This window comes from uncultured Thiodictyon sp., from assembly GCA_903837595.1.
Lineage (GTDB): Bacteria > Pseudomonadota > Gammaproteobacteria > Chromatiales > Chromatiaceae > Thiodictyon.
Genome location: CAILVI010000028.1, coordinates 1 through 43,101, shown reverse-complemented (window position 1 = coordinate 43,101; position 43,101 = coordinate 1). Strand labels below are relative to the sequence as shown.

Below are 43,101 nucleotides of genomic sequence, written 5' to 3'. Positions count from 1 at the left end.
GTCTCATATTGCAGACGCGAGACCTCATACTTGCCCACCAGCAGGTCATGGCGGCCGGCGTGTGCAAAGGGACCGACCAGCCGGAACAGCGGGGCCAATCCCGGCGCGACGCCCGCGGGCGCCGTCCCCTCGGCCTGCACCCAGCGGAAGGTCATGGCCCCGCCACAGGGCAGCGGCAGCAGGACGTCGTCGGGTTGCGGGTTGGGATCGTAAAGGTCCGGCGGCCAGGCGATCGGCTCGGTGGCCAGTATCCGCAGGGGGGCGAACAGGAGCCACAGCAGGAGGCCCAGCCGCACGGCCGTAAAGCGGCGTTGCGGCTGCTGCCACCCGGTCATCGGGGTTGCGCCGCCCGGTCGCGCGTTGGCCACGGGCTGCTGGCCACGCCCGGCTTGGGGGGCACCATGTCGCTCAGCCGAACCGTGGCCTCGACCCACTGCCCCGTACGGAACCGCTGCACTTGCGGCGCCGTCTGGTAGCCCGCGCTCCTGAACGCCACCGGCCGCTCCCCGACCGCAATGGCCTGGGTCTCGAACGGCTGGCCCGGCTTGGCCTGACCGATGACCTGACCATCCACCAGCACCTCGGTGGTCACGTCGGTCGTTACCCGCAGGTAGCCGAGGAACCGCACGGGCGGCGGCGGCGGTGGGATCTGGGCCACCGGGGCGGGCGGCGCCAACCGCCGCCGCTGCGCATCGCGTACCTTCTCCGGGGTGGTGAACAGGGGCACGCCGGCCAGGAGACGCAGCCCGGTCGGCGCACCCGGGTCGGCGGCGAACGGCGGGGTGGCCCAGCGCCACTCGGCGCCCAGGTCCTGCGCGGGGCTGCCCGCGTGACCGCCCACCGCCAGGGCCCCCGGGCCGCTGGGGCCGAGCACCCACTCGGCGGCGTTGCCATAGAGGTCGTGCAGCCCCTGCGGGCTGGCGGCCCGCCCACCGATTGGCTGGAGCGCCCCGCGGGCGTTGGGCGCGTACCAGGCGTGCGCGGTCAGTCCGTCCGGCATGGGATACAGGGGGCCGGCGAAGGTGCCCGCCGCGACACGCAGGCCCCCACGCACGGCATATTCCCATTCGGCCTCGGTCGGCAGGCGCAGATAGGCCGGCGCCCCATCGACCCGCGGCAGACAGGGGGCGGCGCCCGCGTCGCAGGCCGCAATGGACTCGGCATTGGCGGCCAGCCACAGCGAATAGCGGTCAGCGACTTGCAGCGCGTCCCACCAGTCGCCGATCTGCGGGGTTTGCAGGCTCGCCTCGGGCGTGGGGCAGGCGGCGCCCGCGACCGCGCTCGCCAAGGCCTGGGCTTGCAGGCCGGTGACCTCGTACTTGCCCAGCAACAGGTAAGGGGTGCCGTTCGCCCCCTCGAATGGGCCGGTCACCGCATAGCCCGCCTCCCGCCCGGGCGTTGCCACGGCCCGAAAGGCCATGGCGCCACCGCAGGGCAACGGCAGGATCAGGTCGTCCGCCCGGGGCTGGGGGTTGTAGAGCGCTTCAGGCCAAACCAGCCCGGATGCGGCGCGCGCCTGACCGATGCCAAGGCAAAGGCTGGCCGCCAGGAGCAACCCCGGCCAGGTGCCTGAACGAACGGGCCGCAGCATGGTGTGAGACGCCCCCCTTTCCGATCGGCACATTGGCACGGGCATGCGAGGGTCACACGGTAGCGCGGCGACCGGCACTTGGGAAGTCGTCGCGCGCAGCCGTCGGGCCGGCGCCATAAGGCCAGCACGAGGGACGAGATAACTTTATCTGATTAGCGGGTTTTTCCGGTTCCGTGGGATAATTGAACTTGCCGGGTTATCGCCTTGCATAACCCTGATCGCCCTTATCCTGTCCCCGGAGGCCCCCGATGGCATCGCTGCAAACCCCTGTCTGTGCGTTCGACACGCCGGCCCCCGATTTCGCGCTGCCCGGCGTGGATGGACGGGTCTGGACACGCGATGAGTGCCGGGGCGAGCGGGGTCTGCTGGTGATGTTCATCTGTAACCACTGCCCCTATGTGAAGGCGGTGCGTGAGCGTCTGGTGCTGGACACCCGGGAGCTCCAGGCACTGGGGATCGGTTGCGTCGCCGTGATGTCCAACGATCCGAGCGACTACCCGGACGACTCATTCGAGTCCATGCAGCAGGTAGCCTCACAGTACGCCTTCCCCTTCCCCTATCTGCTCGACGCCACCCAGGCGGTCGCCCGCGCCTATGGCGCCGTCTGCACCCCGGACTTTTTCGGCTACAACGCGGCGCTGCAACTCCAGTACCGGGGCCGGCTGGACGAGAGCCGCAAGGAGACGGCACCGGCCGGCGTGCGCCGCGACCTGTTCGAGGCGATGCGCGAGGTCGCCCAGACCGGACGCGGCCCCGCCGAGCAGGTCCCGAGCATGGGCTGTTCCATCAAATGGACACACTGAGGCCAGGAGCGCCGGCACCGTCGGGTCCCGCCCACCACTGGGGCTTAAGTCCGTCAATACTTCAAATTCATATCTGATAAAATGGCGATTTCCGGCTTGAGTTGTGCTTGATGTCCTGGGGGATTTGGCGGCCCTTATGTGTACTTTCCGGGGCTGCCGCCGTCAGGCGCAACCACGCCTGCGCATCGCCGTTGGCGTCGGCAGACCGCGGCGCCGGCCGCTCGGCCTGCACCACAGATTCCGGCACCGCGCCACCCGCATGCCAACCGTCACCCCCGCGCTGAGCGGGCCGCGGGCGACGGATCGCACAAAGTAAAATAAACTGATCCAACAACGATATTAGGAGGGGCCATGTCCTCACGCAGAGAACTTGCTAATGCCATCCGCGCGCTCAGCATGGATGCGGTACAAAAGGCCAACTCGGGCCACCCCGGCGCGCCCATGGGCATGGCCGACATCGCCGAAGTCCTCTGGAACGACTTCATGAAGCACAATCCCGGCAACCCGCACTGGGCGGACCGGGACCGTTTCGTGCTCTCCAACGGGCACGGCTCCATGCTGATCTACTCCCTGCTGCACCTGACCGGGTACGACCTGGGGATCGAGGACCTGAAGCAGTTCCGCCAGCTACATTCACGCACTCCGGGTCACCCGGAGTACGGCTATGCCCCAGGCGTGGAAACCACCACCGGCCCCCTGGGTCAGGGCATCACCAACGCGGTGGGCATGGCCCTGTCCGAAAAGATCCTGGCCGCCCAGTTCAACCAGCCGGGTCATGAGATCGTCGACCACCACACCTATGTGTTCCTGGGCGACGGCTGCATGATGGAAGGCATCTCGCATGAGGCGTGCTCGCTGGCCGGCGCGCTGGGCCTGGGCAAGCTGATCGCCTTCTACGACGACAACAACATCTCCATCGACGGCGAGGTGCGTGGGCACGGCACCACCCCGGGCTGGTTCCTGGACAACACCCCCAAGCGTTTCGAGGCCTATGGCTGGCACGTCATCCCCAAGGTCGATGGCCATAACGCCGAGGCGATCAAGGCCGCCGTTGAGGAGGCACGCGGGGTCGAGGACCGCCCGACGCTGATCTGCTGCCAGACCATCATCGGCTTCGGCTCACCCAACAAGCAGGGCAAGGAGGAATGCCATGGGGCGGCCCTGGGCGTGGAGGAGATTGCACTGACCCGCGAGGCCTTGGGCTGGACCTATGGCCCCTTCGAAATCCCGGCCGATATCTATGCCGGCTGGTCCGCCAAGGACCGCGGTGCCAGCGCCGAGACCGCGTGGGATGAGCGCTTCGCCGCCTACGTCGCCGCCTACCCGGTGGCGGCCGCCGAGTTCAAGCGCCGCATGGCCGGTGAGCTGCCCCCCGAGTGGGCCACCCAGGCCGAGGCCTTCGTCGCCGCCGTGGTCGCCAAGGCCGAGACCATCGCCTCGCGCAAGGCCTCCCAGAATGCCTTGGGCGGCTTTGGCCCGCTGTTGCCCGAGTTTCTGGGCGGTTCCGCGGACCTGGCCGGCTCCAACCTGACACTCTGGAAGGGCTGCAAGGGCGTGGGCAAGGTGGATGCCTCCGGGAACTACATCTATTACGGCGTGCGTGAGTTCGGCATGTCCGCCATCATGAACGGCATCGCGCTGCACGGGGGCTTCATCCCCTACGGCGCCACCTTCCTGATGTTCTCCGAGTACGCCCGCAACGCGCTGCGCATGGCGGCACTGATGAAGATCCGCTCGATCTTCGTCTACACCCATGACTCGATCGGCCTGGGCGAGGACGGTCCCACCCACCAGCCGGTGGAGCAGATCCCCACGCTGCGCATGATCCCCAACATGAGCGTCTGGCGCCCCTGCGACGCGGTCGAGTCGGCCGTCGCCTGGAAGCTCGCCATCGAGCGTGTGCACGGCCCCTCCTGCCTGATCTTCTCGCGTCAGAACCTGGCCCACATGCCCCGTACTGCGGACCAGCTCGCCGCCATTGAGCGCGGCGGCTATGTACTGCGCGATTGCGCCGGCACCCCGGATGCGATCATCATCGCCACCGGCTCCGAGGTGGAACTGGCCATCAAGGCGGCCGAGGCCTTGGCCGACAAGGCGGTGCGGGTGGTCTCCATGCCCTCCACGAACGCCTTCGATGCCCAGGATGCCGCCTACCGCGAGTCGGTCCTGCCCAAGGCGGTGACCGCCCGCGTCTCGGTGGAGGCCGCGGTGACCGACGGCTGGTGGAAGTATGTCGGCAGCCACGGGGCCGTGATCGGTGTCGACCGCTTCGGCGAGTCCGCGCCAGCCCCGGCGCTCTTCAAGGAGTTCGGCCTGACCGTCGAGCACGTGGTGGCCGCGGTCAAGTCCGTCCTCTAAGACTTAAGCAAAGCGCGCGGGGCCACCCTGGTCCCGCCGTCACTCAACACTTGCGCCCTGCGCGCTCAACTGGAGACTCTGCATGACGATCAAAGTTGGTATCAACGGTTTCGGCCGCATCGGTCGCATGACCTTCCGGGCAATTTCCAAGGATTTCCCGAACATCGAAGTGGTCGCCATCAACGACCTGCTGGACGCCGAATACCTGGCCTATATGCTCAAGTACGACTCGGTCCACGGCAACTTCCCGGGCACCATCGCCGTCGAGGGCAACACCCTGATTGTCAACGGCAAGTCCATCCGCCTGACGGCTGAGAAGGACCCGGCCAACCTGAAGTGGAGCGAGGTTGGCGCGGACCTGGTCATCGAGAGCACGGGCTTCTTCCTGACCGAAGAGTCCTGCCAGAAGCACATCGCTGCCGGTGCCAAGAAGGTGGTCCAGTCCGCCCCGTCCAAGGACGCCACCCCGATGTTCGTGTTCGGCGTCAACCACAAGACCTACGCCGGCCAAGCCATCATCTCCGCCGCCTCCTGCACCACCAACTGCCTGGCGCCGGTCGCCAAGGTGCTGCATGACAACTGGGGGATCAAGCGTGGCCTGATGACCACGGTCCACGCCGCCACCGCCACCCAGAAGACCGTCGACGGCCCGTCCAGCAAGGACTGGCGCGGTGGTCGCGGCATCCTGGAGAACATCATCCCGTCGTCCACCGGTGCGGCCAAGGCCGTCGGCGTGGTCCTGCCGGAGCTCAACGGCAAGCTGACCGGCATGGCCTTCCGCGTGCCCACCTCCGACGTCTCCGTCGTCGACCTGACGGTCGAGCTGAACAAGCCGGCCGACTACAAGACCATCTGCGCCACCATGAAGGCCGCCTCCGAGTCCGGCGATCTCAAGGGCGTGCTGGGCTACACCGCGGAGAAGGTGGTCTCCACCGATTTCCGCGGCTGCAAGACCCCGTCGGTCTTCGATGCCGAGGCCGGCATCGCGCTGGATTCGACCTTCGTCAAGGTCGTCTCCTGGTATGACAACGAGTACGGCTATACATGCAACATGCTGCGCCTGGTCGAGCACGTCGCGAAATAACCCGTAGGGTAGGTTAGGCGCGCGGGCACCAGGCTGCGGACTTGCTCCCAGCCCAACCCGCGCGCCGTAACCCACCAGCTGCAAGGACGCCGCCCACCAACCCCATAGACTCAGCAGAGTCATCCGGCAAGCCCCGCGGCTTTCCAGATAGCTCCATTCACCCTGTACGAGAGGATTGCCCCCATGTCCTTCATCAAGCTCACCGATCTCGACCTTGCCGGCAAGCGGGTGCTGATCCGCTCGGATCTGAACGTACCGGTCAAGAACGGCAAGGTCACCTCCGACGCCCGCATCACCGCCTCCATGGCCACCTTCGAGCATTGCATCAAGGCCGGTGCCAAGGTCATGGTGATGTCCCACTTGGGGCGGCCGGAAGAGGGCGTGTTCTCCGAGGCAGATTCGCTCAAGCCGGTCGCCGACGACCTGGCCGTCAAGCTGGGGCGGCCGGTGCGCCTGATCCGCGACTATTTCGAGCACACCCCGGTCATCGCCGACGGCGAACTGGTCCTGCTCGACAACGTCCGCTTCAACAAGGGCGAGGGCAAGGACAACGAGGAACTCGCCAAAAAATACGCCGCCCTGTGCGACGTCTTTGTGATGGACGCCTTCGGCACCGCCCACCGCGCCCAGGCCTCCACCCATGGTGTCGGCAAGTTTGCCCCCACCGCCTGCGCCGGTCTGCTGCTGGCCGCGGAACTGGACGCACTGAAGAAGGCCCTGGCCGACCCGGCGCGGCCCATGGTCGCCATCGTCGGCGGTTCCAAGGTCTCCACCAAGCTGACGGTGCTCGAGGCCCTGTCGGAGAAGGTGGACCAACTGGTGGTCGGCGGCGGCATCGCCAATACCTTCCTGGCCGCCAGCGGGCACAAGATCGGCAAGTCGCTGTGCGAGCACGACCTGATCCCCACCGCCCAGGCCCTGATGGCAAAGATGACCGCCCGCGGCGCCACCATCCCGATCGCGGTGGACGTAGTGACCGGCAAGAATTTCGCCGAGACCGAGCCGGCCGTGGTCAAGGATGCCAATACGATCGCCGACGACGACATGATCTTCGACATCGGCCCCAAGTCCGCCCAGCAACTGGCCGACATCATCAGCAAGGCCGGCACCATCGTGTGGAACGGCCCGGTTGGCGTCTTCGAGTTCGACCAGTTCGGCGCGGGCACCAAGACCGTCGCCATGGCGATTGCCAACGCCGCCGGCTTCAGCCTGGCGGGCGGCGGCGACACCATCGCGGCCATCCAGAAATATGGCATCTACGACAAGATCTCGTACATCTCCACCGCGGGCGGCGCCTTCCTGGAGTATCTGGAGGGCAAGACCCTGCCGGCCGTCGCCATGCTCGAATCCCGCGCGAACGACTAACAAGGACAAGCGGTCAGCGGTCAGTGCTCAGCCATCAACAAGAGGGCGAGGCAGACTCGCCGCTGAGCGTTGATCGCTGACAGCTAAGAGCCAACCAATGAGCAGACGTACCAAGATCGTTGCGACCCTGGGCCCCGCCACGGACTCCCCGGCGGTGATGGATGCCATCATCGCCGCGGGCGTCGATGTGGTGAGGCTCAACCTCTCACACGACACCCACGAGCGCCACCGCGAGCGCGTGCGCCTGGTGCGTGAGCGGGCACTGGCCACCGGCCAGGAACTGGCCATCCTCCTGGACCTGCAGGGACCCAAGATCCGCATCGGCCGCTTCCATGAGGGCGCGGTCGAGCTGGCCAACGGGGACGCCTTCGCCATCGACGCTGCCTGCCTCCTGGCGGACGGCGACCAGACCCAGGTCGGCACCACCTACCCGGAACTGGCCGACGACGTGCGCCCCGGCGACGTCCTGCTGCTGGACGACGGGGCCATCGAGCTGCTGGTCGACACCGTCAACGGCGGGCGCATCGGCTGCACCGTGGTCATCGGCGGCACCCTCTCCAACGCCAAGGGCATCAACAAGAAGGGCGGCGGGCTCTCCGCCCCGGCCCTGACCGACAAGGACAAGGCGGACATCCGCTTCGCCGCCGAGATCGGGGCGGACTATCTCGCGGTGTCCTTTGTGCGCAGTGCCGAGGATGTCAATCTGGCGCGGGAGCTACTGCGCGCGGCCGGCGGCCAGGGCGGCATCGTCGCCAAGATCGAGCGGGCGGAGGCACTGAACTGCCTCGACGAGATCATCAAGGCCTCCGATGTGATCATGGTCGCCCGCGGCGACCTGGGTGTGGAGATCGGCGACGCCAAACTCCCGGCGGTGCAGAAGCAGCTGATCAAGCGCAGCCGCGACCTCAACCGGGTGGTCATCACCGCCACCCAGATGATGCAGTCCATGATCGACCATGCCATCCCGACCCGGGCCGAGGTGTTCGACGTGGCCAACGCGGTGCTCGACGGCACCGATGCCGTCATGCTCTCCGCCGAGTCCTCGGTCGGCCGGTTCCCGGTCCAGGTGGTGGAGGCACTCGACCGCGTCTGCATCGAGGCCGAACGCCAAGTCACCCGCTCCGGGCACCGGATCGACTCGGTGTTCGGCCGGGTCGACGAGGCCATCGCCATGGCCACCATGTACACCGCCAATCACTTGGGCGTAAAGGCCATCGCGGCGCTGACCGAGACCGGCTCCACGGTGAAATGGATGTCCCGCATCAGCTCCGGCATCCCCATCTACGCCATGTCCCCCAGCGCGGAGACCCGGCGCAAGGCGCGGATTTTCCGCGGCGTCTATCCGCTAAGCTTCGACATGCAGTGCCAGGAGGTCAACGAGGTCAACCTGGCGTTACTCGAAGAGCTCAAGCAGCGCGGTGCCGTGCACGATGGCGACCTGGTCATCATCACCAAGGGCGACCGCTGCGGCGTCGAAGGCCAGACCAACATCATGAAGATCATGCGGGTCGGGGAGCACCAGGTGGCCGGGCCGAATTAGGCCCCTGGTCGACTGTCAGCTGCACCATACCGCAAGCACCCATCCATCCATCCCACTCACGAATTCTTGCATAACCACACGAGGAAGACTCCATGGCCCTGATTTCAATGCGTCAACTGCTGGACCACGCCGCCGAGCACGGTTACGGCGTGCCGGCCTTCAACGTCAATAATTTGGAGCAGATGCGCGCCATGATGCAGGCCGCCCACGAGACCGATTCCCCGGTCATCGTGCAGGCCTCCGCCGGTGCCCGCAAATATGCCGGCGCCCCCTTCCTGCGCCACCTGATCCTGGCCGCCATCGAAGAGTGGCCACATATCCCGGTGTGCATGCACCAGGACCACGGCACCTCCCCCGCCATCTGCCAGCGCTCCATCCAGCTCGGCTTTTCATCCGTCATGATGGACGGCTCCCTGCTGGAAGACGGCAAGACCCCCTCGACCTACGACTACAACGTAGACGTGACCAAGAACGTGGTCGCCATGTCCCACGCCTGCGGCGTCTCGGTTGAGGGCGAACTGGGCTGCCTGGGCTCACTGGAGACCGGCCAGGCCGGCGAAGAGGACGGCGTGGGCGCCGAGGGCACCCTGGATCACAGCCAGCTGCTCACCGACCCCGAAGAGGCCGCTGACTTCGTCGCCAAGACCAAGGTCGACGCGCTGGCCATCGCCATCGGCACCTCCCACGGCGCCTACAAGTTCACCCGTCCGCCCACCGGCGACATCCTGGCGATCAAGCGCATCAAGGAGATCAACGCCCGCATCCCCAACACCCACCTGGTCATGCACGGTTCTTCTTCCGTGCCCCAGGAGTGGCTGGCGATCATCAACAAGTTCGGCGGCGACATGGGCGAGACCTATGGCGTGCCGGTGGCGGAAATCGTCGAGGGCATCAAGCACGGCGTGCGTAAGGTCAACATCGATACCGACCTGCGCATGGCCTCCACCGGCGCCATCCGTCAGTACTTTGCCGAGCACCCGAAGGAATTCGACCCCCGCAAGTATCTGGCCGCCGCCACCAAGGCGATGTACGGCATCTGCAAGTCACGCTATGAGGCCTTCGGCACCGCCGGCTGGGCCAGCAAGATCACCCCGCTGTCACTGGAGGCCATGACCACCCGCTACGCCAAGGGCGAGCTGGACCCCAAGATCAACTAGCCCTTTTTTCGGCTCCGCCGAAAAAAGGAGGGGCGCCCTGCGGGCGCCCCTCTAACCTCGCTTGACACCGCTGCGCGGTGTCACGCCTGTGTCTGGCGCTCAGCGCCGCGGGCAAGCGCTCCATCATTCCGGCCGGGACGCGGCAGTCTTTTTTCTGGCAGCAGATCGCGCGAACCGGCGGCGCCGGTTCAGCTGGGTGCGACGCAGGCACTCGCGATATCGGTCTGAGAGAAATCTTCACCTTTGAACAATAGCGGCAGTGCGCGGACCTTGGCCAGCGCATAGCTGAACACATCGCCGAAGTTCAGCCCCGCGGGGTGGCCGCTGCCCTTACCAAACGCCACGAAGGCGGCATAGGCCGCGTCCATCTCCGCCAGTCCGGGGGCGACCACATCAAACATCGGCAGTCGCAGGATATCGTCCAACAGCACGACCGCGCGCTGCCCCCGTCTGCCATGCACCACCATGCGCGCCTCGACCACCGAGACGGTGCTGATCAATGCCCTGTCGGTTCCCTGGAGAGCACGTAGAAACATCTCGCGCTCGGGCTCCGCGAAGACGATGGCCACAACCGCAGAGGTATCAACGACGATCATTGAGGCAGGCCATGCTCATCCCATGCCAGCGGATCCCCGGCGTCCACTCGATCCGGGATGCGGTCAATCTGCATCAGCAGTGCCGCCATGCGCTCGAACGCGTCAGTGACCATTGGTGCCTCACCGCTCAAGGCCATGCCATCATCCGCCGGGGCTGCGGAGATCGCTTGCGCCGGCTCCCCGTGCGGGCGTGCATCATCCTCGCCCAGGGCACGCAGCCGCTCGAAAAGCGCAATATCGATCAGTGCCGCAACCCGCTTCCCGCTCTTCGTGATCACCACCGAATCCCCCCGGTACTGAATCTCGTTGAGCAACTCTCCAAGATTCTGCCGAACCGTCATCGCCGGGGCCTCACGGACCATATCAATTACCTCAATCGATGTGATTGGGGCAATCATAGCCCTCCTCCTCCATGGTGGCAAGCACCAAGTCTGATCCATCTGACAGGCACTCGACGCGAAATACCACCGCGCTTGACCCGCACGCCAAAGCCCTGCCTCCGGGAAGGACCCCACAGCGCCCCCGAACCAACCCCCTCGGTTATTCTCGTGGCGCCGCTGCGGGGTGCCATACCTATGTCTGGCACTCAGCGCCTATTGTCTCGTGACACCGTCGCGCGGTGTCACGCCTGTGTCAGGCGCGCCGCTACCTAAAGATAACGATAGGATTCACCGACAAATCGAGCGCGCTATCTTTCTCACTTGCGTCAAGCACCGTTCCAAATACATTCAGCATCAGTCCGCGATCCGACACTCGGTTCACGTGCGATTCACATAGCTGTCTCGCAACACTGTGCATTCGGTTCTTCGCTAATCGCGTAATAAACCTTATGGATCGACCCAGGCGACCGCTATCGACGTGCACATGCATAAGATCATAGCCGTCGGAGAGCACAGTCTCGGGATTACAACGGTGTATTTCGAACCTTTCACAAATTAGAACAAATTTGTCTACCGACGCTCGTGACTTATCGACGATCTGCTTCGCCAAAACCTCGTCCAGTCGGCGCATAGCGCCACTAACCTGGACGTTATCCAGATCGATACCCAATGACCTCAGCCACTTGATTGCATGTTGAAAGTTACGCAACTCCTGAGACGTCAGCGCTCCGAATTCAAGATCAAGAACAATCTCATCATGTTCGAGCATATGCTTAATCAGCTCGAATACTTTCCCCACGGTCGTTTTCTCGACGAATCGAATGTTCTCAGTCAAATAATGATCGGTTTCACTAAAGGACCTTCCGGAAGCAATGCCCCTTTCGGCCGCCTCGTCTGCGCTGCACTTAGTGACGTCGTCCCGAGCGCTTGACGCGGGACTTATCATGTATCCATTGGCGGTCTTCGTAAACTTCTTCTCGAATAGGGCTTTAACAGCTGCCTCGTCAAGGTAGTACGGGAGTATGCCTCTTAGTTGAAGCGATCTAAAGAGTTTCGCCCCGACTGGATCAGCCGCTGCGAGTGAGGTCGCTGATTCCCCCACCGGCGATACGCTGCCAATCTCCTCAATACGGACATCAACCTCACTGCGCCCTCTCGGATCGGTGTAGATCCGGGCGGGAACCGCCGCAGGATCGTCCGGTTTATGTTGTTCAAAATAGTAATAATCCCTGCCGGATCTTTGCTTGATCCAGTAGATGTCCGGCACATCCGAGTACTTCATTATTGGCTCTCTCACACGATGCCCTCCTTTTACGTTCACGGAAGCATTTATACAACCCGTATCCTGCGCGCCGGATTGTAATCTCAGAATTTCGACAGATGCAAGCGCTTTTTTGGGCATACTGGCGGTAAATTTATTGATATAGGGTGAGGTACCACCAAGGATGCCGGCCCCCCCGCTCAATACTATTAAGTTATTGTTAAGACATCGATTTCAAGAGGCCATTACGGCAAGCCAACCATACCTATCCGGAGTCGGCCACGCTTAAGGCAAATATCTATAGACGACCGATGGATCATTTGTTTTCCAATGAGCTTGCCGTCTAGGCAGGGATCACACCAACGGATTTCATTCGGAAGCGTGCGCTGCCGCTTCCGGTCTTGGTAGCGTTGCTGGTTAACCGGCACCAGGCGCGACTCAAGATGAGTTGATTCAGTCGCTGCCCCTAATCATTCAGACCCCCGGCTGCGCCAGGGCTGACAAGGGGCGCCCTGCGCGCCGATCGGTGGTGGCGGCGGTGAGGTAGGGCCACGGCGAGTGCCGCCACAACCCCAACCGCAGTGTCTGCACGACGATCAAGGTCACCAGCCCCGACCCAACCAACCGCCACTCGTGCCGCTCCACCTGCGCCGCTGATGGGGCTTTCGTGCACGCCTCGCCAATCTGCACCGCGGCTTCGTCGGCTATCTCCGCCTCCGGCTCCCGCTCCCGCTGACCGCTGCGCCCTCTTTGGGCTGCGCTACAATAGGTAGTGCCATTATTCGTAAATCGGCGATGTCGATCCCCGCATGACACGACCCAGGTCAGTGCTGGCCAATCGCATGCCCGTTGCCGCTTGACCACATGAGTCGCCATGAATCGCAAGCACAGACCTGGCAAGAGCACCTCCGAGGATCGGCACGGGGCGGCACTGATCGTGGGACTGGGCGCCTCCGCCGGGGGCCTCGAACCGCTTGAGCAGTTCTTCGCTCATCTGCCTGCCAACACCGGCCTCAGCTTTGTCGTGGTGCAGCATCTCGATCCCCATCGGCCGAGCCTGCTTGCGGGTCTGCTGGCGCGACATGCCGCGATGCCGGTGATCGAGGCGGCCGACGGCGTACGACCAAAGCCCGATCACGCCTACGTCATCGCGCCCGGCACGCGCCTGTTGCTCGCGGGCGGCGCCTTCAAGGTCAGCGCGGCGACCGGGCCGACCGCTCCCGGCCGCATCGATGCCTTCTTTTGCTCCCTCGCCGCCGAGGAGCGAGAGCACGCCGTCGCCGTGCTCTTCTCCGGCGCCGGTCAGGACGGCACCGTCGGGCTGCGCGCGATCAAGGAGCGCGGGGGGCTGACACTGGCGCAGTCTCCGGAAACGGCCAAGCACGACGCCATGCCGCAGAGCGCGATCGAGGCAGGCCTGGTGGATCACGTCCTGCCGCCCGAGGCGCTCGCCGCCAAACTGCTTGAGCATGCCGGTTATGTCACCACCGCGGGGCACTCAAGCACGGCGGCGCTCGAACCCGAGCTCGCGAGCCGCCTTGGGAGGATCTGCGCGCTCATCCGGCAGCATACCGGCCACGACTTCGCGAACTACAAAGAAGGGACGCTGCTGCGGCGAATCCGGCGGCGCATGCAGATCCTGCACGTTCCGACGGTCGATGCCTATCTCGCGGGGCTGGAGCGGGACATGACCGAGGCCGAGTCGCTCGTCAAGGACCTGCTCATCGGGGTGACGCAGTTCTTCCGCGATCCGGATGCGTTCCAGGCGCTCGCGCAGCAGGTCGTCCCGCGCCTGATCCAGGGGCGGCCAGCGGATGCGCCCGTGCGCATCTGGGTGGCCGGTTGCGCCTCGGGCGAAGAGGTGTACTCGCTGGCCATCCTCGCGCGCGAGCACCTGGAGCGGATCGAATCCAGGCGCGCGGTCCAGATCTTCGCGACCGACCTCGACGCGCAGATGCTGGCTGCAGCGCGCGTGGGGCGCTACCCGCTCACCATCGCCGAGCACGTGAGCCCCGAGCGCCTCGCGCGCTTCTTCGTCCGTGAGGGGCAGCGCTACCAGGCGGTCAAGGCGCTGCGGGAGATGTGCATCTTCTCGCCGCACAGCCTGATCCGCGACCCGCCGTTCTCGCAGCTCGACCTCATCTCCTGTCGCAATGTACTCATCTACTTCTCCGCCGAGCTGCAGAGCAAGCTCGTGCCCCTGTTCCACTTCGCGCTTCGCCCCGGGGGTTTCCTCTTCCTCGGCCCGGCCGAGGGTCTCAGCGGCAGCCATGCGCTGTTCGAGACCATCGATAAGTCGAGCCGGATCTTTCGTCGCAGGCAGACCGTCATTCGTCCGCTCCTGGACTTCCCGCCCGCCGCCCGCCGCACGGCCCGACCGGTTGGCGTCACGCCGCCGGCGCCCGGCCGGGAGCGACCCTCACCGACGCTTCAGCAGCGCGTCAGCGCGGCCTTCGAACGCACCGTGCTCGACGAGTACGCGACCCCCTGCGCGGTCGTGAACGATCGGGGAGAGCTGGTGCTCGTGGCTGGAAGGCTGGACCGTTACTTCCGGCTAGCATCCGGTGCCGTCACCACGAACCTTGTCGACCTCGTCCCGCCCATCCTGCGCGTCGAGCTGCGGCGGGCGCTGCAAGCCGCGGCGGCCACCCGGCAGCGGGTGGTACGTGACAACATCGTGCTCGCACTCGACGACGGTACTCATCGCGTCCAACTCACGGTCCGCCCCGTGCCCGGCATGGAGGTGGATGCGGGCCTCCTGCTGGTGGTGGTACAGGACTACGCGCCGCTGGAGCGGCCCGCGCAGAGCGGGGAGAGTGCGGACACCGCTGGGCTGGCTGAGCCACCGGCGCTCGACCTGCTCGAGCTCGAGCTGCGCACCACCCGCGCAGAGCTCAAAACGACCGTCGAGGACCTCGATTCGGCCAATGAGGAGCTCAAGTCTTCGAACGAGGAACTCATCGCGACGAACGAGGAGCTGCAGTCGGCCAACGAGGAGTTGCAGACCTCGCAGGAGGAGCTTCACTCGCTCAACGAAGAGCTGGAGACGGTCAACACCGAGCTGCGCCAGAACGTGGACGAGCTCGGTGCCGCCAACAGCGACCTGCAGAACCTGTTCGTGAGCACTGAGGTCGCGACCATCTTCCTTGATCGTGACCTGCGCGTGGTGAGGTTCACCCCCGCCGCCACGGCACGCTTTCGGCTCATCGACACCGACGTCGGCAGGCCGATCGGCGACCTCGCCCCGCGCTTCCACGGCCAGGACCTCATTGCCGACGCGGGGGAGGTCTTAAGGACCCTGACGCCGCTCGAGCGGCCGATCCGTACCAGCGAGGGCTCCTGGTTCATCCTGCGGGTGCTGCCCTACCGCACGCTCGAGAACCTGATCGCGGGGGTCGTGGTCACTTTCATCGACATCTCCGAGGTCAAGAACGCAGAGGAGGCGCTGCGGGCTGCCCTGGCCAAAGCCGAGGCCGGCGAACGGATGCTCGCGGCCCTGATGCAGCACGTGCCCGAGGGTATCACCGTCTGCGATGCCGACGGCACGCTGCGTCTGATCAGCCAGTACGGTCAGGATCTCCTGGGCGGCCCGCATGCCGGCAAGCGCATCGAGGACGTGGCCAGGGACTGGACCGTCTATCGCCCCGACGGCCAGACCCTCATGCCGACGCAAGAATTGCCCCTCATGCAGGCACTTCATGGCGTGACCGTGCGAGATTTCGAGCTGGTGCAGCGCAGCGCCGACGGGCACCAATTGCCACTGCTGTGCAGCGCGGCTCCCATCCGCGATGTTGGCGGCGCGGTGGTCGGCGCCATTGTCACCTGGCGGGACATCAGAGAGCGCAAGGCGGCGCAGGACGCCCTACGCCGCAGCGAGGCCCGCTGGAATGCCGCGCTTGAGCACTTTGCCGAAGGCGTCATCCTTGCCACGCAGGACGAGCAGGTCTTCTACTGGAATCCCACCGCCCGCGCCATGCATGGCTTCACCCGCCCCGACGAGGGCATCGAGCCCCTGGAGAGGACCCCAATCACGTTCCAGCTGTGGACGCCCGATGGCGGCCGCTTGCTCGAACTGGACGAGTGGCCCATGCGGCGCATCAAGCGTGGCGAGCGGGTGAGTGATTTGGAGCTACGCTTGCGCCGTCCCGACCAGGGCTGGGAGCGCATCGTGTCCTACTCGGGGGCCATGGTCGACACTCAGGGCGGTGAGCGCCTGATCTTCCTCTCGGTCCACGATCTCACCGAGCAGCGGCAAGCCGAGGAGGCGTTGCGGCTGACCCAGGCCTCGATCGACGCCGCGGCCGAAATGGTCGCCTGGTTTACGCCGGACGGCCGGGTCCGCTACGCCAACGACGCGACGTGCCGCACACTCGGCTATCCGCGCGACGAGCTGCTGCGCCTGACGGCGCTGGATTTCAGCCCCGGCTTCACTTGGGAGGCCTATGCCGAGCACTGGGCCGAGGTCCGCCGGCGCAAGTCGCTCACGCTGGAGGTCGTGCACCGTCGCAAGGACGGCACCGATTATCCAGCCGAGGTCACCGTCAATCATGTCGCCTACGCCGGGCAGGAGTACCTCTTCGCCTATGGTCGGGACATCACGGAGCGCAAGCAGAACGAAGCGGAACTCAATGCCTACCGCCAACACCTCGAAGCGATGGTCGCGGAGCGCACGGCGCAACTCTCGGCGGCCAAGGAGGCGGCGGAGACCGCCAACATCGCCAAGAGCGCCTTCCTGGCCAACATGAGCCACGAGATCCGCACCCCGCTGAATGGGATCACCGGGATGGCCCATCTGATCCAGCGCGACGGGCTGACGCCGCACCAGGGCGAGCAGATGCAAACGCTCCAACGATCGGCGAACCATCTGCTCGAGATCATCAATGCCATCCTGGAGCTCTCCAAGATCGAGGCGGGCAAGTTCAGCCTAAACGAGGGGCCGGTGCGGATCGAGCGCCTGCTCGCCGATGTGGTCTCCCAGCTCCAAACCCAGGTCCAGGCCAAGCCACTGCGGATCGTCACGCAGATCGGGGAGATCCCGCCCTATATTCAGGGGGATGCCACACGTCTGCAGCAGGCCCTGCTCAACTATGCCGGCAACGCCGTCAAGTTCACCGAACGCGGCCAGATCGCCCTGCAGGTCACGCGGGCGGAGGAAGACGCCGCGACGGTGTTGCTGCGCTTCGAGGTGGCAGACACCGGCATCGGCATCGCCCCCGAGGTGCTGCCCCGGCTGTTCAGCGCCTTCGAACAGGCCGATAACTCGACCACCCGCCGCTATGGCGGCACCGGCCTGGGGCTCGCCATCACCCGCAAGTTGGCCCAGCTCATGGGTGGCGAGGCGGGGGGGCACAGCACGCTGGGGGTCGGCAGCACCTTCTGGTTCACGGCCCGGCTCAAGAAGGGGCAGCCAACCGTGACGGGGGTGGAGGACATCCCCATTGGGGAGGCAGAGGCGTGCCTGCGACGCGACCACGCGGGGACGCGTCTGCTGATCGTCGAGGATGAGCCGGTGAACCGGGAGATCGCCCGGCAGTTGGTGGAGGATGTCGGGCTGATCGCGGATTGCGCGGCGGACGGCGCGCAGGCGGTCCGTCTCGCCGGTGACCAGGCGTACGCCTTGATCCTGATAGACATGCAGATGCCGGTGCTGGACGGTCTGGAGGCCACGCGACGCATCCGCCGCGCAACGACCAGCGGGATGGCGCGCATCCCGGTGGTGGCCATGACCGCCAACGCCTTCGCGGAGGACCAAGCGGCGTGCCTGGCCGCCGGGATGGACGATTTTCTGACCAAGCCGGTCGAACCAGAGGTCTTGTACCGCGTGATCCTCACCTGGCTATCCGCCAAGCCATCGCCGGGTGGATGACCCAACCTTGGTTGGGTCGCAGTTTTATGCGCTCCAGGCGCCAGCCAACCCGCAGGACTCAAGCCCCCACCAGCACCGTCTGGATCGCGCTCCAGTCGCCATGGGCCTCATCCTTGTCCAACCAGCGCAGGCGATAATCGCGGCTCTCCGGGGTGCCCGGCACGGCCAGTGGGCGATCGTCATAGACCGTCTTTTGGTTGAAATGACCCAGCGGCAACCAGGGGCCACCGTTGACGCGGTACTCCCCGGCGATACCATGGTGCCGAAACTTGGTGTAATCGATGCGTGGCCGCATCCCGTTGGGACCTTGTTCAGTGGTAACGGTGAACTCGGGGACCGGGTGCTCAGTCGTATCAACAATCGGCAGAATGCCCAGCTCGCGGCCCAGGCTCTCGGTATAGTTGGGATGGAGCTTCATGCGCTGGACCTGGTTAAAGATCCGATTGAACAAGCCGGGCAGTGCGGCCGGGGGCGGTGACTCGAAGACCGGCAGCGTCGGTACCACGACGGGGTCGGGGCCCTCGCCATAGGCGAGGTGCTTGCGGACCGCGGTGGTATCCACCGCAAACTGGTGGGCGACCGGGCACAAGGATTCCGACATCCAGAAATAAACGGTGAGACCGGCCCGCGTATTGGTGATCTCTTCGTCACCGAGGCCCAGCCGCGGGCCATGGCTCAACAACATGGCCCAGTAACGTTTCGGTGTGCCGCGTGCCTGCTGCATGTGCAGGTCAAGGAGTTCCTCGCCGCAATCGAGGGGCTGGAAACCTAACCATGCCTCGGGCCGCTGCTTCTCGCGAGGCCGCTCGCGCGGCACCGATCGTCGTCCCGGTGGAGTCGATAAAACTGCTGGCATCGGGTTCTGCGATACTCCTCACTGGCGGAAAGGTGCGACGCGGATAGGCAAGGCACGGCGCACCCTAATGTTCAAAACGCTCGTCGCGATTGATCTCATGCCGGCGCGCAGTTGCAATCGCTTCAGCGATGCTCCGATCAATTTCCATTGCCATTTCTCTTATCTGGAAATCCTGATCATTCAGAAGGCCCTGGACCGGCGCCCGCTGTTCTTGGAGACTATCTGCCGACGAGACGAAGCCGGATCCTGGCCGGATCTGACTTGCGAGCCCGGCAAAAACACTCGCCCGGTCAGGCGCTTCAGCCATTAAGGCGGCGGCAACCTCAGACCACACCAGGCTCCCATTTTCCATCACAAACGGCCGAATCAATTGCGCCAATAACGGAAAGCGCGCCGCTGGATGCAGAGACGCCCATTCGATTAAAGTCCGCGTCGGAACGTTGCTAAGCGGATTTCCGTCTATCACTCCGATGTTGTTTAGCGACCGAAGCGACAATGACCCTGCGGGTTGTTCCAGCCAGCAATCGAGCGCCTTGAGCGGATGAAGTTCAAACAATATATCGATCAAACTGCTAAGGCCGACATCAATAGATGAGTCCTCGTTTGATTGGATGACTCGGTTCAAGAGTATTACCGCGTCCCCACTGGCCTCAGCCCCTGCCAGGCATACCCTTGCAATTTTACGCAATCGATAGTCTGTGGCGTACTCGCCACCATCAAGCGAGTAATCGCGCAAGAATTGCCGGCCGAGTTCGAGAAGGCAGGGGTCCCAGTCTCGCTGTGCCACAGGTGCTCTGTCGAAGCGCTTCGCCAAAACATCTGCTGCAACCTGGAGGCCATCCGGGAGATTTGCGATACCCGACAAGATACGGCTCAGGTCACAAGACGTGATTGATTCAGTGGTCCAATCCATCCATAACATCCTGAACGCACTGGCCGGTGCGAGACGCGCCTTGATCGAATCAAGCAATCGGGCAACGCCGGCCTGATCCACACCGACAAATATCTGAATACGTGGGTAATCAACCCCCAGCAAAGGATCATGAACAGCATCGCTCAGCATCCTATCGACAAGCGGTTTGTCCATCCCCGACGCGGCCCTGAGAAATCCTGCAAGGATCGATGGATTGCGTGACAGATGGTTGGACTCACCGTAGTTGCGTACCAGTAAGGACCAGCCACTGGTCAAGTTTTCCGCTGACTCGGCGAATCCCTGACCGAACCAGAGTGCCTGATGTGCGTCTGGGCCACATAGGTCCGACCACAGGGCACCGATAGTGCCCGGCGCTTCGCCCGCTTCGATCCCTAGTCGCCGGGCCTCGTTTACTGCCTCGGCGGATACAACTGTTTCTTTGTTCTGCGTTTCCCAGTATTCGACAGCCGCAATCTCCGATATGGGTGTAAGCACGCATGAGCGAATCCGTTCCGATAGGTCCTCCGGTGCCAAACTCGCAGCGAGGGCACGGAGTCGCGCTATCTGGTCTGGCTCCATGCAGGACTCGTACATCCCGACTGTCTTGCGGACAGCCAGCCAGCCTTCTGGCCAATACTTGTCGGCCGCGATGTTCCGAAGCGCATTTTCCAGGTCATCGACAATTTCGCCGCGCCTCCAAAGGTAGTGGAAATGCTGAGCGATCAGGTGACGGGCCGCCGTGCGCTGGGTAAGTCCGGACAACGCGAGACGCTTGGCGACAACGAGGGCTCCGCCGTACCAGTCCCGATAATCAGACGAGGTTCGTGGCACCCAGCCATCATCGATCACTCGCGCGCCGAAGCTGAGGTCGTGTGACCCCGCGCGGCAGGGGGCGCTCAGCATTTTGCCGAGTGCTATCATTCCAGTCTCCCGGTTCGCGTCGTCCGTGTTAGCCAGCAAGCTCTCTATCACTTCAATGCGTGGCGCGGCACCGGCGAGACTACCGGCGCCGCAAGCCTGGAACAGTTCGGTAAAAAAGCTTGCGTTATATGGCCGCCCCATTGCGATGCGTTCAACGGATACCAAACGGCCGAGCAAAAGACACGCACGATTGAAGTGCTCTGCGAAATACGCGATCTTTCGAAGCAACTGCATCACTGTGCCCCGATGCCAAGGGGCGAGGTTTCCGGCCTGGTTCGACTCGACGCGTTGAACGAATTGCTCTACCAAAGCTAGGCTTGCGGCTGGGTCGACCGGGGCTAGGTTCTTTACGACATCAATGCGGTCCTGTTCCATCCAACCTGAGTTCGCCAACGGACCCTCGGGGCCGAGCCATGCCGAGGCGATGGCTTGCACTTCCGGAGAATCGTACAGGTAGCTCAGGCGATGAGTAAAAGAACGGAGTAACCGCGGGTTTCCGCAATTCCAGAACTGGTCGGCGACTTGGAGCGGCGGGCGGTTTTGCAATGCCCGCTTGGCGAGCCGGTTGGCGATGGGCTGCGGCAGGATGGCGCGCCAAGGTCCACGGGATTGGATGATCTCGCGGCGCCGCAACTCTGCGACCTGCTCGTAGACTTCCACCGGGTCAAGGCGCGCAAGTCCCGCCAAAAACGGCAACTCTGCGCCATCGCCGTCAAGTTTCTCGCCATCGAACGAGTAGACAAGAGAGAGGGCCTCGGCGGCGCGAAGCAAGGTCGCATCAGGCTGTTTCTTCTGATGAAAAAGCAATTCAAAAAGTTTCTGATCGGTCAGGTCAGCCAGATTCGCGTCCGGCCGCACATTCTCGGCAACCAGGATGGCGATACGGGCATTGCCATCGGAGAATTTTGCGATACACCAGCAGGTCGCTTGGGATAGATTCCGAAAGCGCAGCTCCAGCAGGCATTTGATCACTGCCGTAGATGCGTGCTGGAGAACAAAGCAATCCGTGCCTTCTGGTTGGTCGTCACCGATGTCCAGCTCGACCGTAATCAGGCTGACTAGGCTCCCGGCGGCGCGGCAGAGCGGGGCAATAGCGTCGTGGGTATCCCTCCTGCAGTTGTCGATGACCAGCACGGTGCGCTTGCCTTGGGCAATGAGCTGACTGGCAAGCTGCTGTGGTCGCAGCGGTGGTTCGTGACCCATGTCAGTATAGACGGCATGGGCAGAATCCAGTGCGGCTCCGCCGATGCGATCATCGAATAGGGCTTCGAGTAACCGTGTCTTACCGGTGCCGGACAGCCCAGTGAGGCGGACAACACCACCAGCACGCGACAGGGTGGCACGGAGCCGCGCGATACCCTCGACAATGGTGAGTGCTCCGTCTTGCGGATTGCGCCGGTCGCGGATGCGGGCGGTGTCGTCGCTCAGGTAAGCCATTTCCGCGCCTTCCGGTGCGTGCGACCAGTTTTCGTGGGGCTGCCAGCCAGTCAGTGTTTGGCCGATCCTTGCCCGGACCCAGAGCGCCACGCCGGGGTATTCGCGAACCCAATCGGCAAGCCGGGTCCGGTCGTAGAAATCAAGATGCAGTGTATCCGGCTTGGGTAAATCGGCAACTGCCTCGCGCATCGCCGCACGCCGCTCATCAAGATATTTCGGGTTTGTGGAACCTTTGGAACAGACGATAATATAGGCGCCGCTAGTCGCGGCTAGAGTCCGAATGCTGTCCCGCAGCGGCGGTGCTTTGCTATTGGATCTCTTAGGCTTTGGGCGCATCTCCCTGATAATCTCGCTCCGTGGCATGTCATCGGCCTTCGCTTGAAAACCGGTCATAGGCCGCGGAATGAACCCGCCGATATTTGTATTGGCCGGCAGTTCCACTCGAACATCAATCCCGCCGTCCGGCGCAATCGGACTCCCGCCATGGATGACGCCGGAGACTGGCAGGCCCCGGTGGTGCAAATCGGCCTTGCACAGTTCAGCGATCAGCTCCCGCAGACCCTCGGGATCGATTTCGGCGATTTGGTCTGGCGAAATATCGAATATTGGATGATGAGGCATGCGTTATCGAATTCCGATGTCGGTATAGCGAAAACGGCTTTTTGACATAGAAAACATGCGACTGATCGAGAAATCGCTCAACAGATTTTCGATCAAAACATCGCCCTTAATATGAAATCTACATGCACTACGTCGAAGGGGAATTCGATCATCCTGGTGTCGGTCTTCTCCAGCAACCCCGCATTCAGCAGCCTATGAATGTCGGTCTCCACTGTCCTTAGATCACGCCCCACCCGCCGCGCTGCTTCGCGTAAACTGACGGGGCCGGCACCGGTCAGCGCCCGCAAGAGCATCCAGCGCTTGGGCGTCAGGGTCCGCCATAGATCATCGACCGTGGCAATAGTGCGAAAAGCCCCCTGCGGCTCGCCGCTCATGGCACGCATGAAGCGCGCGTTGGTTTCCTCACGGCTGGCGATACCAATGGTGACAGCGTTCATGTTATCCCCTCCAGTTATCGACTTGGCGCCAAAAATCGGCCAATAATTCGGGCAGAGTAGTAAAGGAATAGGGCATTTCGACCGGTCCAAGATGCCGATGATCGCCTTTGCCTGCCTCGTTGTCGAAGCGCACCACGCATACCCCATCGACCACGAACGCCAAGCGATACTTGAAGATGTGGGCACTCCAGCGTACCGGTTCCGGTACCCGCCAGACCCGCAGCTCGGCGAAGGCATTTTCGCCTTGCTTGGAGCGCTCGTTCAACAGTTCTTGTTGCCTTCATGGGGGATGAGGATCGACGCCGGATGGCGTCTTGTCAACCAACAGCACCAGACGCGCAGACGGACTTGGGCATAGTGCCGGTCACTGCACGGATTGCAAGGCCGGTGGTCCGCACAGCGGACCCCACCGGGCTTCGAGAAAGCGGGCCGCGGCGAGGAGGACCAGGTCTTCCGGCTGGAGAACCTGATAGGCCACTGAGACTCCGGACCTCGCCCGGCCCGTCGCGGCCAGGGGGCCGCTCCTACGGGGTGGGCGGAATTTGGATATCATCCCGGTGATGGCAAAGACTAGGGGGGGCATCATGGTCCTTTTGGGATAAACTGCGCAATCTCGCCGATAGATTATAAATCAACGGCTTGCGACGGATCATTCGCTTACGCTGCGGCTGCACCCAGGCGACGACAATTGCCTCGGCGCAATACTTGCCCGGTATCGAGCGAGACACCACCCGCCCGACCGGGCTAGACTTGGCCGACCGTTTTACTGGGAGCGCCCGCCATGCAGACCATCAAGGGCCGCGAGGCCACCGCGACACCGCGACCGGCATCCCGCGGGGGAGTCGCCGCGGGCGACGGCAGCGACGCAAAGACTCTCTATGAACAGGATTTTTTTGCCTGGACCAACAGTCAGGCGGCACTATTGCGGTCGGGACGTCTGGCTCAAACGGATATCGAGCATATTGCGGAGGAAATCGAAAGCATGGGCAAGAGCGAATTGCGGGAGCTGGAAAATCGCCTCGCCGTGCTCTTGCTGCATCTGCTGAAATGGCAGTTTCAACCGCAACGCCGGGGCCGCAGTTGGGAACTGACCATCCGGGAGCAGCGCCGAAAACTCAGGCGCCATGTCGATCAAAACCCGAGCCTCACGGCCAGGCTCGATCAGGCCATGGAAGACGCCTATGGCGATGCAACGTTGGCGGCTGCACGGGAGACCGATCTTGCGGAAGAGACCTTTCCGCCGGTCTGCCCATACACGGTGGAGCACGCATTTGATGACCGCTGGTTGCCGAACGGTCGCTAGGCGGTCCGGTAGTACACTCTTGTTCCCCACGCTGCCCAGGGGAACACACTCTTGGCCGCTCCAGCGGCCCGAACACCCACGCGACGCTGGAGCGTCGGTACTTGCTCCCACGCTGGAGCGTGGGAGCGAGAAGGACACTCTTTTTCCCACGCGGGAGCGTGGGAAAAAGAAGATAAAGGCAAACGCGTGACTGATTACAAACACACCCTCAATCTACCCACCACCGACTTCCCGATGAAGGCCAATCTGGCCCAGCGCGAGCCGGAGCTTCTCAAGCACTGGGAGGCGCTGGATATCTATTCACAGGTCCGGGCCGCCCGCGCGGGCGCGCAGCGCTTCATCCTGCACGACGGCCCGCCCTATGCCAACGGCGAGATCCATATCGGTCACGCCGTCAACAAGGTGCTCAAGGACATCATCGTCAAGTCCCGCACCCTGGATGAGCTAGATGCGCCCTATGTCCCAGGGTGGGATTGCCACGGGCTGCCGATCGAACTCCAGGTGGAGAAGAAGCAGGGCAAGCCCGGACACAAGCTCACCGCCGCGCAGTTTCGCGTGGCCTGCCGCGACTACGCAGCCAAGCAGGTCGACGGCCAGCGCACCGACTTCAAGCGCCTGGGCATCTTCGGAGATTGGGAGCGGCCCTATCTGACGATGGATTTTGCGTGCGAGGCGGACATCATCCGCGCGCTCGGCAAGATCATCGCCAACGGCCATGTGGTGAAGGGTGAGAAGCCGGTGCATTGGTGTATCGACTGCGGCTCGGCCCTGGCCGAGGCGGAGGTGGAATATGCGGACAAGCAGTCCATCGCGGTGGACGTGCGCTTCCCGCTAGTCGAACCGGAGGTGCTTGAGGCACGCTGCCACGGCTCACCCAACGGCTGCGGTGAGGGTCCGGCGTCGCTCGTGATCTGGACCACCACGCCCTGGACCCTGCCGGCCAACCAGGCGGTGGCATTGAACGCGGAACTGGAATATGTCCTGGTCCAGGTGGAGACCGACCACCACCAGGAGCGCCTGATCGTCGCCGAGGGGCTACTCAAGGACACCATGGACCGCTGGGGCTTCGAGCGCTATCGGGTGCTGGGCTATGCGCGCGGGGCGGACTTCGAGGGGGTGCGCCTGCGCCACCCCTTCTACGACCGCGAGGTCCCGGTGATCCTGGGCGAGCATGTGACCCTGGAGGCGGGCACCGGCGCGGTGCATACCGCCCCCGGTCACGGTCTGGAGGACTATATCGTCGGCAGCCGCTACGGATTGGCCGTGGACAATCCGGTGGGCGGCAACGGCTGCTTCCTGCCCGGTACGCCGCTCTTCGCGGGCGAGAATGTCTTCAAGGCCAATGAGCATGTGGTGGAGGTGTTGAAGGCCCACGGTGCACTGCTGCGCGAACAGCGCTTCAACCACAGCTATCCCCATTGCTGGCGGCACAAGACGCCCGTTATCTTCCGCGCCACGCCCCAGTGGTTCATCAGTATGGACAAGCAGGGTCTGCGCGCGGCCGCGCTGGAGGCGATCGGCGAGGTCGCCTGGACGCCCGACTGGGGCCAGGGCCGGATCGAGGGCATGGTGGAGGGGCGCCCGGATTGGTGCATCTCGCGCCAGCGCACCTGGGGCGTGCCCATCGCGCTGCTGGTCCACAAGGTCACGGGGGCGCTGCACCCGCGCACCGCCGAGTTGATTGAGGAGGTCGCGCGGCGGGTAGAGGGCAAGGGCATTGAGGCCTGGTTCGAGCTGCACCCCTCGGCGCTCTTGGGCGAGGCGGAAGGCGCCGAGTACGAGAAGGTGCAGGACACACTGGACGTCTGGTTCGACTCGGGCGTCACGCACGCCTGCGTGTTGGATCGCCGCGCGGACCTGGGGTCTCCGGCGGACCTGTATCTGGAGGGGTCGGACCAGCACCGCGGCTGGTTCCAATCGTCCCTGCTGACCTCGGTCGCCATGCATGGACGCGCGCCCTACCGCGGCGTGCTGACCCATGGCTTCACGGTGGATGCCAAGGGCGAGAAGATGTCCAAGTCCAAGGGCAACGTGGTCCGGCCCCAGGACGTGATGAAGACCCTGGGGGCGGACATCATCCGGCTGTGGGTGGCGGGCACCGACTACCGCACCGAGATGAATGTCTCCGACGAGATCTTGAAGCGCACCGCGGATGCCTACCGGCGCATCCGCAACACCAACCGCTTCCTGCTCGCCAATCTCGCCGGCTTCGACCCCGCCGTGAATCAGGTGGCACCCGCCGACATGATGGCCCTGGACCGCTGGATCATGGACCGGGCGCGGCAACTGCAAGAGGAGATCATCGCGGCCTACCGCGACTACCAGTTCCACCTGATCTATCAGAAGGTCCACAACTTCTGCGCGGTGGACCTCGGGGCCTTTTATCTGGATGTGATCAAAGACCGGCAGTACACCACCCAGACCGACGGGCGGCCCCGCCGCTCCTGTCAAACGGCCATGTATCACATCGCCGAGGCGATGGTCCGGTGGCTGGCACCGATCCTGTCGTTTACTGCCGAGGAGATTTGGGGCTATCTGCCGGGCGAACGCGCCGCGTCGGTGTTCACTGCGACCTGGTATGAGGGGTTGGTACCCCTGGACGAGGTCACCCAGCTCGACGACATCTTCTGGAAATACGTGATCGAAACCCGGCAAGCCGTGGGTCCAGCCCTGGAAGCAGCGCGCAAGGAAAACCGGATCGGCTCATCCCTGGACGCAGAACTGGACCTCTATTGCGACTCAGGCCTCTTGGACACGCTGAGAGAATTGGGGGACGAGTTGCGCTTCGTGCTGATCGTCTCTGACGTACGCCTACACCCGTTCGCCGATCGACCGAGCGACGCCATCAATACCGACGACCCTACCCTCGCCGTCACGGTAACTGGCTCCACCAACGTCAAGTGCGTACGCTGCTGGCACCATCGTCCCGACGTGGGCACCCATGCCGAGCACCCGGAGCTGTGCGGGCGCTGCGTGGAAAATGTGGCCGGAGCGGGCGAGGTCAGGCACTTTGCGTAAAGAAATTTAGCCGCAAATGACACCGCTCCAGAGACTGGGCTGGGGCGCGGACGTTCTGCCTGGGAGCGCCGACATTCTGTCGGCCAACCGCCGCAGGCGGTTCGCGACTTCGCGGTTAATGGCAAAGGGCGTTGCTCTTGCGAGGACCCAACGGCGCTTCGCGCCGTCGCCGACAGAATATCGGCGCTCCCCAGCTTAACTTAAACGGTATTGCGCCCAAACCCTCTACACGGATTCTTTAATGAAACATTGGCTCTGGCTTTCCTTATTCGTCATCGTCCTGGACCAGGCCACCAAATGGCTGGTACTGGGCTCCATCGCACCCTTCACGGTCGTTGAGGTGGTCCCCAATCTGAACCTGACCCTGGCCTTCAACACCGGTGCGGCCTTCAGCTTTCTGGCCGACGCCGGGGGCTGGCAGCGCTGGCTGTTCGCCGCCTTTGCGCTCATCGTCACCGGCGTGCTGGTGGCCTGGCTGCTGCGGTTACGCCCCCGGGAGCGCTTCATGGCGGCGGCCCTGGCACTGATCATCGGCGGCGCCATCGGCAATCTGATCGACCGGGTGTTGCTCGGCCATGTCGTAGACTTCATCCAGGTCTGGCTGCCCTGGATACCCTATCCGCTATTCAATCCCTGGCCGGCCTTCAACATTGCCGATAGCGCCATCACCGCAGGCGTGGTCGTGCTCATCATTCACACGCTGTTTGTGGCCGAAGACCGCACGGAATCGGCTCCATCCGGGCCCCCCGTCGGGAACGACACCCGCCCTTGAGCCGATGAGCAGCCTCTGGCAAGACCTCGGTCACGTCGTCCAAGAACACTGGTCGCGCCAGCGATTGAGGGTGGCGCAGCGGCGACTGCGTGAGGACACGATCCGGCTCGCCATCGAGCGCGCCGTCGATCAGGCCAATCCGCGCATTCGCGGGCTCAACGGCTACCGCAACCGCCTGCACGACACTGTGGCCGGCTGTCTCGACTATTGCGAGGAACTCGCCTGGCGCATCCCTGGACCCGTGACCGTCAGCCCCAAGACCTGGTCCAGCGACCCGCTGCTGCGTGCACTGTTCAGCGATCCGAGCCGCATCCGCTGGGAGCTGGCGAGCAGCGATTGTCGCGACTATATGGAGCGCACTGCGCTGAAGACGAGCGACTGTTATGCGATCCTGCTGGCTCAGCCGGCGTTTCGCAAGCAACTCGGCATGGATCTGAGCGGGGAGACCCTTCAGCGGGACATCGCGCAGACCACGCTGAGCTTCGAGAACATCGAGGTGGTGCTGTGCGCGGGGAGTCCGGAGGCGGTGCGGACCAGGACCGCCCAGGCCATCATGGATGCACTGGTGGGATTCGCCGCGCAGGAGATCGGGCGCCAGGAGGCGCGGATCAGCGAACTGGAGGACGGCCTGCGGATCATGCGGATCAAACAAAAGGTCCTGAGCCCCGCGACCCACGGCCTGGAGATCCTGCGCGACGGTGGCAGCGCCCATACCACCGAGTATCTCATCACCGGGCGGCAGGTCCACGAACTGGAACGAGAACTCGCCGAGGCGCACCAGGGCTTGACCACGCTCAACGACTATCTGGAGCGACTCGCCGCCCTGCTCGAACACCCGACGGCACTGATCGCGGCCCGACCGGAACGGGTGCGTCTGGACCGTCTGAACATCGTACGGCCAGACCGGAAAGGGGCATCTGACACCACTGAGATCGAATTCATGCGCGCCTACCGCGGCGAGCGCGCTGGCCGGATGGTCCTCATGGTGCGCTTCGCCCGGGCGGACCTGATCACGGACCAGGAGCGTGAGAGGCAGGCAGAACGCTATGTCAACGCCTGAGCCGATGAAGATCGCCATCCTGTCGCGCGACCCGACGCTGAATTCCACCTGCCGCCTGGTGGAAGCCGCAGCGCTGCGCGGGCATGAGGTCCAGGTGATCGATGTACTGCGCTGCTATATGAACGTCACCACCCACGCCCCGTCCATCCACTACAAGGGCGAGGAACTGACCGGCTTTGACGCGGTGATCCCACGCATCGGCGCCTCGGTCACACTCTACGGCACGGCGGTGCTGCGCCAGTTCGAGATGATGGGGGTGTGCGCACTCAATGAGTCGGTGGCCATCGTGCGCGCCCGCGACAAGCTGCGCTCACTGCAACTGCTCGCCCGCAAGGGCATCGGGCTGCCGGTCACCGGCTATGCCCATGCCCCGGACGATATCGAGGACCTGATCAAGATGGTCGGCGGTCCGCCGCTGGTGATCAAGCTACTGGAGGGCGCCCAGGGGATCGGGGTGGTGCTGGCCGAGACCGAGGCCGCCGCCAAGGGACTGATCGAGGCCTTCATGGGAGTGCGCGCCAACATTCTGGTCCAGGAATATATCAAGGAGGCCCAGGGGGCGGACATCCGCTGCTTTGTGATCGGCGAGCGGGTGGTCGCCGCCATCAAGCGCCAGGGCAAACCGGGTGAGTTTCGTTCCAATCTGCATCGCGGCGGCACCGCGAGCCTGATCCGCATCACCCCACAGGAGCGCTCCATCGCCACGCGCGCCGCCCGCATCATGGGGCTCAGCGTCGCCGGCGTGGACATCCTGCGCTCGCAGCGCGGGCCGCTGGTGCTGGAGGTCAACTCCACCCCGGGGCTGGAAGGAATCGAGGGCGCCACCGGCAAGGACATCGCCGGCCTGATGGTCGAGCATCTGGAGAAGCACGCCGCCCTGACCAAGACCCGGCCGCATCGGCCGGGCTGATCCTCCCCGGCGCATGCCCCCTGGACGCGGGCCGCCTCAACGCCGGCGGCCCCGCCCTTGACCGTCCGCGGCAACCGGACCAACTGAAAAATCGGGCGGTGGCCGCCTGGGCCGCCCGCGCCGCCTTGATGCGCCGACGCAGCTTACGGCTCCAGCCGAAGGCCGCGACCACTCCCAGGATTGGCAGCGGTGCAGGTGTGGCGACAGACACGTTGGTCAGATACCAATAGCCAGGTAGATTGCTACCGGTAAAAGACAATGTCGTTGAAGCAGCGGTCGCGAAACGCGAATAAGTGAAGGTCTGAAAGACATTGCCGGTATCCGGCGTGCCCCCGGCCAATAGCGTGTCGCCGCCAAAGTAAGCCGCGAATGGCTGACCGGGAGATCCACCGTCATTTAGATCAAAGCTGATTATATAACTGGTACCAGGCGCCGTATTAAGGACTTGCGATAGAACAGGGTATTGCGCGGGATCGGGTGTAGTGGCGCCATTGTAATACGAGTCAGGGAAGTAATTGCCAAACCCGCCGCCGCTCGTCCCGTTGACCAATGACCAGGGGGCACAAGTGAGGTCCACACAGCCGGCAAAGTTACCATTCGTAACAATATTCAATGCCGAGGCCGATACCGGCGCCAATACCATCGCCAGCGCCGCAACGCCTGTCAGTAATCCGCGCTGGAGCCTCGCCACTGTCTGTGCTGTCATTTTACATACTCTATAATAAATGACGCAAAAGTTGGTGACCACTTTGTCTTGGGGCTCTTTACCCTCAGGCTACCACACCTAAATCCTACAACACCGAGCTCATGAGGCACAAGCCCTGCGTTCCGAGCGGCATTTGCGCCCCGACGCCCTTGGTCGCGTCCGGCCTCAAACCGCCTAACGCCCGCCGGCCGGCACCGCCGCAAAGGGCCAGGGGGCGGGCCGCATGGTTGCCAGCGCCTGGTAAACCGCCTCCCACAGGGCCAACAACCGCGCCTCTGCGGCGGGATGAGGTGCGACGCTGATTGAGATCAGCAGACACTCCCAGCGCGGCTGAGGGTTCAACCCCAGGCCCTGCCTGATCCAATGCCGCGGGTCACGCTGGCGCTCCAGGTCAATCAACTGAAGGAGTTGCTCCCGGGTCACCGCGGCCCGACCGCCCTTCACGATGCAGGTCTGCAGTGCCGGCGCATCCCCGATCAGACCGATCGCCAGCTCGGCGGGTGGTGCCCGCGCGTTGCGGATGGAGCGCGTCTGCTGGTCCTGGAGCCGGATGGATGGGTATTGGCTGGCGAGCGCGCCGAGCTCAAGGGCCTCGTGTCGGCGGCCGCGCACCGCCATGAGCGTGAGCGTGAAGGTCTCGTCACCCCCGACCAATGGCACGCCGGCATAGCGGGTGACTGCACTGTAGGCATGGTCTCGACCCGCCCAGGCCGGGGCGCCCGGCAGGGCGTCCAACCGATATCCGGGTAACGCGGGCACGCCCGGCGGCGAATCATTGGCCGTGGGCGCGTCACTGAGGACCAGCGTGTGCAACAGTGCCAACAGGGCAAGCGTGGCCATCACCGCCAGGCCGATGCGCAGGGCGGGCGCGGGGTTAGACATCGCCTGATCCAGGGATCGCGAGCTGCCGCTCCAGGGTCCGCAGATAGAGCCAGGCAAAGACGGATACCGTCAGTGCGGCAAAGATCAGCGAGCCGTTTTCCTCGTGAAAGAACAGGAACCATTGCTGCTTGCGGGAAAAATCGCTGCCGTCGATCGCCGCCAGCAAGGCAATGCGCAGTGCATTACCCGCAATCGCGAAGAGCGGCGCTGAGGCGATCACCAGCAGGCGCAGCAGGCGCTGGCGCAAGGGAAAGGCAAGCACGAAGATCACCGCCACGACGCTGAGCAGACCGATGATCTCGCTCGCGCTGCAGGCCCCGGAGATATAGATGCGGCCGCCGTCGACCAGCACCTCGCGCCCATCGGCCCGGGCATCGATACCACCGAGCAGCAGGACCAATTGCGCAAGCCCGGCGGTGACCCGGGCAAGCGTCTCGTCAGGCAGCAGACGCGGCAGTAGCAAGGCGATCGGCAGGCAGGCGAGCACGCTCAGCGGATCGCGCAAGCGCCCCAGCCGACGGGGCGTCTCGCACAGCAAGGCGAGACCCAGGCCCTGCAGCAGCGCGAGCCCATAGACCATCAGGTCCGGGAGCGCCGACTGCGCACTGAGATAACCGGCGGCCAGTAGCAAGAGCGCCCCGATCACGAAACCGGATCGGCTCGGCCGCGGGGTCAGGTCGGGCAGCTGATCCTCCATGCAGATGACCGCCCCGCCCCACACCAGGCCCGTGAGCAAGGCCAGGCGCAAGCCTTGAGTATAATAGCCGGTGGCGACACTGTTGAGCGCCACCAGGGTCGCCGTCAGCAGCCACAGCCCGCGCGCCGAGCCGGCCAGAGCGAAGCGCCCCATGGCCGATCCTCAGCCGACGGTGGGTACCGGCGGCGGCTTCTTCGGCCAGATCATGCGCCGCAAGGCAAATGCGACCAGCAGTGCGACCAGGATGATGCGCAGACTCTCGATGCCCATGCCCAAGGTCCGCTCGCGGCGCGCTTGCGACTGCTTCAGCTCCAGCCCGCTGACACCCGTGTCCAGCAGTTCGACGACCTTCTGCTTGCGTTGCTCCAGCGACTGCTGCGCGAGGGCGCGGTCTTGCTCCTTGGCACCGGCGATGGCGGCGATGATGGCGGCCAATTCATCCGGCGTCGCGGCGGCCTGAATCCGGGACTTCACCTCCGCCACCTGCTCCCCGAGCCGCTCCACTTGACTGGCGTCCAGCGCATACAGCCCATAAACGGACGCCATCCCACCCCACAACTGGATCGGCACCACCAATACATAGAATAAGAAACAGACCCGCCCGGCCCGCAGCAAGGGACTGAACAATTTCCGGCTAGCGTCGGCGTCCGGATCGACATACATGGCAATCCAGGCAATGCTGAAACCGGCAATAACGATCGGACAGTTGTTGATCAGCGGAGGCGCCAGCTTCAGATACCAGTCACGGCTCTCCAGGTGGAGCGGCATCAGCCCGGCCAGCACGGAAAGGGTAAAGACCCCCACCAGCGCAAAGGCCGCATAACGCAGCCGGTAGGAGAGCAAGCCGGTCGATCCGAGATTGCTGGCTTCGATTGGTACCATGGTCCGATCCGTTTTCAGGCAGTGGCGTTTTCAGGCAGAGGCGGCGCGGGCGGCCTTGATGCGCCGGCGCAGCTGACGGCTCCAGCCGAAGGCCGCCACCACGCCGAGGATGGGCAGGGGGGCTGGAACGGCGACGGCATAGCTAAAGACGGCACTATCTTGGTGCATATTACGGAGGGTCGGCACTGTCCCGTCCCAGCCCATCGAAGTCACAAAGGGAGCCGAGACGCTGAAGGCAAAAAATGGCCCCATAGTCCCCCCGTTCGGCGTGCCGAGCCCGGACTGTACGGCTGACGCAAATTCAGCCGCCAAGGCTTGACTGCCCCACCAGACCTGACTCTGAATCAATGCCTGATTGGCCGTGAAGCTGGCTGCCGGCAGGCTAGCCATATCATAAGACGTCGCGAGCGTGGGAATGTAGACCACGAGCGCCGCGCCGGGCCCTGAGTAAAGCCCCAGACAGACGAGAGCGGCCAGGCCGGCCGCGCGGCATGTGGCCTTGACCGTCTTTTTTGCGACGTGCGTTTGCATCGGACCAGGTCTCCCATCGTTGGCGGAAGGTCAAAGCAGCGCAGCGTTGACCGGTTCTGACCGCGGGTGTGGGCAGAGGTCCCATCAACGAAAACCAAGCTCGGCGGTCAGCGAGCGAGCGTCGGCACCGATTCTTTTTCGGAGTTTAGCCGAAACCTCCCCCGGGTAAAATGGATAATGTGGACCGGTTTGGAGGTCGCCGGCGCCCACGGGCAGCGGCGCCGACACCCGATCGTCAGCGTCGCCGGCGGTGCGCTCCTCACCGCACCCTACAGCAACCACCGGAGTCCGGCATGGCCATCCGTATCAAGAGTCATTGGTCGAACGCGCAAAGCCCGCGCACGGCTCCCGAGATCGCCGGGGCGCTGGCCTTCATCGCCTGGCGCATCGCCGTGGACAAGGCCATCAACCTACACTGTGAGCGCTTTCTCTACCGCGACGATGCCCAGCGCCTGGCGGTGATTGCCGAGTATCTGGCCTTTCTGGTCCAGATCGCCGACCGACTCGCCCACGCCCGCTGGCCTGATGATGGCGAGGGGCAACGCCACACCCTGATCACCGCGCTGGCCCGCAAGCTCGCGGAGCACCTCCAGGACAACAGCCAGGACCTGCTGGGACCCGGCGACTACGCCAATGCATTCATCGACCTGCTCAACCGGCGCTCCGCCGACTATGCGGATTACCCACTGGAGCCGGCAGGGCCAAGCTATGCCTTCCTGCGCCAACTGGGGTACGAGGTCCAGTGCCTGATGGGCGCGGGTCAGGACAACCGCTGGGTGATCGATCAGGTGATGGACCAGGACGCCCCAGCCGCCTACCAGTGCTTCGCCAAGGCCTTCCTGGACCTCTTCGCGTAAATTTTCGTTGAGTAACGACGCCGCCCTACTGTACACTTACCACCAGTCTCACTGCGACAGGTCTTGGCCCTGCGCCAGGGAGTCGAGCGGCGGGTCACGAACAGGACCGCCGACTGGGACGTGCTGGCGCCGCAGACAGCGGCCCTGCGCCAACTGTAGGCCCGCCGCTGGCTTATGATCCGGGAGTGTGCCCGGGGTGCGACTACACAAGCGATCCGGTTATAACGAAGTCGCGGGTCAGGTCAGACCCGAGGCGACGGCGCAGATCAAGCGCCCAACCCCCCCTGACTCCGCATCACTTCCACCTCGCGGGCGTTGACATAACCATTGAGTTTTCACCAGAGCGTCATCACCGCTCGACTGAGTTGCCCCTGGGAACCAACCGGCCGCATGGCCGCTGTTGCTCGCCCGTCGGGCCTTTTTCCCGCCCTGGGCGCCATGAACCCCGACCCGCCCACCGCGGCAGCCGTGCTGCACCGACTGGTCCGGCACCGTGATGTTTGTCCCCCACGGCTCAACCACCATCCTCAACGCCACTCTCAACACCGTCCACAAGACAATGAAGTCTCGGAGCACTCACCCATGCCGATAAAGATCAGCGGCGACACCCTGGCCCTGGATAAGGCGATCCGCCGACAGATCGAAAACGAGGCCAAGAAGCTCGCCCTGCGCTTCCCGGATGAGCAGATCGACGCCCTGGCGCGTATCAATGAGGAATTCGACCCCCTGCACGGTCACCGGGTGCGCTGCGAGCTGCGCGCCAACCTAGGCCAAGGCCGTCAACTCGTGGTGCGGGACGCCCGCAAGGACGCGGCGGAGGCGATCACCGAGGTCTTCGGGTCCGCCAAGCGCAGCCTGCGTCGACTGCGTCGCCGCCTGGTCGACGGCACGCCCCCGGGCATGGCAAGCATCGGCGTGATCTAGCCCGTGAGCAATCCCGGCTAACGATGGACGAAGAACGGGTGGCCTTGATGAGCCAGCACCACCCCATCCACCCGGATCTCATCGACCGTCAACCCCTCGCGCGTCGTGGCCCCCTGCTGGTATTTCAGCCCGTTGATCAGGACGAAACGCTGCCCCGGGTCCACGTCAAAGACATGCACGTTCATCAGGAACGTGGGCAAGGCCGCCTGCTGGTCGCGGGTCAGGCGCAGCTGAGTCGGGTCCGCCACTGAGCCCGCTGCCACCACTGGCTGGGGCGTCGGCTTGCCCTTGTCTTTCGCCTGGCCCTGACCGCCCTTGACCTGATGTTTGAAGGCGTCGATCGCGGAGATCAGGTCCTGCGGCACCGGGGTGGGGCCGGGGTCTGGCCGTAACGCCTGCGGCGGCGCCAACTCGGCATCCGGCGCCGCGGCCTGATCGGCCTCGAATTGACGCTTGAGCTCCAACTCCAGGGCGTCCGCGTCGTCCCGCGCCCCCGGTGCGGGCCCAGCCACCGCGTCCCGCGGAGCGGCGCCGGCCAAGTCCGCGGGGCCCCGGTGACCGACCTTGGGCGGGGGCGCCTCCACCAGCGGCACACCGGCCGACAGCAGCGGACCCGGGGCACCAACCGCTGCCGGACCGGGGATACCACCGGCAACCCGATCCACTGGCAGCGCACCCGGCGCAGGTCGCGCCGCCGGAGGCCGCGCGAGCGAGGCCGGGGCGCCCTGCCCCGCCGCCGTGACCATCTGAGCGATCCGGGGCTGGGACGCGGCGGGAGCGAGCTGCGCACGGGGGTCCGCGCCTGGCGGTGGCGCCGACGCGCCGTCCAGAGGACGCAGGACGGCATAGAGCGCAAGCAACACCGCGGTCGCGGCCAGGGCGACCGCGACCAGCGCCCAGGGAGCCCGCGGCGGTGCCGCGCGGGCCTCGGCCAGCAGGGCGGCACCCTCCAGGGTCGGCACCCGCCCGAGTTCCCGCTCCGCCTGGGAGCGCTGCAGGGCCTCCAGGATGTAGCTCATGGGGTACCGGGACCAGTCGCCTCGGCCAACGGCGGGACCGTCTGGGCCGCCACCGCGGCGGCCAAGGCTGGCGTCATCAAGCGGGGGGTATTCGGCAGGGCCGCGGCATTTTGGAGCTGTATCAGGGTGCGGGAACCGGCAACACCATCCGGTCGCAGGCCGCGCGCGGCCTGAAACCCGCGCACCGCCGCCGTCAGGAGGGCGTCGAACTGACCCTCACCGCTATCGGCAAGACCGCTCGGAGTCGCCGCCACCATCTGGCGCAACCAGCGGATGGACTCATCGGTCGCCCGCGGGCCGATGGCCCCGACCCTGGTGGGGGGCAACTGCCAGACGACGATGTAGTCGCCGGTCCAGGCCGCCTCGAGCCCGGCGATGGGGACCTGCTCGCTGCCCTCCGGCAACTCGACCGTCCCGTAGGATTCATCAAGCGTCCCCAGCACCGCGTAGCGCGAGGCGCCGTCCACGTCCGCCAGGCGCAACAGTGCCGGCCGATCATAGTAGCGGACATGGCTAAGCTTACCCTTTTCGTGTTCGCAGCGCAGCCCGTACTGACCCAACCGACGGCAGGGGTTGCCCGCCCCCAGGCGCGAATCCGTGATCCCCCAGCGGCGTAGCAACACGCGCATGGCCGCCTCCTCGGGAAGGGCGGCACGAGCCAGGGTGTCTTGCGCCGCGACGCCAGGCGCCGCAGCCGCGAGCGAGACCCGCGGCAGCGGCGCGACCGCAGTCCCGGTAGGTGCCGACGCCACGACCGGGGGAACCGGCGAGACCGCGGCCGCGACCGCCGCCGATGCGGGGGCCGTCGGGACCGGGGGCGCTGCGACGACCACGGGTGGATCCCCGCCCGGCCCGGCGCCCGTTGCGGGAGCGCGATCCGGCCCCGCCAGGGGAGCCGGCAGGCCTCGCCCCAGGCCGGTCGGCGCGGGCCCCAGGTCGCCGCCCAGCCGCTCATCGATCAACCAACCCGCGGTCAGCAGCAAGGCCAAGGCCGCCGCCATGGCAAAGGCCGGTCGCGCCGCAGGCGCCGGCGCGGTCCGACCACCCTCCCCCCGCACCTCCCGGGCGGCGCGGGCGACCACACCGGAGGTTACCTGATTGGCGCGGGTGACACAGGCACCGAGCAGGGCGCGGTCACACAGGATATTGATCACCCGCGGCACCCCGCCGGAGACCTGATGAATACGCCGCAGCGCGCTGCGCGTAAACAACGGGCGGTCCACGCCGGCCACCGCCACCCGGTGACGGACATAGGCGGCAGTCTCGGCGGCGCTCAGCGGGCGCAGGTGAAAGCGCGCGGTGATCCGCTGGTTGAGCTGACGCAGGCTCTCGCGCTCCAGCATGCGCCGCAGTTCCGGCTGACCGATCAGAAAGATCTGGAGCAGCTTGGCCTTGGTGGTCTCCAGGTTGGTGAGCAGCCGGACCTGCTCCATGACCTTGGGGCGCAGATTCTGAGCCTCGTCGATGATCAGCACCGGGCGCCGCCCCGCGGCGTGGGCGACCAGCAGGTAGTCGTTGAGTCGGTCCACGAGCCGCTTGATGGAGTGCTCAGCCGCTGGCACCGGGACGCGGAACTCGTCGCAGATCGCGCGCAAGAGCTCATCCGCGGTCAGCGCCGGATTGACGATCAGGGCCACGTCCACGCCCGCGGGCAACTGCTCCAGGAAGGCCCGGCAGACGGTGGTCTTGCCGGTCCCCACCTCGCCGGTCAGCAGCACGAAGCCGCCGTGCTCACCGGCGCCATACAGCAGATGTGCCAGGGCCTCCTTATGCTGTCCGCTCAAGAACAGATAGTGGGGGTCCGGCGCGATGGAGAAGCTCGGCTCCTTGAGTCCGAAATACTTGGGATACACGATGGCGCCCTGAAACTGATGAAGGGTGCGTGGGACGACCGGGCGGTGCGGCCCGCGCCGCACGACGGCAAGGGCTGGGCGGCCCCCGGTAACTCAGGCAGGGTAGTGAAGGGGCGCCCCAGCGTCAAGACCCGGCCGACGCCTGGGCCGTCCGTAGAACCCTTGCCGATTCAGATGACTGCGGCGTCAACGGTATGCACGCATCTGTCCGACCAGCACGCCCTGGATCGCCACGTCCGCGGGCGCAAAGCTGACCGGCGACAGGGCCTGGTTGGCCGGTATCAGGGTCACCCGCCCGGGCTCCTGGCTGATCCGCTTCAGCGTGGTCTCCTCCCCGTGGATCAGAGCCACGACGATCTCGCCGTTGCGGGCGGCTTCGCGGTGCTCGATGACCACATAGTCGCCATCCAGGATGCCGGCCTCACACATGGAGTCGCCCGTGACTTGCAGGACATAGCAGGGCCGGGACGTGCGCAGGTGCAGCGGCACCTCCATGGTCTCCGCCTGGGGCAGTGCGTCAATCGGCCGGCCGGCGGCAATCTTGCCTAGAAACGGCAGGGTGTCCGCGGCAGGCGCGGGTGGGATCAGGCGGATACCGCGGTAACGCCCGGCGATCGGCTCCACCAGGCCGGCAGCGATCAGCGCCTGCACATGCTTATGCAGCGACCCGCGCGAACGCAGGCCGAGCAGCCGGCACAACCCGGCGAGCGTTGGGGCTGGAGCCAGGTCAGCGGCGTTCTCACGCAGCAAATCAAGCACATCCTGTTGACGCGGGGTGAGTCGTGTCGCAACTTGTTCTCTTGTTGTTCTCATCATATCTGCTAGTCTCACTGGAGAGCGAACCGAGAACGATCCACCCCCCTGCGCTGAGGTACACCAAATGAATCCGAGCGTTGCCTACATCCTGCCGAAACATCACCATGTGACCTGGAATCCCGCCCTTGAGCCGCTGTGCCTTGGCCGCGAGGCGGGCGTGGAGATCCCGCTGCTCGGGTATGTCACGGCGGGGCAGCCGGTGGAGATCCCGGAGGATCACGCCACGGTCACGGTGCCGCGCCACATGGTACGCAAAAACAGCTACGCCTTGCGGGTGCGCGGCCACTCGATGATCGACGACGCCATCCAGGACGGGGACATCATCGTCGTGGAGAGCCGCCAGAGCGCCGAGAATGGGGAGTCGGTCGTCGCCATGATCAACGGGGAGCGCGTGACCCTCAAGCGCTTTTATGTGGAAGCGGACGGCATCCGGCTGCAACCGGCCAATCCGTCCATGGCGGCCATCTATCTGCGCCACGAGGAGTTGGAGATCCTCGGGATCGTCTCCGGGGTGATCCGCTGCGGGGGCCATTGATCATAACCCGGCCGCCCACCCTGGCGACGACCCGTCGCGGCCGGGGGGCCGCTCCTACGCAGGTAGGAGCGCCCACCGCCGCGACTCAATCATGGCATGGTTGCGCGATGTCATGGGGGGTGATACTTAAGCGGCGAGGGCAGTGTTCGGCCGTTGCCGTCGCCTGACCGGGTAGCGCGGGTGGCGGGGCACGCCGAGGTGCGCGGATAAAAGGCGCATGCCACTGATGATCGGCGCTAGCGACCGTGCGAACGCATGGTGGCACCACCGCCGCAGCGCCACTTGAGGTCACGTAAGCACTCCCGCGCAGACCATGGCATCAGAATGAGAATGAGAACCCTTGCGCTATTCGCCGTGTTGGCAAGCAGCTACGCCGGCGCCGTCAATGCCAAGCCAACCATCATCGAAGGGGTAATCTCCGGATTCGAGTGCGGAGATAACTGTTACTTGACGGTGAGGACGGCCAACGGGCAAGAGCGCGCTGGCCTGTGCTCAGCCCCCCAGTGTCAGAAATGGAATGAAAAAACCAGCATGCCGGCAAAGTTCAAGGGCAGGCAGGTAAGGATCACCGTTAACACAGGCAAGCAATACGATAACGAAGGAAATGTGGCCGGGGAAATGGATGCCTTCAGTCAAATCGAGCTTAAGTAGCCAACGGGCGACGCCGGGCCGGTTAGCGAGTCATGACTGAGCGCGCCACTGCAGGCGCGTCGGCGCTCATTGGCGAGCCCTCCACCCATTGCCCGGAGCGACCACATGAAAGCCATCAACAGACTGCTTTCGATCGTTTTTTTTGGCCTCTCCCTGAGCTCCTGGCCGTCACTGTCCAACGCCGCCACCTTCAAGGGCGCGTGGTTCGAGGTGTGGGTGCCACCCAACTTCACGGCGCTGCCGTCGACCAACGCCCAATCGCCAGAGGTCGGCGTCGATAGCGCGTTTTTCCGCTCCCCGGACAAGCAAGTCGAGTTCTATGTGTTCTCGCCGCAGTGGAACGGTGAACCCCGCGAGATCGCCTTGAATCCGGCCACGGAGACACTCGGGGCCAAAGAAACCAAGAGCGCCGGCAACCAGGCCATTACCTATTACACGATACAGGCCAAGAATAACGCCTATACGCGGGCCTACCAGGATACGTCCTCACCCGCCACCAACACCCGCCTGGTCTTTGGCATCAAATACGCCAATCAAGCGGCCTATGACCGTTACCGCGACACCTATATCAAGTTCAAGAAGTCCTTGCGGCAATTCGCCGATTGAGGAAAGGCACTGTCTATCCAGGTCCGGCACCGTTGCTGGAGCAGGGCCTGCGATTCACTGGAGTATTGGTATTGAACGATTTGGCACCGGTCGCCGGTATCCATAGCGTGCGCAGCGCACTCAAGTTCGGGAGCGAGGGGGTCGGCGAGTTGTGGCTGGAGTCCGGCCGCCGCGACCGGCGGCTCAATGAGTTGGCGCAGATCGCGCGCGCCGGCGGCATCCCGGTCCGCCGGACGGATCGGGCGACGCTGGACCAGGCGGCGGAGGGAACCAACCACCAGGGGGCGCTCGCCTGGGTGCGCAGTCCGGCGGCCCGGCCGGTGCGGGATTTAGACGGACTCCTGGATTTGGTCAGCGGTCCGCCCCTGTTGTTGCTGCTCGATGAGGTCCAGGACCCCCACAACCTGGGTGCCTGTCTGCGCACGGCGGACGCGGCCGGGGTCCATGCGGTGATCGCCCCCAAGGACAATGCGGTCGGCCTGACGCCGGTGGTCTGTAAGGTGGCGAGCGGGGCGGCGCAGACCGTGCCCTATATCCAGGTGACCAACCTGGCCCGCACCATGGATCAGATCAAGGAACGGGGCATCTGGCTGATCGGCACCGCCGGCGAAGCGGACGGCGAACTCTACGGCACGGATCTCAAGGGGCCCATAGGGCTCGTCATGGGGAGCGAGGGGACCGGGCTGCGGCGCCTGACCCGGGAGCGTTGCGACCTGCTGGTCCGACTGCCGATGGCGGGAACGGTGGAAAGCCTCAATATATCAGTGGCGGCCGGGGTCTGTCTCTTTGAGGCGGTACGACAGCGTAGCGCCGCCGCTGGCGTCTAGGGAATTTCCGGAAAACCTGGCACCAACCACCCTCGCATAGGCGGTAGGTGCGACTTAAGTCGCACCTACAGTCGCACCGATACCCAGCAGCCTTAGCAGCCTGCGAATTTGTGGAAATCGCCAATCAGGTGACTAGGGGTTGTTTGAGGCACCCGGCACTGGTTTCCCGGGCAACGCGCCCGACCAAACTCCAAGATCACTCAGGTCCAGGTTGCAGCCGCGGCTCGGCTCGGATCTCTTGCTCCCGGCCCCAGGCGTGGACGGCCGCCACAAACCAGCGGGCGTCCCGGGGGTGGGTACGGACCACGTCGTGCTCGACATAGAAGCTGCCGTCGGCGTGGAACACGAGTACGCCCTGCCGCTGCCCCTGGAAGTCCCGCCACTCGTCGACCAAGTCCTGCTCACCGGAGGCCGGATCGCGATCCAGGTGATAATCGGCAGCGGCGGGATCCGCCAGCGGGACTGAGCCGGCGACGAAGCCGAGCCGTTTCAATTCATCCCGCAGGGCGGCCCGGATCGACTGGGCGAGTGGAGCGACCTGAGCGTAGCGTGCTTGGGCTGCGGCAGCGCTACCGAAGGGGTCCTGCGCGTATGGTTTTGGCATAGGAACGTCCTCTCTTTTTTAATAGTATTCGCATCACATGAACCGCCCTCATGCCGCAACCGCCTGGGGCGCATGGGTCAGACACTTCTTGGTGCAGACCCGGGAACACGCTTCACAGCCGATGCAGTCCAGCATGTCCTTGAGGTTCATGACCATGCCGGGGGCCTCCTCGAAGTCGTCGCCATCGTCGTCACTGTCCGCGTCCTCCAGGTCCAAGTCGTCCCGGTCGACCAGCTCAAAGACGTCGCGGGGACAGACTTTGTAGCAGCGACCGCAGCCGATGCAGCGGCCCTGGTTGATGTCGACGACGAAGGCGGGCGTCCAACTGGTCCCGCCGCGGGTGATGCCGGTGATGGAGCTCATACTCAGTATACCTTTCTTCAAGTCTTGGTGCGATTCGTTGTTAGGGTGCGGTGAGGAACGCACCGCGGGTGGTTACCGCGAAAGTCGCGCCGGGAGCGC

At 64.7% G+C, this 43,101-nt stretch carries 35 protein-coding genes and 1 pseudogene; 18 read left to right on the top strand and 18 right to left on the bottom strand.

Annotated features, from left to right (window positions below):
- Both QZY44_RS01690 and QZY44_RS01685 read right to left on the bottom strand, forming a co-directional pair.
- Positions 1-335 (bottom strand): annotated as a pseudogene (locus tag QZY44_RS01690) (Sulphatase-modifying factor protein); the annotation flags it as partial.
- The gene (locus tag QZY44_RS01685; RefSeq protein ID WP_295441387.1) at positions 332-1,591 is read right to left on the bottom strand and encodes an SUMF1/EgtB/PvdO family nonheme iron enzyme; all 1,260 of its coding nucleotides are present in this window, start codon (positions 1,589-1,591) and stop codon (positions 332-334) included. The gene QZY44_RS01685 and the pseudogene QZY44_RS01690, both read right to left, overlap by 4 nt.
- 248 nt (positions 1,592-1,839) lie before the next feature.
- On the opposite strand from QZY44_RS01685, the gene QZY44_RS01680 reads away from it, so the two are divergent.
- The 6 genes from QZY44_RS01680 (at position 1,840) to fba (ending at position 9,898) form a co-directional block, all read left to right on the top strand.
- Positions 1,840-2,394: a thioredoxin family protein gene (locus QZY44_RS01680; protein ID WP_295441384.1), complete on the top strand. Its 555-nt coding sequence runs from the start codon at positions 1,840-1,842 to the stop codon at positions 2,392-2,394.
- A gap of 351 nt (positions 2,395-2,745) precedes the next feature.
- Entirely contained in the window at positions 2,746-4,752 is a 2,007-nt protein-coding gene (tkt, locus tag QZY44_RS01675) for a transketolase (RefSeq protein WP_295441382.1), read from the top strand.
- An 82-nt stretch (positions 4,753-4,834) separates the two neighbouring features.
- The gene (gene gap, locus QZY44_RS01670) at positions 4,835-5,836 is read left to right on the top strand and encodes a type I glyceraldehyde-3-phosphate dehydrogenase (RefSeq protein WP_295441379.1); all 1,002 of its coding nucleotides are present in this window, start codon (positions 4,835-4,837) and stop codon (positions 5,834-5,836) included.
- A 183-nt stretch (positions 5,837-6,019) separates the two neighbouring features.
- The gene (locus tag QZY44_RS01665) at positions 6,020-7,201 is read left to right on the top strand and encodes a phosphoglycerate kinase (protein ID WP_295441377.1); all 1,182 of its coding nucleotides are present in this window, start codon (positions 6,020-6,022) and stop codon (positions 7,199-7,201) included.
- A gap of 97 nt (positions 7,202-7,298) precedes the next feature.
- Positions 7,299-8,741 (top strand): pyruvate kinase, encoded by a 1,443-nt coding sequence (gene pyk, locus QZY44_RS01660; protein WP_295441374.1) that lies wholly within the window; start codon positions 7,299-7,301, stop codon positions 8,739-8,741.
- 92 nt (positions 8,742-8,833) lie between these two features.
- On the top strand, positions 8,834-9,898 hold the full coding sequence (gene fba / locus QZY44_RS01655) for a class II fructose-bisphosphate aldolase (RefSeq protein WP_295441371.1): 1,065 nt from the start codon (positions 8,834-8,836) through the stop codon (positions 9,896-9,898).
- 188 nt (positions 9,899-10,086) lie between these two features.
- Here the strand turns inward: fba and QZY44_RS01650 are convergent, their stop codons facing one another.
- The 3 genes from QZY44_RS01650 to QZY44_RS01640 form a co-directional block, all read right to left on the bottom strand.
- Positions 10,087-10,494: a type II toxin-antitoxin system VapC family toxin gene (locus QZY44_RS01650; protein ID WP_295441368.1), complete on the bottom strand. Its 408-nt coding sequence runs from the start codon at positions 10,492-10,494 to the stop codon at positions 10,087-10,089.
- Positions 10,491-10,892, bottom strand: coding sequence for a type II toxin-antitoxin system prevent-host-death family antitoxin (locus QZY44_RS01645; protein WP_295441365.1), 402 nt, complete (start codon positions 10,890-10,892; stop codon positions 10,491-10,493). Before QZY44_RS01645 ends, QZY44_RS01650 begins: the two co-directional genes overlap by 4 nt.
- Positions 10,893-11,139: 247 nt before the next feature.
- Positions 11,140-12,156, bottom strand: coding sequence for a hypothetical protein (locus QZY44_RS01640; protein ID WP_295441362.1), 1,017 nt, complete (start codon positions 12,154-12,156; stop codon positions 11,140-11,142).
- 853 nt (positions 12,157-13,009) lie between these two features.
- On the opposite strand from QZY44_RS01640, the gene QZY44_RS01635 reads away from it, so the two are divergent.
- Positions 13,010-18,001, top strand: a complete 4,992-nt coding sequence (locus tag QZY44_RS01635) for a chemotaxis protein CheB (RefSeq protein ID WP_295441359.1) — start codon at positions 13,010-13,012, stop codon at positions 17,999-18,001.
- Between the two features lie 58 nt (positions 18,002-18,059).
- Here the strand turns inward: QZY44_RS01635 and QZY44_RS01630 are convergent, their stop codons facing one another.
- The 4 genes from QZY44_RS01630 to QZY44_RS01615 all read right to left on the bottom strand — a co-directional run bounded on the left by QZY44_RS01630 (position 18,060) and on the right by QZY44_RS01615 (position 23,451).
- Positions 18,060-18,725, bottom strand: coding sequence for a hypothetical protein (locus QZY44_RS01630; protein ID WP_295441356.1), 666 nt, complete (start codon positions 18,723-18,725; stop codon positions 18,060-18,062).
- A 196-nt stretch (positions 18,726-18,921) separates the two neighbouring features.
- Positions 18,922-22,749, bottom strand: a complete 3,828-nt coding sequence (locus tag QZY44_RS01625; RefSeq protein ID WP_295441354.1) for a hypothetical protein — start codon at positions 22,747-22,749, stop codon at positions 18,922-18,924.
- Between the two features lie 92 nt (positions 22,750-22,841).
- The gene (locus QZY44_RS01620) at positions 22,842-23,186 is read right to left on the bottom strand and encodes a helix-turn-helix domain-containing protein (protein ID WP_295441351.1); all 345 of its coding nucleotides are present in this window, start codon (positions 23,184-23,186) and stop codon (positions 22,842-22,844) included.
- Between the two features lies 1 nt (position 23,187).
- Positions 23,188-23,451, bottom strand: coding sequence for a DUF6516 family protein (locus tag QZY44_RS01615; RefSeq protein WP_295441349.1), 264 nt, complete (start codon positions 23,449-23,451; stop codon positions 23,188-23,190).
- Between the two features lie 516 nt (positions 23,452-23,967).
- Between QZY44_RS01615 and QZY44_RS01610 the strand changes: the two genes are divergently transcribed.
- The 5 genes from QZY44_RS01610 (at position 23,968) to rimK (ending at position 30,249) form a co-directional block, all read left to right on the top strand.
- Complete coding sequence (locus QZY44_RS01610) at positions 23,968-24,489, top strand: DUF29 domain-containing protein (RefSeq protein WP_295441346.1); 522 nt, start codon at positions 23,968-23,970, stop codon at positions 24,487-24,489.
- A 186-nt stretch (positions 24,490-24,675) separates the two neighbouring features.
- Positions 24,676-27,507, top strand: a complete 2,832-nt coding sequence (gene ileS, locus QZY44_RS01605) for an isoleucine--tRNA ligase (RefSeq protein ID WP_295441343.1) — start codon at positions 24,676-24,678, stop codon at positions 27,505-27,507.
- A 241-nt stretch (positions 27,508-27,748) separates the two neighbouring features.
- Positions 27,749-28,279 (top strand): signal peptidase II, encoded by a 531-nt coding sequence (lspA, locus tag QZY44_RS01600; protein WP_295441340.1) that lies wholly within the window; start codon positions 27,749-27,751, stop codon positions 28,277-28,279.
- Between the two features lie 4 nt (positions 28,280-28,283).
- Positions 28,284-29,339: a hypothetical protein gene (locus tag QZY44_RS01595; protein WP_295441338.1), complete on the top strand. Its 1,056-nt coding sequence runs from the start codon at positions 28,284-28,286 to the stop codon at positions 29,337-29,339.
- Between the two features lie 4 nt (positions 29,340-29,343).
- Entirely contained in the window at positions 29,344-30,249 is a 906-nt protein-coding gene (gene rimK / locus QZY44_RS01590; RefSeq protein ID WP_295441390.1) for a 30S ribosomal protein S6--L-glutamate ligase, read from the top strand.
- A gap of 880 nt (positions 30,250-31,129) precedes the next feature.
- On the opposite strand, the gene QZY44_RS01585 is transcribed toward rimK, so the two are convergent.
- Genes QZY44_RS01585 through QZY44_RS01570 form a run of 4 tightly spaced genes read right to left on the bottom strand, consistent with a single transcriptional unit; the run spans position 31,130 to position 33,947 of the window.
- Positions 31,130-31,837 (bottom strand): hypothetical protein, encoded by a 708-nt coding sequence (locus QZY44_RS01585; RefSeq protein ID WP_295441335.1) that lies wholly within the window; start codon positions 31,835-31,837, stop codon positions 31,130-31,132.
- Positions 31,830-32,687, bottom strand: coding sequence for an archaeosortase/exosortase family protein (locus tag QZY44_RS01580; protein WP_295441333.1), 858 nt, complete (start codon positions 32,685-32,687; stop codon positions 31,830-31,832). Before QZY44_RS01580 ends, QZY44_RS01585 begins: the two co-directional genes overlap by 8 nt.
- Positions 32,688-32,696: 9 nt before the next feature.
- Positions 32,697-33,416: a hypothetical protein gene (locus tag QZY44_RS01575; protein ID WP_295441330.1), complete on the bottom strand. Its 720-nt coding sequence runs from the start codon at positions 33,414-33,416 to the stop codon at positions 32,697-32,699.
- Between the two features lie 30 nt (positions 33,417-33,446).
- Complete coding sequence (locus QZY44_RS01570; protein ID WP_295441327.1) at positions 33,447-33,947, bottom strand: hypothetical protein; 501 nt, start codon at positions 33,945-33,947, stop codon at positions 33,447-33,449.
- Between the two features lie 293 nt (positions 33,948-34,240).
- Between QZY44_RS01570 and QZY44_RS01565 the strand changes: the two genes are divergently transcribed.
- Together QZY44_RS01565 and QZY44_RS01560 are read left to right on the top strand one after the other, a co-directional pair.
- Positions 34,241-34,804, top strand: coding sequence for a hypothetical protein (locus QZY44_RS01565; protein ID WP_295441324.1), 564 nt, complete (start codon positions 34,241-34,243; stop codon positions 34,802-34,804).
- A 582-nt stretch (positions 34,805-35,386) separates the two neighbouring features.
- Positions 35,387-35,728, top strand: coding sequence for an HPF/RaiA family ribosome-associated protein (locus QZY44_RS01560; RefSeq protein ID WP_295441320.1), 342 nt, complete (start codon positions 35,387-35,389; stop codon positions 35,726-35,728).
- Between the two features lie 17 nt (positions 35,729-35,745).
- Here QZY44_RS01560 and QZY44_RS01555 read toward each other — a convergent pair whose 3' ends face one another.
- The 3 genes from QZY44_RS01555 to lexA (QZY44_RS01545) all read right to left on the bottom strand — a co-directional run bounded on the left by QZY44_RS01555 (position 35,746) and on the right by lexA (QZY44_RS01545) (position 39,416).
- The gene (locus tag QZY44_RS01555) at positions 35,746-36,747 is read right to left on the bottom strand and encodes a general secretion pathway protein GspB (protein WP_295441317.1); all 1,002 of its coding nucleotides are present in this window, start codon (positions 36,745-36,747) and stop codon (positions 35,746-35,748) included.
- Positions 36,744-38,600, bottom strand: a complete 1,857-nt coding sequence (locus tag QZY44_RS01550) for an ExeA family protein (protein WP_295441314.1) — start codon at positions 38,598-38,600, stop codon at positions 36,744-36,746. The genes QZY44_RS01555 and QZY44_RS01550 overlap by 4 nt, the downstream gene beginning before the upstream one ends.
- A gap of 186 nt (positions 38,601-38,786) precedes the next feature.
- Positions 38,787-39,416, bottom strand: coding sequence for a transcriptional repressor LexA (gene lexA, locus QZY44_RS01545; RefSeq protein ID WP_295441311.1), 630 nt, complete (start codon positions 39,414-39,416; stop codon positions 38,787-38,789).
- A 64-nt stretch (positions 39,417-39,480) separates the two neighbouring features.
- Here lexA (QZY44_RS01545) and lexA (QZY44_RS01540) point away from each other — a divergent pair, with 64 nt between their 5' ends.
- The 4 genes from lexA (QZY44_RS01540) (at position 39,481) to rlmB (ending at position 42,035) form a co-directional block, all read left to right on the top strand.
- Positions 39,481-39,951 carry a transcriptional repressor LexA gene (lexA, locus tag QZY44_RS01540; RefSeq protein WP_295441309.1) on the top strand — a complete coding sequence of 157 codons (471 nt, stop codon included), beginning with the start codon at positions 39,481-39,483 and terminating at the stop codon, positions 39,949-39,951.
- 330 nt (positions 39,952-40,281) lie between these two features.
- Positions 40,282-40,602, top strand: a complete 321-nt coding sequence (locus tag QZY44_RS01535) for a hypothetical protein (RefSeq protein ID WP_295441306.1) — start codon at positions 40,282-40,284, stop codon at positions 40,600-40,602.
- Positions 40,603-40,707: 105 nt separating this feature from the next.
- Positions 40,708-41,208 (top strand): hypothetical protein, encoded by a 501-nt coding sequence (locus tag QZY44_RS01530; RefSeq protein WP_295441303.1) that lies wholly within the window; start codon positions 40,708-40,710, stop codon positions 41,206-41,208.
- Between the two features lie 71 nt (positions 41,209-41,279).
- The gene (rlmB, locus tag QZY44_RS01525; RefSeq protein WP_295441300.1) at positions 41,280-42,035 is read left to right on the top strand and encodes a 23S rRNA (guanosine(2251)-2'-O)-methyltransferase RlmB; all 756 of its coding nucleotides are present in this window, start codon (positions 41,280-41,282) and stop codon (positions 42,033-42,035) included.
- Between the two features lie 196 nt (positions 42,036-42,231).
- On the opposite strand, the gene QZY44_RS01520 is transcribed toward rlmB, so the two are convergent.
- Complete coding sequence (locus QZY44_RS01520) at positions 42,232-42,639, bottom strand: hypothetical protein (protein WP_295441297.1); 408 nt, start codon at positions 42,637-42,639, stop codon at positions 42,232-42,234.
- A 48-nt stretch (positions 42,640-42,687) separates the two neighbouring features.
- On the bottom strand, positions 42,688-43,002 hold the full coding sequence (gene fdxB / locus QZY44_RS01515) for a ferredoxin III, nif-specific (RefSeq protein WP_295441294.1): 315 nt from the start codon (positions 43,000-43,002) through the stop codon (positions 42,688-42,690).
- Positions 43,003-43,101: the final 99 nt, after the last annotated feature.

Bases quoted from the DNA above. Each gene is read 5' to 3' on its own strand.
- QZY44_RS01630 (WP_295441356.1), bottom strand. From the start codon at position 18,725: ATGCAGCAGGCACGCGGCACACCGAAACGTTACTGGGCCATGTTGTTG.
- rimK (WP_295441390.1), top strand. From the start codon at position 29,344: ATGAAGATCGCCATCCTGTCGCGCGACCCGACGCTGAATTCCACCTGC.
- QZY44_RS01555 (WP_295441317.1), bottom strand. From the start codon at position 36,747: ATGAGCTACATCCTGGAGGCCCTGCAGCGCTCCCAGGCGGAGCGGGAA.
- QZY44_RS01535 (WP_295441306.1), top strand. From the start codon at position 40,282: ATGAGAACCCTTGCGCTATTCGCCGTGTTGGCAAGCAGCTACGCCGGC.
- lexA (WP_295441309.1), top strand. From the start codon at position 39,481: ATGAATCCGAGCGTTGCCTACATCCTGCCGAAACATCACCATGTGACC.
- QZY44_RS01520 (WP_295441297.1), bottom strand. From the start codon at position 42,639: ATGCCAAAACCATACGCGCAGGACCCCTTCGGTAGCGCTGCCGCAGCC.
- QZY44_RS01595 (WP_295441338.1), top strand. From the start codon at position 28,284: ATGAGCAGCCTCTGGCAAGACCTCGGTCACGTCGTCCAAGAACACTGG.
- QZY44_RS01650 (WP_295441368.1), bottom strand. From the start codon at position 10,494: ATGATCGTCGTTGATACCTCTGCGGTTGTGGCCATCGTCTTCGCGGAG.
- QZY44_RS01685 (WP_295441387.1), bottom strand. From the start codon at position 1,591: ATGCTGCGGCCCGTTCGTTCAGGCACCTGGCCGGGGTTGCTCCTGGCG.
- QZY44_RS01575 (WP_295441330.1), bottom strand. From the start codon at position 33,416: ATGGTACCAATCGAAGCCAGCAATCTCGGATCGACCGGCTTGCTCTCC.
- QZY44_RS01565 (WP_295441324.1), top strand. From the start codon at position 34,241: ATGGCCATCCGTATCAAGAGTCATTGGTCGAACGCGCAAAGCCCGCGC.
- QZY44_RS01625 (WP_295441354.1), bottom strand. From the start codon at position 22,749: ATGCCTCATCATCCAATATTCGATATTTCGCCAGACCAAATCGCCGAA.
- QZY44_RS01570 (WP_295441327.1), bottom strand. From the start codon at position 33,947: ATGCAAACGCACGTCGCAAAAAAGACGGTCAAGGCCACATGCCGCGCG.
- lexA (WP_295441311.1), bottom strand. From the start codon at position 39,416: ATGATGAGAACAACAAGAGAACAAGTTGCGACACGACTCACCCCGCGT.
- QZY44_RS01665 (WP_295441377.1), top strand. From the start codon at position 6,020: ATGTCCTTCATCAAGCTCACCGATCTCGACCTTGCCGGCAAGCGGGTG.
- QZY44_RS01645 (WP_295441365.1), bottom strand. From the start codon at position 10,892: ATGATTGCCCCAATCACATCGATTGAGGTAATTGATATGGTCCGTGAG.
- QZY44_RS01560 (WP_295441320.1), top strand. From the start codon at position 35,387: ATGCCGATAAAGATCAGCGGCGACACCCTGGCCCTGGATAAGGCGATC.
- QZY44_RS01680 (WP_295441384.1), top strand. From the start codon at position 1,840: ATGGCATCGCTGCAAACCCCTGTCTGTGCGTTCGACACGCCGGCCCCC.
- lspA (WP_295441340.1), top strand. From the start codon at position 27,749: ATGAAACATTGGCTCTGGCTTTCCTTATTCGTCATCGTCCTGGACCAG.
- fdxB (WP_295441294.1), bottom strand. From the start codon at position 43,002: ATGAGCTCCATCACCGGCATCACCCGCGGCGGGACCAGTTGGACGCCC.
- QZY44_RS01530 (WP_295441303.1), top strand. From the start codon at position 40,708: ATGAAAGCCATCAACAGACTGCTTTCGATCGTTTTTTTTGGCCTCTCC.
- QZY44_RS01635 (WP_295441359.1), top strand. From the start codon at position 13,010: ATGAATCGCAAGCACAGACCTGGCAAGAGCACCTCCGAGGATCGGCAC.
- gap (WP_295441379.1), top strand. From the start codon at position 4,835: ATGACGATCAAAGTTGGTATCAACGGTTTCGGCCGCATCGGTCGCATG.
- QZY44_RS01620 (WP_295441351.1), bottom strand. From the start codon at position 23,186: ATGAACGCTGTCACCATTGGTATCGCCAGCCGTGAGGAAACCAACGCG.
- QZY44_RS01610 (WP_295441346.1), top strand. From the start codon at position 23,968: ATGCAGACCATCAAGGGCCGCGAGGCCACCGCGACACCGCGACCGGCA.
- QZY44_RS01640 (WP_295441362.1), bottom strand. From the start codon at position 12,156: ATGAAGTACTCGGATGTGCCGGACATCTACTGGATCAAGCAAAGATCC.
- tkt (WP_295441382.1), top strand. From the start codon at position 2,746: ATGTCCTCACGCAGAGAACTTGCTAATGCCATCCGCGCGCTCAGCATG.
- fba (WP_295441371.1), top strand. From the start codon at position 8,834: ATGGCCCTGATTTCAATGCGTCAACTGCTGGACCACGCCGCCGAGCAC.
- pyk (WP_295441374.1), top strand. From the start codon at position 7,299: ATGAGCAGACGTACCAAGATCGTTGCGACCCTGGGCCCCGCCACGGAC.
- QZY44_RS01580 (WP_295441333.1), bottom strand. From the start codon at position 32,687: ATGGGGCGCTTCGCTCTGGCCGGCTCGGCGCGCGGGCTGTGGCTGCTG.
- QZY44_RS01585 (WP_295441335.1), bottom strand. From the start codon at position 31,837: ATGTCTAACCCCGCGCCCGCCCTGCGCATCGGCCTGGCGGTGATGGCC.